50 protein-coding genes (1 of these 50 running past the window's edge) are annotated in these 57,671 nt (G+C 72.5%); 27 read left to right on the forward strand and 23 right to left on the reverse strand.

Annotated elements, in window-relative coordinates:
* The first annotated feature begins 384 nt into the window (after positions 1-384).
* Positions 385-612 (forward strand): hypothetical protein, encoded by a 228-nt coding sequence (locus ACZ5TL_RS32930; protein WP_468594445.1) that lies wholly within the window; start codon positions 385-387, stop codon positions 610-612.
* A 206-nt stretch (positions 613-818) separates the two neighbouring features.
* Positions 819-989, forward strand: a complete 171-nt coding sequence (locus ACZ5TL_RS32935) for a hypothetical protein (protein WP_468594447.1) — start codon at positions 819-821, stop codon at positions 987-989.
* Positions 990-1,200: 211 nt separating this feature from the next.
* On the opposite strand, the gene ACZ5TL_RS32940 is transcribed toward ACZ5TL_RS32935, so the two are convergent.
* The 11 genes from ACZ5TL_RS32940 to ACZ5TL_RS32990 all read right to left on the reverse strand — a co-directional run bounded on the left by ACZ5TL_RS32940 (position 1,201) and on the right by ACZ5TL_RS32990 (position 9,199).
* Positions 1,201-1,431 (reverse strand): hypervirulence associated TUDOR domain-containing protein, encoded by a 231-nt coding sequence (locus ACZ5TL_RS32940; RefSeq protein WP_468594449.1) that lies wholly within the window; start codon positions 1,429-1,431, stop codon positions 1,201-1,203.
* 55 nt (positions 1,432-1,486) lie between these two features.
* Positions 1,487-2,605 (reverse strand): acyltransferase family protein, encoded by a 1,119-nt coding sequence (locus ACZ5TL_RS32945; RefSeq protein ID WP_468594450.1) that lies wholly within the window; start codon positions 2,603-2,605, stop codon positions 1,487-1,489.
* Between the two features lie 256 nt (positions 2,606-2,861).
* Positions 2,862-3,923 (reverse strand): peptidoglycan recognition protein family protein, encoded by a 1,062-nt coding sequence (locus ACZ5TL_RS32950; RefSeq protein ID WP_468594452.1) that lies wholly within the window; start codon positions 3,921-3,923, stop codon positions 2,862-2,864.
* Between the two features lie 359 nt (positions 3,924-4,282).
* Positions 4,283-4,957 (reverse strand): class I SAM-dependent methyltransferase, encoded by a 675-nt coding sequence (locus ACZ5TL_RS32955; RefSeq protein ID WP_468594454.1) that lies wholly within the window; start codon positions 4,955-4,957, stop codon positions 4,283-4,285.
* 131 nt (positions 4,958-5,088) lie between these two features.
* Positions 5,089-5,769 carry a hypothetical protein gene (locus tag ACZ5TL_RS32960; protein WP_468594456.1) on the reverse strand — a complete coding sequence of 227 codons (681 nt, stop codon included), beginning with the start codon at positions 5,767-5,769 and terminating at the stop codon, positions 5,089-5,091.
* A complete protein-coding gene (locus ACZ5TL_RS32965) occupies positions 5,766-6,137 on the reverse strand; it encodes an STAS domain-containing protein (protein WP_468594457.1) in 372 nt (123 codons plus the stop codon). The genes ACZ5TL_RS32960 and ACZ5TL_RS32965 overlap by 4 nt, the downstream gene beginning before the upstream one ends.
* Before the next feature lie 432 nt (positions 6,138-6,569).
* On the reverse strand, positions 6,570-6,896 hold the full coding sequence (locus ACZ5TL_RS32970) for a hypothetical protein (RefSeq protein WP_468594458.1): 327 nt from the start codon (positions 6,894-6,896) through the stop codon (positions 6,570-6,572).
* A gap of 5 nt (positions 6,897-6,901) precedes the next feature.
* Positions 6,902-7,498, reverse strand: coding sequence for a DUF5994 family protein (locus ACZ5TL_RS32975; protein ID WP_468594460.1), 597 nt, complete (start codon positions 7,496-7,498; stop codon positions 6,902-6,904).
* A gap of 261 nt (positions 7,499-7,759) precedes the next feature.
* Positions 7,760-8,272 (reverse strand): DUF5994 family protein, encoded by a 513-nt coding sequence (locus ACZ5TL_RS32980; protein ID WP_468594462.1) that lies wholly within the window; start codon positions 8,270-8,272, stop codon positions 7,760-7,762.
* A gap of 217 nt (positions 8,273-8,489) precedes the next feature.
* A complete protein-coding gene (locus ACZ5TL_RS32985; RefSeq protein WP_468594464.1) occupies positions 8,490-8,888 on the reverse strand; it encodes a DUF5994 family protein in 399 nt (132 codons plus the stop codon).
* Entirely contained in the window at positions 8,885-9,199 is a 315-nt protein-coding gene (locus ACZ5TL_RS32990; RefSeq protein ID WP_468594466.1) for a hypothetical protein, read from the reverse strand. The genes ACZ5TL_RS32985 and ACZ5TL_RS32990 overlap by 4 nt, the downstream gene beginning before the upstream one ends.
* A 727-nt stretch (positions 9,200-9,926) precedes the next feature.
* Between ACZ5TL_RS32990 and ACZ5TL_RS32995 the strand changes: the two genes are divergently transcribed.
* The gene (locus ACZ5TL_RS32995) at positions 9,927-11,621 is read left to right on the forward strand and encodes a PP2C family protein-serine/threonine phosphatase (RefSeq protein ID WP_468594468.1); all 1,695 of its coding nucleotides are present in this window, start codon (positions 9,927-9,929) and stop codon (positions 11,619-11,621) included.
* Positions 11,622-11,757: 136 nt separating this feature from the next.
* Here ACZ5TL_RS32995 and ACZ5TL_RS33000 read toward each other — a convergent pair whose 3' ends face one another.
* A complete protein-coding gene (locus ACZ5TL_RS33000; RefSeq protein WP_008735947.1) occupies positions 11,758-11,961 on the reverse strand; it encodes a cold-shock protein in 204 nt (67 codons plus the stop codon).
* 312 nt (positions 11,962-12,273) lie between these two features.
* On the opposite strand from ACZ5TL_RS33000, the gene ACZ5TL_RS33005 reads away from it, so the two are divergent.
* On the forward strand, positions 12,274-12,630 hold the full coding sequence (locus ACZ5TL_RS33005) for a hypothetical protein (protein WP_468594469.1): 357 nt from the start codon (positions 12,274-12,276) through the stop codon (positions 12,628-12,630).
* A 148-nt stretch (positions 12,631-12,778) separates the two neighbouring features.
* Here the strand turns inward: ACZ5TL_RS33005 and ACZ5TL_RS33010 are convergent, their stop codons facing one another.
* From ACZ5TL_RS33010 to ACZ5TL_RS33025, 4 genes are read right to left on the reverse strand one after another with little or no spacing between them, the layout of a single operon-like run.
* A complete protein-coding gene (locus ACZ5TL_RS33010) occupies positions 12,779-14,173 on the reverse strand; it encodes a TIGR02679 family protein (protein WP_468594471.1) in 1,395 nt (464 codons plus the stop codon).
* Positions 14,164-18,393: a TIGR02680 family protein gene (locus tag ACZ5TL_RS33015; protein ID WP_468594472.1), complete on the reverse strand. Its 4,230-nt coding sequence runs from the start codon at positions 18,391-18,393 to the stop codon at positions 14,164-14,166. Before ACZ5TL_RS33015 ends, ACZ5TL_RS33010 begins: the two co-directional genes overlap by 10 nt.
* On the reverse strand, positions 18,390-19,640 hold the full coding sequence (locus ACZ5TL_RS33020; RefSeq protein ID WP_468594473.1) for a TIGR02678 family protein: 1,251 nt from the start codon (positions 19,638-19,640) through the stop codon (positions 18,390-18,392). The genes ACZ5TL_RS33015 and ACZ5TL_RS33020 overlap by 4 nt, the downstream gene beginning before the upstream one ends.
* Positions 19,637-21,388 carry a TIGR02677 family protein gene (locus ACZ5TL_RS33025; protein ID WP_468594474.1) on the reverse strand — a complete coding sequence of 584 codons (1,752 nt, stop codon included), beginning with the start codon at positions 21,386-21,388 and terminating at the stop codon, positions 19,637-19,639. Before ACZ5TL_RS33025 ends, ACZ5TL_RS33020 begins: the two co-directional genes overlap by 4 nt.
* 225 nt (positions 21,389-21,613) lie before the next feature.
* Here ACZ5TL_RS33025 and ACZ5TL_RS33030 point away from each other — a divergent pair, with 225 nt between their 5' ends.
* Positions 21,614-21,790 (forward strand): DUF397 domain-containing protein, encoded by a 177-nt coding sequence (locus ACZ5TL_RS33030; protein ID WP_468594541.1) that lies wholly within the window; start codon positions 21,614-21,616, stop codon positions 21,788-21,790.
* A gap of 133 nt (positions 21,791-21,923) precedes the next feature.
* On the opposite strand, the gene urtE is transcribed toward ACZ5TL_RS33030, so the two are convergent.
* From urtE to urtA, 5 genes are all read right to left on the reverse strand, one after another.
* Positions 21,924-22,616 carry an urea ABC transporter ATP-binding subunit UrtE gene (gene urtE / locus ACZ5TL_RS33035; protein WP_338895618.1) on the reverse strand — a complete coding sequence of 231 codons (693 nt, stop codon included), beginning with the start codon at positions 22,614-22,616 and terminating at the stop codon, positions 21,924-21,926.
* A gap of 5 nt (positions 22,617-22,621) precedes the next feature.
* On the reverse strand, positions 22,622-23,395 hold the full coding sequence (gene urtD / locus ACZ5TL_RS33040) for an urea ABC transporter ATP-binding protein UrtD (protein ID WP_468594475.1): 774 nt from the start codon (positions 23,393-23,395) through the stop codon (positions 22,622-22,624).
* Entirely contained in the window at positions 23,392-24,531 is a 1,140-nt protein-coding gene (gene urtC, locus ACZ5TL_RS33045; RefSeq protein ID WP_468594477.1) for an urea ABC transporter permease subunit UrtC, read from the reverse strand. The genes urtD and urtC overlap by 4 nt, the downstream gene beginning before the upstream one ends.
* The gene (gene urtB / locus ACZ5TL_RS33050) at positions 24,528-25,412 is read right to left on the reverse strand and encodes an urea ABC transporter permease subunit UrtB (protein WP_468594479.1); all 885 of its coding nucleotides are present in this window, start codon (positions 25,410-25,412) and stop codon (positions 24,528-24,530) included. The genes urtC and urtB overlap by 4 nt, the downstream gene beginning before the upstream one ends.
* A gap of 97 nt (positions 25,413-25,509) precedes the next feature.
* A complete protein-coding gene (urtA, locus tag ACZ5TL_RS33055; protein ID WP_468594480.1) occupies positions 25,510-26,763 on the reverse strand; it encodes an urea ABC transporter substrate-binding protein in 1,254 nt (417 codons plus the stop codon).
* A gap of 419 nt (positions 26,764-27,182) precedes the next feature.
* Here urtA and ACZ5TL_RS33060 point away from each other — a divergent pair, with 419 nt between their 5' ends.
* Positions 27,183-27,659 (forward strand): MarR family winged helix-turn-helix transcriptional regulator, encoded by a 477-nt coding sequence (locus tag ACZ5TL_RS33060; protein ID WP_468594482.1) that lies wholly within the window; start codon positions 27,183-27,185, stop codon positions 27,657-27,659.
* Here the strand turns inward: ACZ5TL_RS33060 and ACZ5TL_RS33065 are convergent.
* A complete protein-coding gene (locus tag ACZ5TL_RS33065) occupies positions 27,616-28,734 on the reverse strand; it encodes a substrate-binding domain-containing protein (RefSeq protein WP_468594483.1) in 1,119 nt (372 codons plus the stop codon). The genes ACZ5TL_RS33060 and ACZ5TL_RS33065 overlap by 44 nt on opposite strands.
* A gap of 723 nt (positions 28,735-29,457) precedes the next feature.
* Here ACZ5TL_RS33065 and ACZ5TL_RS33070 point away from each other — a divergent pair.
* The 21 genes from ACZ5TL_RS33070 (at position 29,458) to ACZ5TL_RS33170 (ending at position 57,368) form a co-directional block, all read left to right on the forward strand.
* Positions 29,458-30,936 (forward strand): sugar transferase, encoded by a 1,479-nt coding sequence (locus ACZ5TL_RS33070; protein ID WP_468594485.1) that lies wholly within the window; start codon positions 29,458-29,460, stop codon positions 30,934-30,936.
* A 90-nt stretch (positions 30,937-31,026) separates the two neighbouring features.
* Positions 31,027-32,352, forward strand: a complete 1,326-nt coding sequence (locus ACZ5TL_RS33075; RefSeq protein WP_468594486.1) for a nucleotide sugar dehydrogenase — start codon at positions 31,027-31,029, stop codon at positions 32,350-32,352.
* On the forward strand, positions 32,342-33,622 hold the full coding sequence (locus ACZ5TL_RS33080; RefSeq protein WP_468594488.1) for a glycosyltransferase family 4 protein: 1,281 nt from the start codon (positions 32,342-32,344) through the stop codon (positions 33,620-33,622). Before ACZ5TL_RS33075 ends, ACZ5TL_RS33080 begins: the two co-directional genes overlap by 11 nt.
* The gene (locus ACZ5TL_RS33085) at positions 33,619-35,028 is read left to right on the forward strand and encodes a Wzz/FepE/Etk N-terminal domain-containing protein (protein WP_468594490.1); all 1,410 of its coding nucleotides are present in this window, start codon (positions 33,619-33,621) and stop codon (positions 35,026-35,028) included. The genes ACZ5TL_RS33080 and ACZ5TL_RS33085 overlap by 4 nt, the downstream gene beginning before the upstream one ends.
* On the forward strand, positions 35,025-36,578 hold the full coding sequence (locus tag ACZ5TL_RS33090) for a Wzz/FepE/Etk N-terminal domain-containing protein (RefSeq protein WP_468594492.1): 1,554 nt from the start codon (positions 35,025-35,027) through the stop codon (positions 36,576-36,578). Before ACZ5TL_RS33085 ends, ACZ5TL_RS33090 begins: the two co-directional genes overlap by 4 nt.
* A gap of 2 nt (positions 36,579-36,580) precedes the next feature.
* Complete coding sequence (gene asnB / locus ACZ5TL_RS33095) at positions 36,581-38,515, forward strand: asparagine synthase (glutamine-hydrolyzing) (RefSeq protein ID WP_468594494.1); 1,935 nt, start codon at positions 36,581-36,583, stop codon at positions 38,513-38,515.
* Between the two features lie 18 nt (positions 38,516-38,533).
* Complete coding sequence (locus ACZ5TL_RS33100) at positions 38,534-40,741, forward strand: bi-domain-containing oxidoreductase (protein ID WP_468594495.1); 2,208 nt, start codon at positions 38,534-38,536, stop codon at positions 40,739-40,741.
* A complete protein-coding gene (locus tag ACZ5TL_RS33105; protein ID WP_468594496.1) occupies positions 40,738-42,714 on the forward strand; it encodes a heparinase II/III family protein in 1,977 nt (658 codons plus the stop codon). The genes ACZ5TL_RS33100 and ACZ5TL_RS33105 overlap by 4 nt, the downstream gene beginning before the upstream one ends.
* An 8-nt stretch (positions 42,715-42,722) precedes the next feature.
* On the forward strand, positions 42,723-44,246 hold the full coding sequence (locus ACZ5TL_RS33110) for a right-handed parallel beta-helix repeat-containing protein (protein ID WP_468594497.1): 1,524 nt from the start codon (positions 42,723-42,725) through the stop codon (positions 44,244-44,246).
* A 1-nt stretch (position 44,247) separates the two neighbouring features.
* Positions 44,248-45,552, forward strand: coding sequence for an O-antigen ligase domain-containing protein (locus ACZ5TL_RS33115; protein ID WP_468594498.1), 1,305 nt, complete (start codon positions 44,248-44,250; stop codon positions 45,550-45,552).
* A 2-nt stretch (positions 45,553-45,554) separates the two neighbouring features.
* Positions 45,555-46,832 carry a glycosyltransferase gene (locus ACZ5TL_RS33120; RefSeq protein WP_468594499.1) on the forward strand — a complete coding sequence of 426 codons (1,278 nt, stop codon included), beginning with the start codon at positions 45,555-45,557 and terminating at the stop codon, positions 46,830-46,832.
* On the forward strand, positions 46,829-48,103 hold the full coding sequence (locus ACZ5TL_RS33125; RefSeq protein ID WP_468594500.1) for a methyltransferase domain-containing protein: 1,275 nt from the start codon (positions 46,829-46,831) through the stop codon (positions 48,101-48,103). Before ACZ5TL_RS33120 ends, ACZ5TL_RS33125 begins: the two co-directional genes overlap by 4 nt.
* On the forward strand, positions 48,100-48,909 hold the full coding sequence (locus ACZ5TL_RS33130; protein WP_468594501.1) for a glycosyltransferase family protein: 810 nt from the start codon (positions 48,100-48,102) through the stop codon (positions 48,907-48,909). The genes ACZ5TL_RS33125 and ACZ5TL_RS33130 overlap by 4 nt, the downstream gene beginning before the upstream one ends.
* Positions 48,906-49,553: a PIG-L deacetylase family protein gene (locus tag ACZ5TL_RS33135; protein WP_468594502.1), complete on the forward strand. Its 648-nt coding sequence runs from the start codon at positions 48,906-48,908 to the stop codon at positions 49,551-49,553. Before ACZ5TL_RS33130 ends, ACZ5TL_RS33135 begins: the two co-directional genes overlap by 4 nt.
* A 3-nt stretch (positions 49,554-49,556) precedes the next feature.
* Positions 49,557-50,591, forward strand: coding sequence for an NAD-dependent epimerase/dehydratase family protein (locus tag ACZ5TL_RS33140; RefSeq protein ID WP_468594503.1), 1,035 nt, complete (start codon positions 49,557-49,559; stop codon positions 50,589-50,591).
* Between the two features lie 44 nt (positions 50,592-50,635).
* Complete coding sequence (locus ACZ5TL_RS33145; RefSeq protein WP_468594542.1) at positions 50,636-51,910, forward strand: DUF4910 domain-containing protein; 1,275 nt, start codon at positions 50,636-50,638, stop codon at positions 51,908-51,910.
* Positions 51,911-51,915: 5 nt separating this feature from the next.
* Positions 51,916-53,205, forward strand: coding sequence for a hypothetical protein (locus ACZ5TL_RS33150; RefSeq protein ID WP_468594504.1), 1,290 nt, complete (start codon positions 51,916-51,918; stop codon positions 53,203-53,205).
* The gene (locus ACZ5TL_RS33155; RefSeq protein WP_468594505.1) at positions 53,202-54,149 is read left to right on the forward strand and encodes a glycosyltransferase family 2 protein; all 948 of its coding nucleotides are present in this window, start codon (positions 53,202-53,204) and stop codon (positions 54,147-54,149) included. The genes ACZ5TL_RS33150 and ACZ5TL_RS33155 overlap by 4 nt, the downstream gene beginning before the upstream one ends.
* A complete protein-coding gene (locus tag ACZ5TL_RS33160) occupies positions 54,146-55,432 on the forward strand; it encodes a polysaccharide pyruvyl transferase family protein (RefSeq protein ID WP_468594506.1) in 1,287 nt (428 codons plus the stop codon). Before ACZ5TL_RS33155 ends, ACZ5TL_RS33160 begins: the two co-directional genes overlap by 4 nt.
* Positions 55,429-55,980 (forward strand): dTDP-4-dehydrorhamnose 3,5-epimerase, encoded by a 552-nt coding sequence (rfbC, locus tag ACZ5TL_RS33165; protein WP_468594507.1) that lies wholly within the window; start codon positions 55,429-55,431, stop codon positions 55,978-55,980. Before ACZ5TL_RS33160 ends, rfbC begins: the two co-directional genes overlap by 4 nt.
* Before the next feature lie 83 nt (positions 55,981-56,063).
* Positions 56,064-57,368, forward strand: a complete 1,305-nt coding sequence (locus tag ACZ5TL_RS33170) for a glutamate-1-semialdehyde 2,1-aminomutase (RefSeq protein WP_468594543.1) — start codon at positions 56,064-56,066, stop codon at positions 57,366-57,368.
* 38 nt (positions 57,369-57,406) lie between these two features.
* Here ACZ5TL_RS33170 and ACZ5TL_RS33175 read toward each other — a convergent pair whose 3' ends face one another.
* Positions 57,407-57,671: the final stretch of a phosphatase PAP2 family protein gene (locus ACZ5TL_RS33175; RefSeq protein ID WP_468594508.1), read on the reverse strand. 443 nt of this gene lie beyond the right edge of the window; the window shows 265 of its 708 coding nt (coding positions 444-708); its start codon lies off the right edge, out of view; the stop codon is at positions 57,407-57,409.

A 57,671-nucleotide genomic window follows, 5' to 3' on the forward strand; every position in this document is an offset into this window, starting at 1 on the left:
CCCGCCCCTCCCACCCCTCTACCCCTCTTGTGCTGGGGGGCGGAGGGCCTCCTTCCCCCCCCCCGCATCCGTACCCGGGCATGGGAACTTGGCGCCGAAGTGCCCGCTTCGGGTATGCGCGCGCAACACTCCCGCGCGCGGCCGGCCGACGGGCTGTGTGAAGGAGTGGGCGTATCCGGTGGCCCCGTGGTCACAGTGGTGAAGGCGATGACCGGACGGTGCCTCGCGCGGCCGGCGGTCGGCTGGCCGTCGCCTCCCGGGGAGTGCTTTGATCCTGCGCACGGCGGAAACGCCGGGACGGACGGAATTCCGGTTCCCCGGAATCCGGCGACCGTCCCGCGCCCACCGCCATGGCGAGACATTCACGCGAAGGGAAACACCCCTATGAACCTCACCCCTCGGGTCGACATCGCCGAGCTGTCCGACGCCGACCTGGAGCAGGTCTCCGGCGGCAACGCGGGCGTCGGCGGCTCGGCGAGCCTCGTGGGCGGCCTCTCGGCCGACCTGGTCGGGCCCCTGACCGGCGAGGCCTGCGCCGCCCTGCAGGCGACCCTCTCGCCGGAGGGCGCCTCGGCGGGCGGGCACGCGAGCGTGCACACGACCGCGCTCTGACGATGTCCGCGTGAAGGGCCCCGGGAAGCGTATCCCGGGGCCTTTTCGCATACGCGAAGAACAGCTCCCGGTCGCAAAGATGGGGAATTCGCGAAGCACGTGACGGAATTCTGAACACGACGGGGGTGGGTAACACCGCGAGGGGGCATGACGCAGACTTACTCGGACCCCCCAGATTCCGGCTGTGAAGCGTGAGGAACACCCCTGTGAAACCCGATTCGACCCGGACCGAAGAACTGCCGATCTACGAGAGCCTCATACGCGAGCGTGGTGATGTCGTCGAGGAGGCCCGTGTGGTGGCCGAAGAGACCCAGCAGCAGATGAGCCTGGCGCTGAGCGGGCACGGCGGGGACCGGCCGGAGCCCCGCGAACGCTGACCCCGGGAGCCGTGCTCCCGCGAACACTGACGCCGGGAGCCGTCGGACCTGCCGCCGTACCGTGTGCGGGGGACCGCGTGGTGACCGTCACTCGCTGAGCGGGTCGTGGCCCGTCGGAGGCCAGCCACTTCTCCAGTTCGGCCGGTGTCATGTTCACCAGCTCACGGAAGGCGCTCCAGGTCTCCTCGCGCTCCGCGTCGTCCACGCCGCCTCACTTCTTCTTCTTGAGCGCGGACGGCTTGTGCACCGCGGTCCTGCCGGACTTGTCGCTGCGCACCTCGTACTGCGGGTCGTCCGGTGAGGCGTCGACCGTGCGGCCCGATGCCCGGGTCCGCTCGGTGATCTCCCGTTCCACCTCGCCCTCGGTGCGGCTGCCGTGACTGCTCCAGGTGACCTTGTCGCCCTTCTCGGGCTTCCCGCCGTCGCTGCGCCGCTTCGCCATGCCGGTGCTCCCTCGCGGAGACGTGGGCTGTTCCTCCAGCGTGCGGGCCCGGCCCTCAGCGCGCAGCCCGGCGGGCCTCGCCCGGGACCGGCGCCTCGTCCGCCGGGCGGAAGGCCCACGCCATCCGGGGCTCCGTCACACAGCGGAAGACTCGCCGTACGGCCGGTGTGCACAGCGCGGTGACGACCACGACCGCGACCAGGGAGGCGGCGAGCACGCCGGCGGGCCCGTGGACCCAGGCCGGCTCGTACCAGCCCCAGTACTTCGCGGCCTGCGCGACGAAACCGTGCAGCAGATAGCCGCACAGCGTCCCCGCGCCCAGCACCGTGAACCACGTGCGGCGCCCGGGCACCCAGGCGAGGAAGCAGGCCACCAGGACCACCGAGCAGCCGAAGGTGGCCAGGGTCATCAGGGGCCCGTACCAGACGGGCGCGGCCAGTTCCCGGGCGCTGTCGGCGTGGAAGAACCAGGCGTAGTTCATCCGGGGAACCGCCCAGTACGCCACGCCCAGGGCACCGAGGGCCACCGGTACGGCGAGGAGCCGCGCCTCGCGCCGTCTCACCAGCCGGAAGTGCTCCGGCCGCAGCAGCAGGCCGAGCACGAAGTACGGCAGGAACTGCAGGGTGCGCTGCAGGTCGAGGTCGGGGCCGAGGGACGGCGAGAGCGTCGCCAGCATCGCGAGGACGAGGGCGACGGGCAGCGGCCATCGCACGCGACGCCAGAGAGGTGTCGTCAGTCGCCAGACGAACAGTGCCGCGAGGAACCAGGTCAGATACAGGGGGTCCAGCAGGCTGACCGGGCGGTCGGGATCCTGGCTGCTCCAGCGGGTGAAGTACGTGTACGCCGTCTCGAACACCACGTAGGGAACGACGACCCCGGTGACCAGGCGTTTGAGCCGGTCCGGGCTGCCGTCGAAGGTGCGGGAGAAGTAGCCCGAGATGATGATGAACGCCGGCATGTGGAAGGCGTAGACGAGCAGGTAGAGAGCGGTGACGGCCCTGCTGTCCGGCCGCAGCGGCTCCCAGGCGTGGCCCACGGCCACCAGCACGATCGCCAGGTACTTGGCGTTGTCGAAGAACGCGTCCCGCTGCCGGGCCGGCGTGCCCTGCTCCCCGCGCTGAGGCGCCCGGGCGGTCACGGCCACCGGGCGGGCCGTCGTCACCGCGTCACTCACGGTCCCTCCCCAAGCGGCTCGGGGCGGCGGTACCTCTTCCGGCACGGGTTAAGGACCCCTAAGGGCGGGGCGGCTGCGCAGAACATCGACCGCACCCTAATCACATGGCACCGCCCTTGTTCAACTCGCGGCATGTGCAGCTCGCGCCGGCTCATGTCCGGGTGTACGGACCGAGGCGGGTGATCGTCTCCCGGTGGGCGATGGTGAAGGGATGCCGCGGCTCGGTCGGGACCCGCCGGGCCGGGCCCTGTCCGACTCACGGCTCCTTCCACACCAGCACGGTCAGCACGACACTCCCGACGGTGACCGGGACGGCGGCCTGGTTCAGCAGCCGCACCCGCATCCTGCGCCTTGACGGGATCCGCTTCGTCACGGGCAGGACGGCGAAGGTGCCCCCGCCCGTCCCCACGATCTCGTGGATCGGATGGTCCATGCGGTGCTGGTCGCCCTCGTACTCCGACATGCGCGCCTGGACGACCGCACCCGCCGGGAGACCGTCGATCTGGACGCTGACGGTCCCGCTGAAACGGGCCGGGCCACGGGCGAAGACGCTGCCGCCGGTGGCGTGGTCGCCGGTCTCGTCGGTCCACTCCGTGGTGAACTCCACCGAGTCCCAAACGCCGGGCGCGAGTTGGTACGGCCGGGTGGCACCGAGGTTGACGTACTGGGGCATGGGGTCCTCTCCTTCCCACAGGCCCGCCGGGAGGGCCAGGGCGTCGGCGACGTCACGGCGGAAGTCGGCCATGTCGAACCCGCGCGGGTCGACCTTCCAGTCGCTCCATTCCAGGTGACCGATCGCGCTCTTGGGGCCCCAGCCGTGCGCGCGGCAGATCGCGGCGGTGGCCTTGACCATCGCGAGGTACTGGGCGGGCGGCCACGGGTCCCTGCCGTCGCCCTTGTTCTCGCACTCCCAGCCGTAGAACCGGGCGTTGCCGTCGACCGCGCCGCCGGAGCCGTCGTGCTCGTGGGTCGAGGGCGGGTACCTGCCGTACGACTCGCCGATGACGGCGTTGAGCACGTCGCCGTCGCCGCCACCGGCGTGGTTGGCCCGGCCGTTGCCGGTGAGGTGGACGACACCGTCCTTGGTGATGCAGCCGGTGGCGAGCGGGCCGGGCAGGGCGCTGTGGCCGCGGAAGATCAGCCCGACGACGTCCGTACCAGGGCCGGTGACGGTGTGGTGGATCACCACGCCGTGCACGGGTCCCCAAGGGCCCTTGTGGTTGCGGTTGTTGGTGCGCCATCCGCCGACCTCGCGAACGGCGCAGCCCTCGGCCCGCAACGCGGCGACGAGCCGGGCGGCGGTGAGTGGGGTGGCCATGAGTCAGCCCTCCGTTCCGGCCCGTGGGGTGCCGGTCTGAAGACGGTCCGATCGCATCGGAGACCTCTGGGGAGCGTGACGGTTCCGGAGCGTGCGCCCGCCAGGCCATTTTCATTCTTCCCGCCGCTCACCCCCTCCCTCACCTCGCGAACGCCACGTCCGCAAATCGGCCGGAATGCGACACTGTGCGGTCCTCCGGCAGCGGGCCTCCCCGCACTGACCGGGGGAGCTCGCCGCGCACTGGCGGGAGAGTTCGCGGCACTGGAGGAAGGGGTTCGCCGCGCTGGAGGGAGGAGCTCGCTGCACTGGAGGGAGGAGCTCGCCGCCGATATGGGCGAGGTGTGAGCCGGGACGCCGGGTCAGGCCTGGGGTCCGGGTGCCGCGGTCCGGTCCCTGGCCCGCAGGACGTCGTAGCCGACGAAGTCGAACATGCGGGTGCCGGGGCGCGGCGACCGGGGTGTGCCGGTGAAGCGATGCACTCCGACCCCGTGGCCGGCGGCCGGTTCGGACAGCCACAGCGGTGCGAAGCCCTGCTCCTCGAACCACCGGCAGATCAGCGGCACCCTGTCGGGCGCGGTGCGGTGCCGGGTCCAGATGACGGTGCCGCCGGACGCGCACAGTCCGGCGCAGGCGCCGATGGTGCGCTCGATGTCGGGGTCGGTGAGGTTGCCGAACACCCCGCAGACCAGGACGAGATCGACCGGTGCCAGGTCCAGGTACCGGTCGGTGAGCGAGGCGTCGCCCGTCACCACCTCGACCTGGTCCAGGCCGGCCCGGCGCGCCGTCTCCGAGGCCGTGCGGGCGTTGCGGGGGTCCAGTTCGACGAGTCTTGCCCGCACGTCACCCCGGCGCGGATGCCCGGCGAGGACCTGGAGGAGGTCCCTGCCGTCTCCGGCACACAGGCTGATCACCGTGAGCGGTCCGGCGGGGGCGTCGTCGAGGGCGAGACGGATCCGCTCCCGCACGGTCCGCAGCCGCCGCGCCATCCAGGAGTCGGCGGTGTCGTAGTTGTCGTGCCAGGCGTGCCAGTCCATCGCCGCACCCTACGGGCAGTCGGCCACCGCGGACGACGGGGTTTTCACTCGGAGTTCGCGGGTCGTGAAGCGGGACTGATGCGGGTCCTGACCCCGGGTGCGAGACGCGCAGGACCCGGACCGGCCGGTGGTCAGCCCGGCCGTTGGGTGCGGTTCTCGTGGGCGAGGCCGTCCGTGCGGGCTGTCACCCGTGAGGCGAGGGGAAGGACCAGGGCCCGCAGCAGCGCGGCGGGCGGCGGTTGGAGGGCCGTGGAATCCGGCCGCCGGCGGATCGCCCCGATGTCCTGCCAGCCCCACGACAGGTAGGCGTCGTAGGCCCGAAGGTCGGCCTGGTCGACCAGGGTCGCTCCGAGCGAGGCGTGGTGGTCGGCCAGCAGGCGCTCCTGGAGCCTGCGGGCGAGCCCCTGGTCGTCCGTATGGGGGTGCACCAGGATCTCGGTGATCGCGAAGACGTGTCCGGAGGCGGTGAGTTGTTCGACGCTCCGTGGAAGGGCTCCTTCGAAGCCCCTCCACCATGTGCCCTCGCGCGGTACGGGGAATCCGTAGGCGCACCCGGCGAACGCCGTGTCCTCCCCGATCAGCAGGGCGAACCCGGCTCGCCGGACGGCACCGGTGAGCCGTCGCAGGAACGCCTCCCGGGCCCGGTACTGCCGGCCTTCCTGCGCCCGGGAGGACTCCACGTACAGATCGGCCAGGTCCTCCTGCAGGGTCTCGGCCTGCCAGCGGTTCAGGCGGCGCAGGCGTACGGCGTGGGCGGGCGTCGGTGTGCTTCCAGCACCCTGGGGCGGCTCCCGGCGGAGCGGGGCCGTCACGGCGCACCGCCCGAGGCAGCGGGAACCCCGTGCGAGGGCGGCCGGACGGCGTGGGGCTCGTGGAGCAGGAACGAGGAGCCGGTCATCTCGATGACGCGGGCCAGGGCCGGGGGCGGGTAGTGCAGTCGGAGGGCCGCTCCGGCGTCGGTGGCGAGCAGGGATGCCGTGAGGAAGGCGTTGAGCCCGGTGGCGTCGCAGAAGGTGACCGCCGTGAGATCGACATCGGTGGTGCGGATGCCGTCGTCCAGGCACACGGCCAGCGTCACCCGCACGAGCGGTGCGGTGGCCAGATCGATCTCGCCCGCGAGTGTGATCAGTGCGCGGGTGGTGTGGTCGTGCCGGTGGACGTACAGCGCGGGAAGGGCCATGGCTCCTCGGTTCCGAATGCCCGTCGGAGGTGCCGCGGGGCGGACCGGGTCCGGCCCTGCGGCACCGACGGTCGAAGGGTGCGGGGTGACGGGTGAACGGCCGCTCCACCTGCCTGCGCCGGCGAGCGCCGTGGCCGTCCGGGATGCGTCGCACCTCGGACGGAAGGTCCGCGCCCGGCGGGCATCGTGTCCTGCGGTGATGGTGGCTGTGTGCCGCCCCGTGCCCCCGGGCTGCCCTGGCCCGGGGGTACGGAACGTGGGAGGCCCCGGCCTCTCACCTGTGGTGCTGCGGCCGGGGGCCCGGGCGCACTGCGGGCCGTGCTGTCGGTTCGGTCGGTTCGGTCCCCGTCGGTTTGGCTTCCGTGGGTTCGGCCCCCATCGGTTTGCCTCCGTGGGTTCGGCCTGCTCGGGGTCAGGCCGGCCTGTTCGGTGTCAGCTCGGCCTGTTCGGTGGCGCGTCGGGCGAGCCTGCAGGAGCGGTGGGCTCATCCGGCCCGCCCGCGGGGGCGGCGCGGGTGGACCTGTCCGCGTCCGCCGGGCTCGCGACGGTCGCGGCGGACTCCTTGGCCGGTGCCGCTCGCTTCGCCCGGCCGCGGGCCTTGCGCGGAGTCGGCCGAACCTCTCCCACGAGGGGCATCCCTGAGCGGCCGTAGTGGAAGGGGGCCATGCGGTCGCCGTGCTGTGAGTTCAGCAGGCGGATGAGGAGCACGCCGAGCGCGATCATCCCGAGGATCACCGCGACGGACACGAAGATCTCCACGGTCCTCACCTTCCCATCGGCTGTTGCGGCACCGCGGCGTTCATGGCCGGGGTCCGTGGACGTCCGGCCGGGTCGCGGGTTTCGTGTCCCCCTTCGGAAACCCAGACCGCTTCCACGGCCCGGTCGGCCTCGCCCAGCGTGCGCAGGCGGGCCGCCTCCTCCATCAACCGACTCCCGGTCGACGTGCCGTGCGGGTCACTCGCGGCGGCCATCAGCCAGGCGGCCGACTCGGGAGCCGTCCGCGGCGGGACCACCAGCAGGTTCCAGCGGCCCACGCCGTACGAGAGCAACAGCAGCTCGTGCGGGTCCTGTTCGGCCAGGAACCAGCCCACGTGCACCACGTGCCCGGCGACGGGCACCTTGCGCGGGATGACCGGCCATTGGGCGGGACTCACCGTGACCCGGGTGATCCGGCCCCACAGCGGGTCCAGTACGGCGGCCAGGGCGGGGAGTTCGGCCCCGAGATCGCGGGAGCGGGGCCACCAGGCGCCGTCCAGCAGAGGCGGTGCGGGCCCGGTGGGAGCGAGCGACAGACGCGGAGGGGACGAGGAGAGACGGTCATCGGCTTCGGCTGTCGGCGGGTGGGAGATGGTCGCTGTCATGACGCGAACCCTGCCCCGGGCCGGTCACGACCGGCCCGGCATATTCGTTCGCCGAAAACGACACGAGCCTGGAAGCCTGTGCGCGAAATATCCTCGGTGATTCCAGCGTACTCCTCCCACCGGCCCAGCGGACCGTACGGCCAAGAGAGGAACGGTCCCTCCCGCCCCTGCCCGGAACTGCCGTCCCCCCGAGCACCAACTCCCTCGCGACCATCGCCCGCTGGTTCCCCCGGCGATATCGACACCGCGGACGTCCCGCGGCTATGCGCCCGAGGCGTCCGGTACGTCCGGGGCACTCGGGTTCACTCGCTCGGTGCCGGTGTCGATGAGGATCTGCCCGGCCTGCGTCGCGCTGCCGGCGCGGACGGCCTCGGCCATGGCGGCGCGCGCGGCCTCGGGCGTCGCGTGCGGCGGGACCACGAGGAGGGAGAAGAGGTCCTGCCCGCTGCGGGTGATGAGGACGGTGTCGTCGCCGACCAGGGAGGAGTCGATGTGGACGATCCGGCCGTCGATGGTCATCCGCGTCGGCAGTTCTTCCCAGGCGCCCGCGTCCAGGCCGACGCGGGCGATCGGCCCGAGGTACTCGGTCAGTGCGGCGACCAGGCTGGGAAGTTCGGCGGCTACGTCCCGGGAGCGCGGCCACCACGCCCCGTCGAGCACGCCCTGCCGGTCGTGTGTGGTCTCCAGCCGTACGACAGCCGTCCCGGGCCGTACGCCCTGGTGGAGGGCGTACGGCAGGGGGCTGGTCACACGCGGGGAGTCGGAGTCGGACATCGCGCTCGCCTGCCTGCCGGGGTGAGGAAACCTGGTGGCCTCCCCGTTTCACGGTACTCTCCGGCCGGCGAGGGCCCGGCAGCCCCGCCGTCACCCACGGGAGCCATGGGGTACACGAGAAGGCCGTCGCGGCGGCACGCCTGGCCCGCCGGTTCGCGGCGCGGCGCGCGGCACGGGCACACACCGGCCGCCGCCGTGAGGCACCCGGCGGGTACCGTCACACGTGATCGCCCGCGGCGGCCGCCATGAGCGGTTCCGCGGCCTCCTCGGCCGTGTCCGGCGGCACGACCTGCAGGTCCCAGCGTCCCTGGCCGGGGGCGAGCAGGACGACGGTGTGCGGGGCGGACGCCGCGAGGGCCCTGTGCAGCCGTACCACCTGGTTGAAGACGAGCATCCGGCCGGGCGCCACGGACCAGGTCGCCCCGTTGACGGTGACGCTGGTGATCTGTCCCCACGCCCGCGGCAATCCGGCGAGCAGCGAGGGGAGTTCCGCGAGCAGGTCGTACGAGCGGGGCCACCACGCCCCGTCGATGGGCCGGGGCATGCCGCTGCGGGGCGCGAGACGCATCCGGAGGACGGGGTGGGAGGAGAGCGGGGACTGAAGTGCGGTGGTCATGAGGGCCTCCTGCCGGCTGTCATGAGGGTCGGGTTGCGGTCGGTGCCGGACGCGACGGGCCGCGACCCGCTCCGCGGCCGGCCGGCGCAGGTCGTGCGCCCGGCCGGGAGGGCGAGCCGCCGGGCGAGGGCGATCACCGCGAGTGGCGGCACGAGGCTCACCCCCGTCACCGCCGCGTACCGCCGGTCACCGCTCGCGCGTGCGGGCGCAGGGCCGTCGGGCGGGGAGGGGTGCGTCCCGTCGTAGTACTGGCGCGGTGGGGCGGGGCCCGACGGTGGGACCGTCGTGGACGTGCCCGGGAGGGGCGGCATGCGTGACTCCTCGGCCTGGAGGCGGATGGCGCGGCCGGGGTCACGGGCTGAACCAGTACGGACAGGTGACGTGCTGAGGAGGGAACGTGTGCGCTGGCGGACGCGCCGGAGACGAGGCGACGGTCCGGGCCGGTGGATTCCGGCACACGCGGGTGCGCGTGCCCTCCACCGTACTCCGGACTGGTGACAACCGACTTCGTTCGGCACGGACTTCACGTTCCCGCGGACCGGCCCCGGACGGGTGCCTGGCCCTGTTCTCCCGCGCCCGGGGAGGCGGGGGCCGTCGCCGAACCACCCGTGAGCACTCCCGGCCGGAGGGGTGTTCCGGCCATACGATGGCGAGTGGATCGACGGGACGGGTGCGAAAGGCCCCGCCGATCGGTACGGACGACGTCCTGCCGGCCGGGAGGCAGGACGGGAGGAGGCGATCTCCCGGCACTACGGCATGACGTGCCGGCCGGGGACAGGGGGCCGGACGCCGGCTCGCACGCCGGTGGCCGCCTTCTCGTGGTCGACGGGAGCTTCTTCTCGGGTGCGGCTGTCCCGGCGTACGTCAGGCGGTGTCCGTCCGTTGACGGTGACGGGTGTGCGACCGGGGGCAGCCACCCGCGAGGCCTCGGCGTCGTTCACAGGGCGGCGTGGTGGCGGTCCGGTGCCGGGTGCGGTGCCGGGTCCGGTGAGTGAAGGGTGGGTCGTGGCCGGGGAGCGAGCAGGATGGTGGCCGTGGGTGGTCGCGCAGCTGAGCACAGGCGTGATGGTGGTGGATCCGGCCGGACGGATCCGCGCCGTCAACCCGGCCGCAGAGCGGCTGCTGGGCCGGGCCTCCGGCGCGATGCTCGGGAAGGACGCGCACGAGCTGCTGCACCGGGACGCGGCCGGCGGCGTGCTGCTCCGGGAGCGGTGCCCGCTGCTCCAGGCGCTGGCCGACAGGGCGGTCACGTACATGGAGGGCGACCGCTACCTGCGCGGTGACGGTCGCCTGGTCACGATCTCCTGGTCCGCTTCTCCCCTGACGCACGAGGGCTCGTTCGAGGGCATGGCGGTCCTGTTCACGGACGTCACGGGCGACCACGGCGCGCGTCGGGAACGGGCGGCCTACACGAGTGCTCTGGAGGACCTCACCGAGCGGCTGACACTGGTCGCGGAGATCACCGACGTCCTGGGCCAGACCCTGGAGACCGACGAGGCTCTCGCCCGGCTGGGCCGCCTGCTGGTGCCCCGCCTGGCCGACTGGGCGGCGGTGGATCTCCGGACCGGTTCCGGGCAGGTCCACCGGGTGGCGGTGACCGGTCCGGCAGGGCGGGACGCCACGCTGGAGGGCAGGCGCGAGCGCCTTCCCGAGCCCGGGGAGGGGGACCACTCACCTCTCGTCCATGTGCTGAACAGCGGTGATCCCGTACTGCTCGATCCCGTACGGCCGGATTCCGTACGGCCGGATCCCCTACGGCTGGAGGAGGCGGAGACGGCCGCACCGTCCGGCTCTCCCCTGGCCGCCGTGCACGACGACTTCCTGCGGACGGTGGGAGCGACGTCCGCCATCACGGTGCCGCTGGGCTCGAGGCGGCAGGTCACCGGGGCCCTGACGCTGGCACGCACCGCGTCGGCTCACCCCTTCGACAGCGCCGACCTGGAGGTGGTGAGTGACATCGGCCGCCGGGTCGGCCTGGTCATCGACAACGCCCGGCGGTTCGGCCGCCAGCGCGCCGTGGCCGAGGCGATGCAGCGCAACCTGCTCGCCCCGCTGCCCCAGCCCGGGCGCCTGCGGCTGGCCGCCCGTTACCAGCCGGCCCCGGCCGGATCCCAGGTCGGCGGCGACTGGTACGACGCGTTCGAGTCGAAGGACGGCACGCTCTCGCTGGTCATCGGCGATGTCGTGGGCCACGACCTGACCGCGGCGGCCGGGATGGCCCAACTGCACGGCATCCTGCGCTCGATGGCCTGGGACCACACCGGGCCGCCGGGCACCGTCGTCGACCGCCTCGACGACGCCATGCCCGCCATCACCACCGTCCCCCTGGCCACCCTCGTCCTCGCCCGCGTCGAGGGCCACCCGGACACGGGCCCGTGGACCCTGCGGTGGACCAGCGCCGGGCACCCTCCGCCCCTCCTGCTGACCCCCGGCGGACACGCGCAGTACCTCGAAGCCGGGCAGGGACTCCTCCTGGGCGCCCGCCTGGGCACCGGCGTCAGCAGGCCGAACGCCACACAGCCCCTGCCGCCCGGCTCCACGCTCCTGCTCTACACCGACGGCCTGATCGAGATCCCCGGAAGCGACCTCGACACCGGTCTCGGCCGCCTGCGCCGCCACGCCCTCGCACTCGCCGACGAGTCACTGGACACCCTGTGCGACGAGCTACTCGCCCGCATGCCGCGCAGCACCGACGACGTGGCGCTTCTCGTGCTGCGTCTGCCCGGGTCGTGACGGAGGCCGGGGCAGCGGATGGGTGGCGGGGCCTTCGGGCCGCTGCTCGCCCGACCGACCGCGCAGGAGGCCGCACATCAGGACAGGGCCGCGCAGCCATCGCCGCGCGGCCCTGAACGGGTGCACCCCGGAAAGGTCAGGCCGGGTTGATGTTCTCCGCCTGCGGGCCCTTCTGGCCCTGGGTGACGTCGAACGTCACGACCTGCCCCTCCTGGAGCTCACGGAAGCCCGAGGAGTTGATCGCGGAGTAGTGCGCGAAGACGTCCGGGCCGCCCCCGTCCTGGGCGATGAAGCCGAAACCCTTCTCCGCGTTGAACCACTTCACAGTTCCCGTAGCCATAGTCATGCCTTCCAGTCGATGAACGCCTCCCACACCATGTGGGAGGCGGAGGTGATCGCCCTGGTTCGAGCGGCACAGCACAGCAAAACGCCCACGCCAAAAGCGTGGGCAAAGGGAACTCCGAACCACGACAGCTGACGCAGACGCTACACGCCTACACACCGCGTCACCACAGGAACGATCACACCGAACCCGCGAAGATGGTTCCCACGGCGTCGGCGGGGCCCAGGTCCAGGGCTCGGAGCGACCCGCGGGCCGCCCGGAAGCGCCACCGCTCAAGCGGCCCGTCGGCCGGTGAATACAATCTGCCTCATGTCGAAGCCTGACGAACTGCTGGTTGAAGTCGCCGCCCTGGTGGAATCCGGGCAGAGCAATCAGATGTCCCTGACCGTGGTCACCGGCGGTACGGTCATCACCGGCCGACTGGCTCCCGAAGCAGTGTGGAGGCGGCGGGTGTCGGACGTGCTCACGGACTCGGACCGCCTGGGCGCGTTCTCCGCCGTCTTCGACACCTCGACGAAGAGCGGACCGCCCACGCATCTCCACTTCCATGTCGCCCGGATTCTGCAGGGCACCGTGGGCATCCCGGAGACGGGCGGAATGTACCGCGTGGCGATCGAGGACGTCAGCGCCTGGACGGTGGGCGACTTCAGCTACTCCGACCGCTGAGCGGGCCTGGGGGCGGGTAGCCGTCGCCTCGACCACCGTCCGGTGAACGCCGATCGGCGCTCGCCGGACGGGCCTGGCCTGGAGGTCCGTGGTCCGGATCCGGTCAGGGCCTCGGTTGCCCGCCCCCGCCGCGCGGTTCGGGCGCACCTCAACGGGTCCCGGGTCCCAGGTCCGCCAGCAGGTCGTCCAGCACCGCTTCCTCCTCGATCCGGATGCCGCACTCGGTGAGCGCGACGGCCAGGTCCGGATCCCATGGAGTCGCGGCGGGCGGGCCCGTCAGGTCCGGGGCTTCGGCCACCCTGGTCACCGCTGCCCGGTAGTGGGCGGCCGTGTAGCGCCATGGCTGCCAGGGAACACTGCGCCTCAGCGCGGTGGCGATGCGTACCCCGCCCCAGTCGAAGTCGCCGTGGTGGAGAAGGCCGGCCCCCTGCGCGGACAGGTCGCGCAGCAGGGTGAGGGCGGCTGCCGACGGCTGCCCCTGGAGACACACCAGCGGAGGACACTTCCGGCCGAAGGTGTCGGCGGCGGCGGACAGCACGGCCGGGTTCTCGCAGACGTGGACGACTCCCGTGGCCGGGACGGCGGCGGCCTGTGTGCGACGGGTGAGAGAGCGGAGCGTCAGGACCACGGGCTCCCCCGCGTCCGCCATCCCATCGAGGGAGGGAGTGCCGCGCAGGTTGAGGGTGAGGACGGTCGATGACAGGTCGTCCTTGAGCAGACCCGCCGAAGCCCACGCCTCCCGCCGCCACTGGGCACCGGAGCCGTCCGGAAAGCCGGTGAGGGAACGGATTCCGGACAGGACCAGAGCGGCGAGCGGTGTCCCCTCGTCCAGGGCATGGGCGCCCGAGAGGTGCTGGGCGCCGAACGTCGCTCGCGATGTCGGTGGCGACACGGGCAGCGCCCGCAGCGCGCGCACGGCGGCCTCCACCAAGGGACCGGCCGCTTCCGGTGTGCGGGCGAGGCGCCGTACGAGGCCGTCCCCGCGGATCCGCTCGGCCCAGTCGGCCAGCTCCGCGTCGAGAGTGGCGAGCGGGGCGTACGCCTTCTCCCAGGCTCGTTCCTCCCTGTTCCGTGTCTCCGCGTGGAGTGTGACGGGGCCGGTGAGGGCCACCACGGCGGCGGCCAGTCCGTCGCGGCTGACGCCGGAGCGGCGCAGGATCGCGTCCACCGTGTCGAGGCGAACGCTCAGGGAGCCGCCGGCTCGTGGCGCCCGTCCGAGCAGGCGGTCGACGGCGCGGCGTTGGGACGCGTCGGGGTCGGACAGGGTGACGGAGCCGGTGAGAGGCCGGCCGCGTGCCATCCGCTGCCGGACCCGGTCCACGAGCCACGCGAGGCCGGGATCACCGAGCAGACGGCCGAGACGCTCGGCGTCGAGGTCGGCCTGCTCTTCGGCCGGTGGCCACGCGGTCCGGGCCTCGTCCGCTCGGGCGTCAACGTCGGTCTCGTCTCCGGCAGGTGGCCGCGTGGTGAGCGCCGCGTCCCCTGCGGCGTCGACGTAGGTCTCCTCGGGGACGGACGGGGTCGCCGCGGGATTCACGTCCACAAGGACTCCTGGTCACCGGGGCCGTCGATGAAGATGATCCGTCCCGGATCGCCGACGGGGCTCACCTGCCCGTCGGACGCCTCGCCAGGGCCGTCGGCAGGGGCAGGCCCCTTCGTTGCGCCGGCCCGCGCACCGGGCTCCGTGCCGCGGTGCCGGTCGCTGCCGTCCCACTCCCACCGCGTCACCAGTACGGCGTCGATGTCGTCGACGCGCGACAGCTGGGCGATGGCGATGCCCGGGACCTGGGGGTAGCAGGCCCATTCGCGTTCGCTGGTCATGACGACGTCGAGGTCGAAGGCGCGCAGCAGACCGAGGCACTTGGCGCGTGAGTCGTCGTCGACGCCGGCGAACGCCTCGTCCAGGGTGACCAGGCGCGGGGCGTGGGCGCCGCCCGCGCTCGCGTAGTGGGAGGACGCGGCGGCGAACAGGGGCACGGACGCCGCCAGGACCCGTTCACCGCCCGAGGCGGGTCCGGTGGCCGGCACCCACTTGCCGTGCTGGTGGCGTTCGACGCCGAACTCGTGCCAGGCCCGGTAGTCGAGGGCGGCGGTGAGGTCCTCCAGCCAGCTGCCCGTGCTGTCGTCGGCCTGCCGACGGGCGATCTGCTCCTGGAGGAACGCGCCGACCGCGGCCCGGTCCTCGGGCGACCACGCGTCGGCGGACTGGCGCAGCCGTTCACGGGCCTGGGCCAGTCCCTGCGGGGCCCGGCGGGAGGCCTTCCACACCAGCCGCAGCTTCATCCCCGTGGAGGTCGGGCGCTCCTCCAGTTCCCTGTTCATGGCGCTCACCTGCCGTTCGGCGGCCCCGATCAGCTCCTGGAGCGTTCCGGCGACTTCGGTGATGAGGTGGGTCTGAAGGATCTCCCGCTCGTGTGCGGACAGGATGCGGGTCAGTTCGGTGACCTCGACGGCGAGTGCCTCGGCGAGTTCGGGTACGGCCCGTTCCCGGCCCTGGTAGACGATGTCGACCCGCATGCCGTCCTCACTGGGACGGGCGGTGGCGGAGTGGCCGTGCCGCGACAGCGCGTCCTGGAGTCTGCCGAACTCCTCGCTCAGCCGTTTCTGCACGCGCTCCCAGGCCGCGTCCGAGTCGTCGACCGAGGAGAGTTGGGACTCGACGGCGCGGGCGAGGGCGACGGCGGGGGTCGCCGCCCAGGTCCCCGCGTCGTCGTCCGGTACGGCGAGGTCGGGCAGGGCGACGGTGAGCAGCCCCGTCGAGGCGAACCGCTGGAGAGCCGCGACGGCTTCCTCACGCGCGGCGGTCGCCTCGGTGACGTCCTCGGCGAGCCGCTCGATGCGCCCCTCGGCGCGGCTGGCACGCCGGTCGGCGTCGCCGAAGTCCTCCTGGGCCTGCCGCTTCTCGCTCTCGCAGGCGCGGGCGGCCTCGGCCGTCTCCTCCAGCCGTCGCTGGAGTTCGGCGACGGCCGCTCCGACGGTGGAGCGCAGTGTCGTGAGGTGTTCGTCCGCCGCCGCGGCGACCCGGACGGCCTCCGTCGCGCGCTCCGCGAGTTCGGACACGAGGAGTTCGGCCCGTTGGGTCTCGGCCTGCTCGCCGGTCACCGCGCGTTCGGCGTCCGCGCGTTCGCGCAGCGCGGGCCAGAGCGCCGCGAGCAGGGCGGTGTGGTCGGCGAGCGCCTGGCGCACCGTGGCCAGTGCCTTCCGGTCGGCGGGAAGGTTCAGGTCGGCCGCGGTCTCGGCGAGTTCGGCCGCCGCGCGATCGGCCCGCTCGGCCGCCAGGGCCAGTTCAGTGGCCCGCTCGTCCTGCCGGGCACGGGCCCGGTGGGCCGCGTCGGAGGCGGCGGTGACGCGCGCGTGGGCATCACGCAGGTCGTCGTCGCCCGGTAGCGCGGCGAGTTCGGCGTCGAGCACGGCGCGGCGCAAGGCCACGCTGCGGGACTTCTCGGCCAGCCGTTCCCGCTCCGCCGTCAAGGCGTCGATCTCGGTGCGCAGTTCGCCGATCCGGGTGCGGCGCGCCTGTCCCCGGGCGCCTTCTCCCACGTACTGGGCGCTGTCCTTGGCCCAGCTTCCGGTGAGCGCGCCGACCCTGAAGCGCCCGTCCGCGCAGACCCAGGTGTCATGGCCGCCGGCCTCGATGGGTGCCCCGGAGGTTCCCCCGGGCCGGTCTCCGTTCCTCCCGGACAGCCCGATCGAGGCGAGCAGGCGTGCGACCGTCCGCTCCCCCACAGCGGCGGCCCCCACGTCCGTGGGGTCGACCGACGGGCACAGCGCGTGGTCGAGGCCGGTTCCGCCGGCCGGCCCGGTCGGTTCGAGCAGCACGTCATGGCCGTCCGGCGCGACCGCGGAGCCGTCCGGCCGCACCCAGGCGTCGAGGAGTCCCGACGCCTCCAGCGCGGCTTCCAGTCCCGCGCGGTCGGCCTCGGTGACGTCCGGGCGGAAGTCGACGAGCCGCCACAGCGGGGCACCGAGGCCCCGGTCCCGGACCTCGGGCGTGCGCGTGTAGGGAGCCGACGGGCCGCGCTCCCCACCCGTTTCGAGGGCGGTCAGCTCCTCGGCCGCCAGCCGCTGCCGTTCCGCCCTCGCCGCCTCGTCGTGGGCCAGCCGGGCCGCCCGGTCGGCCAGGCCGGAGGCGGCGGTGCGGTGTGCCTCGGCCGCCGCCGTGCGGGCCGGCAGCGGGCCGTCCAGCCCGCTCACCCACTCCTGCACCGCGTCCAGGACCCCCGGCAGCCCGGCCGGCCGCAGCTCCACGCACCCGGAGAGGTGCTCCCGGACGGCCGTGACGAGCGCCCGGCCCGCCCCGACGGCGTTCTCCTCCGCCACGGCCAGCCGCTCCCCGCTGTGCACGGCCTCCTCGTCGGCCTCGTCGGCGCGCAGCCGGGCGGCCCTGCGCTGCTCCTCGGCCTGATCGGCGCGCGTGGCGAGTTCCGCCACGTGCTCGACGGCGCGCCGCCTGCCTGCGGTCGCCTCCTCCGCCTCCCGGCGCAGGACCGCGTCGGGGGCTCCGTCCGTCCTGGGGAGGTCGAGCCGGGCCGCCGCGGCGCTCTCCGTCACCCGCTCCCGGATGTCGTCCAGGGCCTCCTCGGCCGCCGTGAGCCGGTTGCCCGCGGTGGCGAGCCGGCCCAGGGCCCGGGTGTGCGCTTCGGCCGCCGTCCGCCGGTCGGCCTCGGCCCGGGCCCGTTCCGCGGCCGTGCGGGAGGCGTCGTCCGCCGCCCGGTCGAGCGCCCGTGCGTCGCGCATCTCGGGCCCGGACCGCAGTGCGGCGTCCTGGGCGGCCAGCCGTGCGGCCCGCTCGTCGAGCGCGGCGCCCCTCGCCCGGGCCTCCTCGCGGTCCGTTACGGCCTGGTCCCGGTCCGCCTGGGCTTTGAGGAGTTCCCGCTGGAGGTTCTCGTAGCGGGCGTGTTCGCGGCGGGGCAGGCGGGCGCGGCGCCGGGAGGCGAGGCGGGCGTAGCGCCGGTAGTGGTCGAGGAACGCCGAGGAGGCCTGCTCGGCCTCGCGGGCCGCCCGCAGTTCCTCCTTCTCCTCGTCCAGCGACCTGAACGCCTCCGCCGCATCGGCGACGACCGCCTGGTCCATCGGCGGCAGCGCCTCGGTCAGCGCCCGGGACAGCGCGGCTTCGTTGGGGCGCTTGGACAGCTGCGGCTGGCGCAGCTGGATCAGGAGGTCGACGAGGGCGCCGTAGCGCTGCTCGCCGAGCCCGAAGAGGGCTTCGTCGACCGCTCTGCGGTACGTCTTCGCCGTGTCGTAGACCATGCCGTGACCGCCGATGGCCTCCGCGAGGCGGTCCCGGGACAGGGCCGTGCCGGTCGCGTCCAGCAGGTCGAGGCCGGCGCCGATCCGCTGGTCCGTCACGGCGAACCAGTGGCGGGCGATGCCGCGTCCGGCGACCGCCTTCAGCCCGCACAGCAGCGTACGGAAATGCTGCTCACCCGTGGTGTCGTCGAGCCGTCCGAACTCGATCCAGGTGTAGCCGAGCCGTTCCGGGTGCGGGTGCTCGCCGCCCAGGAGCAGGTTCCACTCCATCCGCTTGCCCGGGTCGCCGTCGGGTTCGACGCGGCGCGCGGAGAGGTCGCCGTCCAGGAGGAACGGCAGGGTGAGGGCGAGCACCTTCGACTTGCCGGTGCCGTTGTTGCCGCGCAGCAGCAGGCGGCCGTCGCGGAACCAGAACTCCTCGACGTCGTAGTGGAACAGGTCGACGAGCCCGATGCGCAGAGGCCGCCACCGGCCGGGCGCGGGGCTGGGGAGGGCGGTCACGGCGCGGTTCACTTGTCGTCCTTCACGGTCGTGTCCTGGGGCGCGGCGGTACGGCGGCCCGGTGCTGGTTCCCTGACGACGGGCTCGCCGACCGCGTACCGGGCGAGAGCCGGTCGGGGCACGACGCCCCGTGCGGTGCGCTCGGCGAGTCCCAGTGCCACCAGTTTCGTCAGCGCCTGCTCCACGAGTTCGGGCTCCGCCCCCGGCTCCCTCGCCGACTTGGCCCAGAAGCCGCCGTGTTCCCGGGCCAGTTCGCGTACGCGTGCCGCCAGCTCCTCCGGCTGGACGGGCCCGGTGGCCCGCGCCAGGTGCCCGGCCAGCAGCAGGGTGATGTGCCCGTGCGTGCCCTGTTCGGGCATGCGTACGTCCGTCAGGTCGTCCAGCGGATCGACCATGGCGATGCCCTCGGCGCGGACCTCCGCGACCAGCCCGGTCAGTTCGTTGATCCGCGCGGTGATGAAGCCGCGCTGCCGGGTGAGGTAGGCCAGTTCGTCGTCGGTGAGGTCGTCGTAGTAGAGCACCGGGTCGTCGAGGAGGCGGCGGGTCAGCGTCCAGCGGATGGCGCGGAACCGGAGCTCGTCGCTGTCGAGGGCGGTCTGCGCCGTCATCTCCGTCAGGCGTCCCTCGAAGTCCTCGGCCTCGACCATGGAGGGGCCGCGCAGGGACGCCGGCATTCCGGCCAGCACGCGCCGCCGTACGTCGTACAGCACGTCCCCCGACCCGCTGACGTACGCCTCCTCGTCTCCGGCCACCCGCCGCAGCACACCGAGCCGCAGCAGCAGGCGGACGACGGCCGCGAGGTCGAGGCGCTCGTCGCGCCGCTCCAGGGTGAACGTGATCCCGGCGGCGACGAGTTCGGGGTCGGCGGCGGCCAGGACGACCTGTTCGGCGAGGCGTCCGAGGGCCACCTGGGACTCGCCCCGCTCCAGCGCGGCCAGCGTCAGGCAGAGCAGGACGTAGCGGCGGCGGGTGAAGGGCAGGGCGGTCCGGGCGGCCTCGCGGGCCGGGTGGGTGGGGTCGGTGAGGGTGCCCGGCGTCTTGCGCAGCCGTGCGGCGTCGGCGTCCGTGCGCAGCGACCAGCCGGCGTTGCGCTCGAACCACTCCCGCAGCTCGGCGGCGTGCCGGCGCACCAGCCGGAACTCGTCGGAGTACGGCCCGTCGGCGGTGAGCAGCGGCTCCTTCAGCAGCGCTCGCGCGGCCCGCTGGAGGTCGGCCTGGCGCTGGCCGTCGAGGACCTCGGCGAGGGGGCCGCCGCTCATCGGTCCTCCCGGAGGGGCGGGGCGATCTGGGACTGCGGGAGGGGGCTGCCGCCCTGCCGCGGGACGGACACTGGTGCGGGCGTGGTCATGAGCACGGACGTGGGGACGGGCATGGGCACGGGCATGGGTGCACCTCCAGGCGCGGACATGACGCTCGACGGACCCGGCTCGACCGGGCCGGGAGCGCGCCTGCCGGGAGGGCCTGCCCCGCCACCCCCGCCGTCCTGCCCCGCCGTGAGGTCGACGATGTCGATCAGATGGTCGGGGCCGCTGAACACCCCGTCGGGAGTGTGCACTTCGGCGGTCGAACCGTCGTCGAGCGCGGTCAGCCGGATCTCCATCGAGCCGTCCGAACTGGTGGCCACGGTGCTCGTCATGCCCGGCCGCCAGGTGGCGAGCGCGTCGCCGAGCAGGCGCAGGAACAACTGGAAGGCGGACGGATCGAGTTCGCCCAGCCGGGACAGCCGCACCGGCCCGCCCGTCACGAGACGCTCCCGCGCCTGCCGGGCCTCCCCCGCCTGCCGGGCGGCGATCTCGGCGAGCCTGCGCTTCGCCTCGCCCCGGTCGGCCACCTTGCGCGGCTTGCCCCGCCGCTCGTAACTGCCCGTACGGCGCAGCTGGGGGCTGATCAGCAGCGGTCGTGCCGCACCCCACGGGGTCGAGGCCGGCTCCGGTGAGGCCGCCCGCTCGGCGAGGGTGTCGGCGTCGACGGTGAGGTGCCGGGAGGAGTGCAGCCCGAACGCCACCCGCCACAGCCGGTGCCGCGCCGCGTCGTCCGGCGCCTGGGCGAACCAGCGCGCCAGCGTACGGAAGTCGGCCGACCGGTCGGACCGTCCGGCCCGCCGCTCGTTCAACTGCCTCACCACGGCGAGCAGTTGCGGTATGGACCCCAGCGCCCGCCCGCGCAGCAGCCTGGCCTGCGACTCCCGCCCCTCCCCCGACACGAACCACTGGGCGAGCCCGGACCACCGCCCGGCCCACTTCTCGTACGCCGCGGCCTCCGCGTGCTCGGCGTCCTCGGGAGCGGCGTCCGCGGCCTCGCGGGCGGCGGCGAGCCGCAGCAGCGGCCCGACCCGGTCCCGCTCCTCCAGCTCCCCGATCAGCAGGGCGATCCGCCCGCCGAGGGTGATGAGGTCCTGGATGAACCGCTCCAGGTACTGGATCAGCCGGTCCTTGTACGCGAGGAACGCCTCGACCTCGATGTCGTGCAGGTCGATGGTCCGCTGGAGCGACCCCATGAAGGCACGGGCGTTGTCCGCGAGATCGGTGAACCGCGCCGTCAGCACGGACAGGGCGATGTACGCCTTGGCCGGGTCGGGCTCGTCCTCCGACGCGATCACCAGCAGGGACCGCAGCTGCGTGACGATGTCGTGCAGCGCGACGGCCTGGAGTTCACCGCGCCGCCCCAGCACCTCGTCGTACGTCCCCAGCGCCGCCTCGGCCGCCTCACCGGCCCGGGTGAGCTGGTAGATGAACCGCCTGCGGTAGAAGTCCTCGACCGCCGTCACCCGCGCGTGGTCGGGATCGGCCCGCAGATTGCCCCACTGCACGAGCTTGTCCAGGGCCTGGGTCACCGCTTCTACGTCGGCGGGCCGGCTCCCCGCGTCCAGGGCGGCGTGCACGTCCTCCGGCCGCAGATGCACCGCGAACCGCTCCTTGGCGGTGAGGAAGGCGCGCATCACCTGGCGGTAGAGGGGGGCGTTGGGGGCGGCGAGGTGGGCGAACGGGCTGTAGTCGGTGGTGGTCATCCCGTCACATTCTTCCACCACGGCCACGACCTCACATGGGAGTCGTGAACACGTACTCCGCCCACACCGTCTTGCCCGGCCCCCCGTTCCGGAGGTGCCGGCCCCAGCGGTTGGTGAGCGCCGCGACGAGAACCAGCCCCCGCCCGCCGGTGTCCTCGGCGCCGGGGAGTGCGCAGCGCCTCCGGGTCCGGCGGCGTGCGTTCGGTACAGGTGTCGGTGACCTCGATCCTGGCCGTGCGGGAGGGAGCGATCACGTGCAGCTACAGCGGAACCGAGGGCGGCGACTGCGTCGAGGTCGCCGCCGACACGGGAGTCGTACACATCCGGGACTCCAAGGCCGTGGCCGGGCCCGTCATCCGTGTGTCACGTGAGGCGTGGACGGGGTTCGTCGGAGAGGCCTGACCGGTCGTACGTCATGCGAGAGCCCTGCCGTCCGACGAAGGGCGGCAGGGCTTCGTACGCCGCTACCTGGGCGGGTACGGGCTCGGCTTCCCGTACCCGCTGATCCGCAAATCGGGGGCGCCAGCCCCTTCCGTCACACGCTGAGCGCCGCCCGAACGGTCTGCTCGAACTCCGCTCCTCCCTCGCCGGAGGAGGTGACCCGGCCCGCCTCCAGCACGTAATAGCCCTGGGCGGCCCGCATGGCGAAGCCGACGTGCTGTTCGACGAGGAGGACGGACAGGCCGCCTCGCCGGGTCAGGGCGAGGATCGTCTCCTCGATCTCGGAGACGACGGAGGGCTGGATGCCCTCGGTCGGTTCGTCGAGGAGGAGTAGCCGGGGGCGGGTGATCAGGGCGCGGGCGATGGCGAGTTGCTGGCGCTGGCCGCCGGAGAGAAGTCCGGCGCGGCGGCCGGACAGCTCGCGCAGGACCGGGAAGAGGTCCAGGGACTCGGCGATGGCCTCGTTGCCGTCGGGGCGGCCGTCGGCGACTAGTTGGAGGTTCTCGGCGGTGGTCAGGTGCGGGAAGGACTGCTGGCCCTGCGGGACGTAGGCCATACCTCGGGCGACCCGCTGGTGCGGAGCGAGGCGGGTGATGTCCTCGCCGTCCAGCAGGATCGTCCCGCCCGTCGGCTTGATCAGCCCCATGGCCGCCCGCAGGAGGGTGCTCTTGCCGGCGCCGTTGTGGCCGAGGACGGCCGCGACGCCGTCCTTCGGTACCGCGACGGTCACTTCGTGCAGCACGGTGGTGCGGTCGTAGCCCGCCCGGACGGTGTTGATCTCCAGCATGGGCGTCACGCCTCCTCGGCGACAGGAACGGCAGCGGGCTCGGGTTCGGATGCGCGGCCGAGGTAGACCTCCTGGACCTTGGCGTCGGCCTGGACCTCGGCGACGGAGCCCTCGCTGAGCACCTTGCCGGCGTGCAGGACACTGACGCTGCGTGCGAAGGAACGCATGAAGTCCATGTCGTGCTCGATGACGACGACCGTGTGGTCCTCGCTGACCCGTTGCAGCAGTTCGCCGGTGGCCTCGCGTTCGTCGTGGCTCATGCCGGCGACGGGCTCGTCGAGCAGCAGCAGCTTCACGTCCTGGACGAGCAGCATGCCGATCTCCAGCCACTGTTTCTGGCCGTGGGCGAGCACGCCCGCCGGGCGGTCACGGAGGTCGGTGAGGCCGGTGGTCTCCAGTGCCTTCGTCACTGCCTCGGGGATGTCCTTGCGGCGCCGCAGCATCGTCAGCGGGCCGCGCCTGGCTCCGGCGGCGATGTCGAGGTTCTGCAGGACGGTCAGTTCTTCGAAGACCGTGGCCGTCTGGAAGGTACGGCCGATCCCGAGGCGGGCGATGCGGTGCACGGGCTTGCCCAGGAGTTCCTCGCCGCCGAAGCGCACGGACCCGGTGGCCTTCACCAGTCCGGTGACCGCGTCGACCAGGGTGGTCTTGCCCGCGCCGTTGGGGCCGATGAGGAAGCGCAGGTCGCCGGGGCGGATGTCCAGGTTCACGCCGTCGACTGCCTTGAAGCCGTCGAACGTGACCCGCAGGTCGCGGACGGCCAGTCCCTCGCCGCTCATGCTGTCTCTCCAGTCGTACGGGTAGGGGTACGGCGCTTGCGCAGGACGGTCACCAGCGAGGCCAGACCGCCGGGCAGGAAGCCGACCGCCACCACGAACAGCAAACCCTGGAGGTACGTCCACGCGGCGGGATAGGCGTCCGAGAGTGTGCTCTGCGTCCAGGCCACCGCGATCGTGCCCAGCACCGCACCCACCAGCGACGCCCGGCCGCCGACCGCCGCGCCGATGACGAAGCCGATGGACGGCACGATGCCGATCAGCGCCGGGGAGATGATCCCCACCGCGGGCACGAAGAGAGCACCGGCCAGGCCCGCCATGCCGGCCGCGACGACGTACGCCACCAGCTTGACGTTGGCCGGGTTGTAGCCGAGGAAGCGGACCCGCTCCTCGGAGTCCCTTACGGCGATGAGGAGTTCGCCGTAGCGGCTGACGAACAGCTGGCGGGCGGCGGTCATCAGCAGCAGAAGCACGGCGGCGATGATGAAGTACACCATCCGCTGGTTTACGGGGTCGTTGAGGTCGTAGCCGAAGAAGCCCTGGATGTCGGTCAGGCCGTTGGTCCCGCCCGTGGTGGCCTGCTGGCCGACGAGCCAGATGGCCAGGGCGGCGGCGAGCGCCTGGCTGAGGATCGCGAAGTACGCGCCCTTCACCCGGCGGCGGAAGACGAAGAAGCCGAGCAGCGCAGCCACCGCCATCGGCAGCAGCACGGTCATCGCGAGGGCGAACGCCGGGTGGGCGAACGGACTCCACCACCAGGGCAGCGCGTCACCCGTGCCGTACAGCTGCATGAAGTCCGGCAACTTCTGGCCGGTGTCTGCGGCGTCGGCGAGCTTGAGGTGCATGGCCATGGCGTAGCCGCCGAGACCGAAGAAGACGCCCTGGCCGAGGACCATCAGTCCGCCGCGGCCCCAGGCGAGGCTCACGCCGACGGCCACGATCGCGTAGCACAGGTACTTGGCCAGGAGGTTGAGCCGGAAGTCGGACAGGACGAGCGGGGCAACGCCGAGGAGCAGGAGGGCGCCGAGGACGAAGGCGCCGGGCACGCGGACGCGCTCCAGGAGGGGCACCGACGGCTGCGCCACGGACGTCGTCTCGGCCGGGGAGGTCGTCTCGGTCGGGGAGGTCGTTGTCGTCATGCCAGGCTCCGGGTGCGCAGTGTGTACAGGCCCTGGGGTCGCCACTGAAGGAAGGCGACGATCGCCACGAGCACGATGACCTTGGCCACGCTCACGGTCGTGGAGTACTCCAGCACGGACTGCAGGACGCCGAGCGCGAAGGCCGTGATGACGCTGCCCTTGAGCTGGGCGATGCCGCCGACGACCACGACCAGGAAGGCGTCGACGATGTAGTTGGTGCCCATGGTCGGGCCGATCGGGCCGACCATGGTGAGCGCGACGCCGGCCACACCCGCCAGGCCCGAGCCGATGAAGAACGTCGTACGGTCCACCCGCTCGGTGGCGATGCCGGAAACCTCGGCGAGGTCGCGGTTCTGGACGACGGCCCGGACACGGCGCCCGAGCGGGGTGCGCCGCAGGATCAGCGTGAGGGCGAGGACGCACAGCAGAGCGAGGACGAGGATGAACAGACGGTTGTTGGCGAGGGTGATGCCCGCGACCGAGATGTTGCCGGTCAGCAGGTCCGGGGCGTGGGTCTGGACGTTGGGGGCGCCGAAGATGTCACGGGCGAGCTGCTGGAGCATCAGGGAGACGCCCCAGGTGACCAGCAGGGTGTCCAGCGGCCGGGTGTACAGGCGGCGGATGAGCAGCCACTCCAGGAGCGCTCCCATGGCGCCGGCGACGAGGAAGGCCAGTGGCAGGGCGACGAGCAGGGAGACGCCGGCGCTGCTGATGGACTTCTGCAGCACGTACGTGGTGTAGGCGCCGGCCATGATGAACTCGCCGTGCGCCATGTTGATCACGCCCATCTGACCGAAGGTCAGGGTCAGGCCGAGCGCGATGAGCAGCAGGACGGCACCGATACTGACGCCGGTGAAGGACTGGTTGAGGATGACCGTCATGAAGCGGCTCCGGGTCGGGGACGAAAGGTGCGGGCTTTCCATGGCGTGACCCGGCCTCACGACGAGGCCGGGTCCACCGCGAGGGGCCGAGCGGGGCTCAGGAGAGGCCGGAGGCCCAGGAGTAGCCCTTCAGGTACGGGTCCGGCTTGATCGGCTTGCCCGAGTTCCAGACCTCCTCGATGAGGCCGTCCGAGCCGACCTTGCCGACGCGGGCCGTCTTGTAGACGTGCTGAGTGGCGCCGTCGACGGTGACCTTGCCCTCGGGGGCGTCGAAGGTGATGCCGTCGGAGGCCGCCTTCACCTTCGCCACGTCGAAGGAGCCCGCCTTCTCGACCATCTCCTTCCACAGGTAGACGGAGATGTAGGCGGCCTCCATCGGGTCGCTGGTCGGCTTGTCCTTGCCGTACGCGGCCTGGTACGCCTTCACGAACTTCTCGTTCGCCGCGCCCGGAGTGGTCTGGTAGTAGTTCCAGGCCGTCAACTGGCCCTCCAGGTACTGGGTGCCGATGCTCTTGACCTCCTCCTCGGCGATGGAGACCGACAGCACCGGCAGGCTCTTCGCGGTCAGCCCCGCGGACTTGTACTCCTTGAAGAAGGCCACGTTGCTGTCGCCGTTGAGGGTGTTGAACACGGCGTCCGCGCCGGCGTCCTTGACCTTGTTGACGATGGTGCTGAACTCCGTGGAGCCCAGCGGCGCGTAGTCCTCGCCGACCACCTCCATGCCGTTGGCCTTCGCGTACGCCCGGATCTCCTTGTTGGCGGTACGCGGGAAGACGTAGTCGCTGCCGACCAGGTAGAGCTTCGTCAGACCCTGCTTCTTGAGGTAGTCCAGCGCGGGAACGATCTGCTGGTTGGTGGTCGCACCGATGTAGAAGATGTACGGCGACTGCTCCAGGCCCTCGTACTGCACCGGGTAGAACAGCAGCGATTTGTTCCGCTCGAAGACCGGCTTGACGGCCTTGCGGCTGGCCGAGGTCCAGCAGCCGAACGTGGCCACGACCTTGTCGTCCGTGATCAAGGTCTGCGCCTTCTCGGCGAAGGTCGGCCAGTCGGAGGCGCCGTCCTGGCTGATCGGCTTCAGCTTCTTGCCCAGTACACCGCCGGCGGCGTTGATCTCCTTGACCGCGAGCAACAGCGCGTTGTGGACCGTCACCTCGCTGATGGCCATCGTGCCCGAAAGCGAATTCAGCAGACCCACCTTGACGGTGTCGCCTGAGGTGTCCGCCTTGGCGCCGGTGCCGGACGACGTGTCACTGCCGGTCTTGGCGCCGCACGCGCTGAGAGCGGCGGATGCGCCGAGGGCGGATACGCCCGTGAGGAGACCGCGTCTGCTGATGCTGAGCCCGGACATTCAATACCTCCTTGCCCCGAAGGGCTGTGCGAAGTGAGCGGAAGTCTCTGGGGAAGGAACGGAGGGAGTGGATGAGACGCGCTTCAGAGTGGCGGCGGCGTTGGCGCGCGGGTCCCCCAGCCGTTCCGGGGTGACCTCCGGGCTGGTCGCTGAAGTGCGTCCACAGCCTGCGGCGGAACTGTTTCAACCGTGTTTCCGTGCAATTGAAGAACAGTTTCCAGAGGAAGTATCTCGGTAGGTCAAAAAGGAGAGGAGCCGTAACTGGCGACGCACGGTTGGCGGCATCTCAGTGACGGCACTTATTGCTTCCACCGGGAAGGACCAGATTCCGGGAATCCTCTGTCAAGAGTGAGGTGATCGACGGTAGGCTCAAGTCGTCCCCGCCGCGGGGACATTGCGGATGAGAGCTGAGGAGTGCGATGGCGAGGCGGCCCCAGGACCTGCTCCACCTGCTGACACGAGCCGAGCGCCTCTCGGTGCGCCGAGTCCAGTCCGTGCTCGACGAATTCGACTGCTCCATCGAGGCGTGGCGGGTACTCGACCTGCTCTCCGACGGCGGGGGACACATCATGACGGCCCTCGCCGACCACGCCTTCCTGCCAGCCCCGACCCTGACCAAGCTGATGGACCAACTCGTCGACCAGAACCTGGTCTTCCGCCGCGTCGACCCCGCCGACCGGCGCCGGGTCCTGGCCCAGCTCACACCACGGGGCATGCAGCACTGGCAGCGGCTGTCCCGCGCGGTCGGGGCCGACTGGGGCGAGATGGAGTCCCTGCTCACAAAGGACGAAGAGGAGCAGCTGAAGCCCCTGCTCGATCAGCTGGCCGGGGCACTGGAGGGCAACGGCGGAGTCACAACAGCTCGTGCGGAGCGCGCAGTTGGGCGAGCACGTTGAAGTCGAGACCGTCCGCCTGCGCCAGGTAGATGCGCTGGCGTACATGCCGTCCGTCCAGGCTCAGCAAGCCGCGTGGACCTTCGTAGGCGACGTTCTCGGCGGCCGCTCCGATGGCGGACACGTCCAGGGTGCGGGCCCGTTCGATGAGCGCCGCGAGCAGCAGCACGCCCTCGTAGCAGGACTCGCCGAGGCTCCCGGGCGCCGGTGCGTCCATCCCGAAGCGGCCGGCATACCGACCGTGGAAGTCCATCGTGTTCTGGTCGGCCAGTGACGCGAAGAACCCGGCCGTGCTGTAGAGATCGGTGGTTGCCTCGAGGCCGCTTGCCAGCAGCATGCTCTCGTCCATGAGCGTGCTCAGCCGCAGGCAGCGCTGATCGAGGCCGGCAGTGGCGAAGGCCCGGTTGAAGCGAACCGCGTCGCTGCCCACAAGGAGCATGAGCACGCCGTCCGCGTCCGCCCGCTCAATGCGCCGCAGCACGTCGGTGAAATCGTCGATACCCAGCGGGAGGTACGCCTCACCGGAGACCCGGCCCCGGCCCTCGCGCGCGTAGCGGCGCGCGGCCCGGGCGGTGCGCCGGGGCCAGACATAGTTGTTGCCGACGACGAACCAGCGGCGCACACCCCGCGCCTCAGCGAGCAGCCGCATCGCAGGCAGCAGCTGCCAGGCGGGGGTCTCGCTGGTCATGAAGACGCCCTCGGTGCGTTCGCCGCCCTCGTACAGGGCCGTGTAGACGTACGGCACCCGGTGCGCGACGCGCGGCGCCACCGCCTGCCGCACCGAGGAGATGTGCCAGCCGGTGACGCCCTGCACGGCACCCGTCGCCACCAGTGCCTCGACCTCGTCCGCGACCCGCTGGGGCTCCGCGCCGCCGTCGACCTCAAGCAGCCGCAGCTCCTTGCCGAGGACACCGCCCGCCTTGTTGATCTCCTCGGTAGCCAGCCGCGCGCATGCCTCACAGGCGGGTCCGAAGATTCCGGCAGGACCCTGCATCGGGTACACAAACGCGACATTCAGGGTCGACTCGTCGGCCGTGAACCACTCGGAGGCGTGGAGGCGGAGCGGCGGCCGGTGCATGGGCCCATGATTGCCGCACCGTCCTCAGGGCCCAAGCAGTGGCCCGGATCGAGACCGATTCGTAGACATGGGGAACGACTCGCCGATGAGCTCAGCCGTCCACCCGTGAGGCAGGTCGCCTCCCCGCCGCCGCTGTCGACAGGCCTTCCAGCCAGGCACTACGAGTCGATGAGCGTCACACATTTTGATCAGGCCTGCCCGAGACCGCCCGCCGCAACTCACCGGTCACCACCGCGCACGAGCCGCCCCCAGGCCCCGGCCGAACCGCTGGAGAGCGCACGATGGCGTGAAGGTGACCATAGGCGGCCACCGAACGGTGGATCAACCTTCAAGCCTTGACCACAAATTGCACACGACCCCTCTCCATCCTCGCTTCCATGGTCTAGATTGACCGTGCTTCAGCTGTTCGGGCACAAGGCGACCCATAACGATCTATAGATCCGGCGCTACGCAAAGCCAGCGGTCACGTCCCCGGCACCACACATGGGGATGATCAGTTCTGGGGCCCGGGAGGGCCTTGGGTGCGGGGAGCATCCGAGGTTTCGACGGGTCTCCGCGCACCTCGAGAAGTCCGGCAGGACAGGCGAGTCCACTACCGCCAGGCGGGTTGTTCACGTGGCTCTCCCCCAGCCGGATGTCATGCACGGGGCGGGGGGTGGGGTCCTCCCGCGGTGAGCAACAGGGTGGGGCGAGCACGTCGGCACTGGGGACCTGGGGGGTTCTGTGCGGCAGGGGGAATTAGTCAGCCCGTTTCCGTCGGAGCGCGGGCGTCTGGCGAACGGGGCGATCAGCCGGCCCGCGATCGACTGGGAGCAGCGGTACCGCCGTACCGTGATCACCAGCGATACCGTGACCACCGCCTTCGTGGTGGCGGCGATCGGGAACTTCTTCGGGGCCCGGGACGCGGCCGACTGGCATGAGAAGTGGGGCATTCTCGCCTTCGGCACCGAGCTGCTGGTGCTGGGGGCGCTCGCGGTGACCCGGTCGTGGGCTCCGGCCGTGCTCGGCCAGGGCGCCGAGGAGTTCCGCCGGCTCGGACGCTCACTGTTCGCGGCGACCGTCGTCCTGGCGCTCGGCGGGATCGCCCTCACCTCGCGCAACATCAAGCTCTGGATCTTCGTCGCGATCCCCGCGATCGCACTCGTCACCATGACCGCGCGGTATCTGCTGCGCCTCTGGCTGCACAAACAGCGCAAGGAAGGCCGGTGCCTGAGACCGGTGCTCGCCGCCGGGAGCCCGGCCACCGTGCGCGACCTGATCAACCGCACCCGTAAGTTCCCGCACCTCGGATGGCGGGTGGACGCGGTGTGCACGGCGGACGGTCTCGGGGCCCACGGTGACCGGCTGGACGGAGTGCCGGTCGTGGGCCGGCTGGCGGACGTCGCGGGCCACATCCGCCGCGACGGCTACCGTGTCGTCGCCGTCACCCCGGATCCGCACTGGTCACCGGACCGGTTGCAGCGGCTGGCGTGGAACCTCGAAGGCAGCGACACCGAGATGGTCGTGGCCCCCGTGCTGATGGAGGTGGCCGGCCCGCGGCTGCACATCGACGCGGTGCTCGGGATCCCGCTGCTGCGGGTCAGCATGCCGGCCTTCACCGGGGGCCGCCGGGCGGTCAAAGGGGTCGTCGACCGGATGGGCGCGGCGGTCCTGCTGGTGCTGTTCGCGCCGCTGATGATGTGCGTCGGGCTGCTCGTGCTGGTGGACAGCCGGGGTGGGGTGTTCTACCGCCAGCGCAGGGTCGGCAAGGACGGCCGCGAGTTCACCATGCTCAAGTTCCGCACCATGGTCGCCGGGGCCGACCGGGCACGCGCCGAGCTGGCCGACCGCAACGAGGGCTCCGGCCCGCTGTTCAAGCTCCGCCGGGATCCGCGGGTGACCCGGGTGGGAGCAGCGTTGCGCCGGTACTCGGTCGACGAGCTGCCGCAGCTCTTCAACGTGCTCACCGGATCGATGTCGCTCGTCGGTCCGCGGCCTCCGTTGCCGGAGGAGTGCGCCGCGTACGGCCCGGACATCCGGCGGCGGCTGCTGGTCAAGCCCGGACTCACCGGCCTGTGGCAGATCAGCGGGCGCAGCGACCTGTCGTGGGAGGAGGCGGTCCGGCTGGACCTGCGGTACGTGGAGGACTGGTCGCTCGCCCTGGACACGGTGATCTTGTGGAAGACGCTGCGTGCGGTGCTCCACGGGCAGGGCGCCTACTGATGCGCGGGGAGCCACGACTCGACGGTTCCGCCGGCGCGCGGACGGCAGGCCGCGAGGGCCTGCCTGGGGGGAGGAACGGGTGAACGGGTCATGAGAGTCAGCGTTTTCGGGCTCGGCTACGTGGGCTGTGTGTCGGCCGCGTGCCTGGCCAGCATAGGACACGAGGTCATCGGGGTGGACGTGAACCAGGTGAAGGTCGACCTGGTCAACGACGGCAGGGCCCCGGTGGTCGAGGAGCGGATCGGTGAGCTCATCGCCAAGGTCGTGCGGACCGGGGCGTTACGCGCCACCACCGACGTCCGCGAGGCGATCAGGGGCAGTGAGGTGTCGCTGGTCTGCGTGGGGACGCCGTCGGAGGCCAACGGCAGTCTGTGCACCACGTACTTGGAGCGGGTCACGGAGCAGATCGGCGCCGCGCTGGCCGAGGGGGCCGAGCAGGGGGGCCGGCACACCGTCGTGTTCCGCAGCACCATGCTCCCGGGCACCTGCCTGAACCTGCTGGTGCCGATCCTGGAGAAGTACGTCGGCGGCACGGCCGGGGCGGACGTCGGGGTCGCGGTCAACCCGGAGTTCCTGCGCGAGGGCACGAGCGTGCGGGACTTCTTCGACCCGCCCAAGACCGTCATCGGGGAGCTCGACCCGGCGAGCGGGGACGCGGTGACGGCGCTGTACGAGGGGTTGCCCGGCGAGGTGTTCCGGGTGCCGGTCCCTACGGCCGAGGCGATCAAGTACGCGGACAACGCGTTCCACGGCCTGAAGATCGGCTTCGCGAACGAGCTGGGCGCGGTGTGCCGGGCGCTCGGGGTGGACTCGCACCAGGTGATGGACGTGTTCCTGGCCGACCGCAAGCTGAACATCAGCCCCGCCTACCTGCGGCCCGGCTTCGCCTTCGGCGGCTCCTGCCTGCCCAAGGACTTACGCAGCCTGGTCCACGCGGCGCGGCGGGCCGACGTCTCGGTGCCCATCCTCGCCCACGTGCTGCCCTCCAACTCCGATCATCTGCAGCGCGCGGTGGAGCTGGTGGAGCGCACCGGCAAGCGCCGGGCGGGCCTGTTCGGGCTGTCCTTCAAACCCGGCACCGACGACCTGCGCGAGAGCCCCCTCGTCGAGCTGGCGGAGAGGCTCTTCGGCAAGGGGTACGACCTGAAGATCTACGACGCGAACGTGAGCCTGTCCCGGCTGCTCGGCGCGAACCGCGAGTACATCGAGACCCGGCTGCCGCACCTCGCGCAGCTGCTCGCGGATTCCGTCGAGGAGGTGCTCGAGCACGCCGAGGTGTGCCTGGTCGGGACCAGTGATCCGGCCGTGCTGGCGGCGCTGCCCCATGGTGACGGCCCGCTGATCGTCGACCTCGTCCGCCTTCCCGACGCCGAGGCGCGTCAGACCGAACCGGGGTACGTGGGCCTTGCTTGGTGACACATCGTTCGAGGACGGAGCCGGTGGCGAGCGGCCGGGCCGGCGCGCGCTGATCCTGGTGGAGAACCTGTCGGTGCCGTTCGACCGGCGGGTGTGGCAGGAGTGCACGACGCTGCGCGACGCGGGCTGGGAGGTGCACGTCATCTGCCCCCGGGGGAGCAAGCGGGACACGGAGCCGGAGGCGGTGATCGACGGGGTGCGGATCCACCGCTACCCGTTGCGCGCGGCCACCGGCGGACCGGCCGGCTATCTGCGGGAGTACGGAGCGGCGTTGTGGCACACGGCCCGGCTGGCCCGGAAGGTCGGCCCGGTCGACGTGGTCCACGCCTGCAACCCGCCCGACCTGCTGTTCCTGCCGGCCCTGTGGCTGAAGCGGCGCGGCGCGCGGTTCGTCTTCGACCAGCACGACCTGGTGCCCGAGCTGTACCTCTCCCGGTTCGGGCGCGGCGAGGACCTGCTCTACCGCGCCGTGTGCGCGCTGGAACGGCGGACCTACCGGGCCGCGGACATCGTGCTCGCCACGAACGAGAGCTACCGGGACGTCGCGGTGCGCCGCGGCGGCCGGCGGCCGGAGGACGTGTTCGTGGTGCGCAGCGCGCCCCAGACCGACCGGTTCCAACCGGTGCCGCCCGAGCCGGAGTTGAAGCGCGGCAAGCCCCATCTGCTGTGCTACCTGGGCGTCATGGGCCCGCAGGACGGCGTCGACTACGCCTTGCGGGCCCTGGCGAAGCTGCGTGACGAGCTCGGGCGGACCGACTGGCACGCGGTGTTCGTCGGCTCCGGCGACGCCTTCGACGCGATGGTGGAGCTGTCCCGGCGGCTCGGACTCCGTGAGCAGGTGCGGTTCACCGGGCGCGTTCCGGACGCCGACCTGGTGCGCTACCTGTCCACCGCGGACGTGTGCCTCTCCCCCGACCCGCGCAATCCGCTCAACGACGTGTCGACCATGAACAAGGTCCTGGAGTACATGGCGATGGGCCGGCCGATCGTCTCGTTCGACCTGAAGGAGGCACGCGTCTCCGCCGGTGACGCCGCCCTCTACGCGCCCGCCGACGACGAGGCCGAGTTCGCCCGGCTCATCGCGCTGCTGCTGGACGATCCGGAGCGGCGGGCCCGGATGGGCGGGATCGGCCGGGAGCGGATCAGCGGGGCACTCTCCTGGCGGAACTCGCAAGCGTCGCTGCTCGCCGCCTACGCCGCTGCCTGCCGTGACCGGCCTCCGGTGCCGGCGGCCGGCCCGGGCCGGGCGGGGAAGAGGCCGCGCCGTTGAGCGACGACACGATACGCCTGGTCACGATCGGGCGGATGATCCGTCGGCGCCGACGGCTTCTCATCCTCCTCGCTCTGGTGGGCGCGCTCGTCGGCTACGGCGCCTCCGTGCTGTTCCCGCCGCGTTACACGACGTCGGCGTCGGTGCTGCTGCCGGGGGCGTGGGAGGAGCGCGAGCTGCTGACCCAGACGGAGGTCGCGACCAGTTCGGTGGTGATCGACCGCGTGGCCGCCACGCTCGGCTGGAGCGGCGTCAGCAGCGGCGAGCTGCGGGACCGGGTGAGCGCCAAGACCGCCGACGGGAACATCATCAAGATCTCGGGCACGGCCGACACCCCGGAGCGCGCACAGCGGCTCTCCGACCAGGTGGCCCAGCAGTTCGTCGCGTTCGCCGCGCGGATCGCGGGCGACAGCACCGACCCCGAGGCGGCGGCCCGGCCCGAGGAGCTGCGGCAGTTGGTGACGCGGACCAGCCGTCGCATCACCGAGCTGGCCGACGCGGCCGATCCGGGGCGGACCGTGGAGAGTGTGCAGACCCGCACCGAGCTCGCGAAGCTGCGCACCACCCTGCGGGAGGCCATCACCAGGCTGGACCAGGCCGACCCGGCTGCCGGCAAGGCCACCATGGTCGTCATGGGGCCGGCGGCCCGGCCGGCCGGTGAGGCGCCGCCGACGCGGACGCAGCTCGTCGTCGCCGGGGCGCTGCTGTTCTTCCTGCTCGCGGTCGTCGGCCATCTCGCCGCCGCGCGGATGAGCCGCCGGCCGCGCACCGAACCGGAGATCGCCGCGGCGCTGGGCTCGGCGCTGCTGGGGACCGTCGACGTACCCGGTGAACAACCCGCGCACCGGCCGGAGGGCCGTGGCCCGCGGGCCCGGATCCGCCGCCTGCTGGGCGTCGACGTCCGGTGGGACGTACCGGCCCCGCGGGCGTCCGGCGACGAGGCCGACCGGCGGATCCGCTACCGGCGGGTGTGCGCCCGCCTCCGGGATCAGCTGCCGGCCCCCCGGCGGCTGCTGGTGGTGGTGGTGGTGGTGGTCCCGGACGGCGACGAGATCGCACACCGGGCCGCGGGGCAGCTCGTCGCCGAGGCCGGGAGCGATCCTTCCCCGGGCTCTTCGAGCAGGGGATACCCCGTGCTCCGGGTGGTGGGGGTTTCGGTGTCCCGGCCACTGGTGCCGGACCGCGACGACGAGTCGGGGGCCCTGGTCGTGCTCAGCCCGGGCCGCTGGACCACGGAGGAGCTCGCCGGCCTCGCCGAGGCGTGTGCGGACGCGGGGCACGAGGTCGTCGGCATCGTCCTCGCCGGCCCGGTCCGGGCCCGTCCGGCGCGGTCCGCCGGCCGTCCTCGGGATGCCGCCACCCCGGCGCTCGCGGTGGGCGCCGACGCGACGGGAGGCCCGGGGTGACGACGCGTACGACGCCGGAGCCGTCGGCCGCCGCCCCGTTGCTGGACCTGCAGTCGCTGGTGGTGGCGGTGCGCAGGCGGCGCCGCCTGTGGTGCTCCATGGCGCTGCTGGGGCTGCTCGTCGGCGCGGCGGTGGCCGTCCTGCTCCCGCCGCCGCCGACGGCGGTGACCAAGGTGCTGGTCGCGCATCAGGAGGACCAGCCGAACGACCCCGGAACGCTGATCCGCACCGACGCCGCGCTGCTGCACACGACGCGGATCGCCGGTCAAGCCCTGAAGTCCCTCGAGTCCCCGGAGAAACCTGAGGACTTCATGGAGGACTACGAGGGCCTCGGACTGACCAACAACCTGCTGCAGATCACTGTGACGGGTGACAGCGACGCGGAAGCGGTGGACCGCGCCGAGGCCCTGGCCGACGCGTTCGTCGCGGACCATGTGAGGCGGATACGGGAAGCCGCGAACGCCGAGGCAAAGACCCTGCTCGGCCAGCGGGACCGCATGCGGGACGAACTCGCCCAGGTCAACAAGGCGATCGGGGACGGATCGCCGGAGAGCCGGCCGGAGGCGTCGGCGGACATGGAGTCGCTCTTCGCCCGCCGGGCCGAACTCACCTCGCGGATCACCGACTTCGGCCAGCGTGCCGCGGAGGCGCGCATCGGCACGCCCCGGCTCGTCGCCGGTACACAGATCGTGGACGCCCCGCGCGCGGTGCGGCACTCCCTGCCCGGGGCGGCTGCCACCAACGCCGCGATCGGGCTCGTGCTCGGGCTCGCCCTCGGCCTCGCGGTGGCCGCGGTCGGCTCGGTGGTGGCGGACCGCCCCGTGCTGCGCCGGGACATCGCAGCTAACCTCGGCGCCTCGGTCATCGCGGAGCTGCCCCGCCGGCCGGGCAGGCGGTGGCAGCGCCGACGGACCCGGGCGGCACGGACAAGGCTCACCGCGTCCCTGGCCCGCACCGTGCGCGGCTCCGCGGAACCGGTGTCGCTGCTGGAACTGGGCTGTGCGCGCGGCACCAGCGTGCTCGCCCTGGACCTCGGCCGGGCACTGGTGGCGGAGGGGCCCGTGGTCGTCATCGACGGCCTGCCCGGCCCGCAGCTCGCCAAGCACCGCCCGAAGCCGGGAGACCCGACCGTGGTCGGCGGTGAGCGTGCCGCGGCCGTGTCGCGTCAGGAGCCCCGGCTCGGCGTCGGCTCGGTGGCGCCCGGTACGGCCTGGACCGACCTCCAGTACCTCGGCACCCGGACCGTGCTCGTCGTGCGGGCCGGGCACGGCAGCGCCGCATGGCTGCACACCGTGGCGCGGCAGCTCGCGGACCAGCGCATCGAGGTGATCGGAGTGGTGCTGGTCGACCCCGATCCGCGGGACCGGACCGACGGCACGCTGTGGGACGGGCCGCACACCGCGCCGCGCGGCCGGAGCGAGCGGCCCGCCCGGCAGAACGGTGGGGGTATCTCCCACGCCGTTCAGGCAGTGGGGGAAGGCCCGCGGCGGACGGAGCGGCTGCCGATGTGGGCGGCACGGGTCCCGGACAGCGACCAGGAGGCGCGGTAGACATGTGTGGCATCGCAGGCACGTACCGGTGGCCGGACGGGAAGGCCGTGACCGACCGGCTCACCGACACCCTCGCCCACCGCGGGCCCGACGGGGCGGGCCGGTACGGCCACCCCGCCGGTGACGGCGAAGTGCACCTCGGGCACCGACGGCTGGCCGTCATCGACCTGTCCGGGACGGGCGCCCAGCCGATGGTCTCGGGCGGCCTGGTCCTGACGTACAACGGCGAGCTGTACAACGCGCCCGAGCTGCGAGCCGAACTGGCCGCCGCCGGGGTGCGCTTCCGCGGTACCTCCGACACCGAGGTGCTGCTGGAGTCCTGGCGGCGCTGGGGCACGGACTGCCTGCCCCGGCTGCGCGGCATGTTCGCGTTCGGGATCTTCGACGAGCGGACCGGTGAGCTGGTACTCGCCCGCGACCAGCTCGGCATCAAGCCGCTGTTCCTGCTCCGGCGCGGCGAGGGTCTGGTGTTCGCCTCCGAGCTCAAGGCGCTCGCCGCCGCAACCGGCGGGTCGCTCGAGGTGGACCACGCGGCGCTGGTGGCCTCGCTGCTGTACTACTGGGTGCCGGACTCACGGTGCGCGTTCCGCGAGGCGGAGAAGCTGCCGCCGGGGAGCTGGCTGAGGTGCCGGCCCGACGGCCGGGTGGAGCGCGGCCGGTACTGGAACCTGAGGGACGTCGCCGCCGAGGGCCGGGAGCGGGCCCGGGCCGGCGAGCAGCCGGACATGGCCGCCGTCGTCGAGGAGTCGACCCGGCGCCACCTGCTGTCCGACGTGCCCGTGGCGACCTTCCTCTCCGGCGGGCTCGACTCCAGCTACCTGACCGCGCTGGCGGCCCGCGACCGGCCCGGGATCTCCGCGTACACGATCGGGTTCCGCGCCGAGGACGCCAGGTTCGAGGCGATGCCGGACGACCTGCGCTACGCCCGGCAGGTCGCCGGGCGGTTCGGCGTCGACCTGCACGAGATCGAGATCGCCCCGAACGTGCTCGACCTGCTGCCGCGGATGACGTACCACCTGGACGAGCCGATCGGCGATCCCGCCGCGATCAACACGTTCCTGATCTGCTCGGCCGCCCGGGAGGCCGGGGTCAAGGTGATGCTCTCGGGGATGGGGGCCGACGAGCTGTTCGCCGGGTACCGCAAGCACCTGGCCAACCTGCTCGCACTGCGCTACCAGCGCGTCCCGCGGCCCCTGCGGCGCGGGGTGGCCGCGGCCGTGGACCGGCTGCCGGTCGCCTCGGCCCGCCGCGGGTACCGGTCGGTGCGGTTCGCGAAGCGGTTCCTCTCCTTCGCCGATCTGCCGGAGGAGACCGCGTTCCGGCGCAGCTACACCATGTACGACCGGGACGAATTGCTCGCCCTGGTCGATCCGGATCTGGCCGGGACGGTCGAGGACGTGCTGACCGAGCACGCGGACGTCTACCAGGACAACGACCTCGACGACTTCGTCAACCGCATGTGCCTGGGCGACGCCCGGATGTTCCTGCCGGGCCTGAACCTCGCGTACACGGACCGGTCGAGCATGGCCGCTTCGACCGAGGTGCGGGTGCCGTACGTGGACGTCGAGGTGGTCAGGGCGGCGTTCGCGGTGCCCGGCGATCGCAAGATCGCCGGGCGGCAGGGCAAGGCCGTCCTCAAGGAGGCGGCCTGCTCGGTCCTGCCCCGGGAGATCGTGTACCGGCCCAAGGGCCTGTTCAGCGCCCCGCTGCGCGCCTGGATGAGCCGGGACCTGGCACCGCTGGTGCGCGAGGTGGTGCACGACGGTGTGCTCGTCAGTTCCGGGCTCCTGCGCCGCGACGCGCTGGCGCGCATGGTCGCCGAGGACGCCGCCGGGCGGCGGGACTTCTCCAAGCACCTGTGGCATGTGCTGACCCTCGAGTACTGGTATCGCGGCGCGACCTCCGGGGCCGGTCAGAGCACTCGGTCAACGGCTTAGGAATGCAGAGGAGTTCGGGTGAAGCAGGTTGTGCAGAACTACAAGAGCGGCGAGTTGGCGGTGCTCGACGTGCCGGTGCCGGGGTGCAAGCCGGGCGGTGTGCTGGTCCGCACCGCCTACTCGCTGATCTCCACCGGGACCGAGCTCATGAAGGTGTCCGAGGCCGGCATGTCGATGCTGGGCAAGGCCCGCTCCCGGCCGGACCAGGTGGCCAAGGTCGTGCAGAGCGTGGCCACCAACGGGGTGCCCGCCACCTACCGCAAGGTGATGGGCAAGCTGGACTCCTACACGCCGCTGGGCTACTCGCTGTGCGGGGTGGTCGAGCAGGTCGGCGCCGGGATCGACGAGGTGAAGGTCGGTGACCTCGTGGCCTGCGCCGGCAACGAGCACGCGTTGCACGCCGAGTTGAACTGGGTGCCGAAGAACCTCTACGTCCGGGTGCCGGACGGCCTCGCGTCGCGGCACGCGGCCTTCGGCACCGTCGGGTCCATCGCGTTGCAGGGCGTCCGCCGCGGCGAGTCACAGCTCGGCGACGTGGCGCTGGTCATCGGCCTCGGGCTGATCGGGCAGCTGGTGGTGCAGCTGCTGGCCGCCTCGGGCGTCCGCGTCGTCGGGGCCGACCCGGACCCGGTGCGCTGCGAACTCGCCGAGCGCCTGGGTGCGGCGGCCTGCGGCGATCCCGCCTCCACGGCCGTGGAGACCGCCGTCGCCGAACTCACCGGCGGTCACGGCGTGGACCAGGTGTATCTGGCCGCCGGCGGCGGCAGCAACCAGCCCGTCGAGCTGGCCGCCCGGCTGAGCCGGGACCGCGGCCGGGTCGTCGACATCGGCAAGTGCCGCCTGGACCTGCCGTGGAACGCGTACTACGAGAAGGAGCTCGACGTCCGGTTCTCCCGCAGCTACGGCCCCGGACGCTACGACCCGGAGTACGAGCTCGAGGGGCGGGACTACCCGATCGGCTACGTACGCTGGACCGAGCGCCGCAACCTGGGGTGCTTCCTCGACCTCGTCGCCCGCGGCCGCGTCGACGTGGAGCCCCTGGTGTCCCACACGGCCGACTTCGAGGACGCCGTCGAGACGTACCAGCGCCTGAAGGACGGCGAGCTGAAGGCCGTGGCCGTGCTGTTCCGGTACCCCGAGCAGAAAGTGGAAGCGGGGGAAGCAGGGGAAGCGGAGGAAGCGGAGGCCCCGGCGGTGGCCGTGCCCGCGGTGCGGCGCAACGGCGGAGCACCCACCCCGGCCCGGTCCGCCAAGTCGCCGGTGCGGCTGGCGTTCGTCGGTGCGGGAAACTACGCGACGTCGATGCTGCTGCCGCACCTGGCACAGCGCGACGGCGTCGAGTTGTCCACGGTCGTCACCACGACGGCGCTGTCCGCGGCCAACGCGCGGCGGAAGTTCGGCTTCGCCGAGGCGACCACGGATCTCGACGCCGTGCTCGGCGACACGTCCATCGACGCGGTGTTCGTCGTCACCCGCCACAGCTCGCACGCCGAACTGACCCGGAAGGCGCTGCTGGCCGGGAAGGCCGTGTTCGTGGAAAAGCCCCTGGCTCTCACCGAGGACGAGCTGACCGGCGTGCTCGCGGCGGTGGAGGAGTCCGGCAACGACCGGCTGCAGGTGGGCTTCAACCGCCGCTTCGCGCCGCTGCTGCAGGAGGCCAGGAAGCGGTTCGGCGCCCGGACCGGTCCGGCGAGCGTCCGCTACCTGGTCAACGCGGGCCGGCTGGAGCACGGCAGCTGGTACCTCCAGCAAGGCACCCAGGGCTCGCGGTTCGCCGGCGAGGGCGGGCACTTCATCGACACGGCGAGCTGGCTGCTCGAGGCCGACCCGGTCTCGGTGTACGCGCTCGCCACGTCCGGCAACGAGGACCTGCAGGTCGTGCTGCGCTACCCGGACGGGTCCACCGCCACCATCAGCTACGTCACCACCGGCCCGGCCGGCTTCCCCAAGGAGACGCTGGACCTGGTCGCGGACGGCCGCGCGCTGCGGCTCGACGACTTCGTCCGGGCCTCGGTCTACGGCCGCAAGCGGTGGGTCAGTTCGCGGTTGCCCAAGGCCCGGGACAAGGGCCAGAACGCCGAACTGGCCGCGTTCGTCAAGGCCGTGCGGACCGGCGGGCCGATGCCGGTGCCGCTGGAGTCGCTGGTCACCACCACGGCGGCCACGCTCGCCGTGCGGGCCGCCCTGGCCGGTGGCGCGCCGGTGACGTTGGCGAGGGCGCGATGACGGTGAGCTCGGGGAGTCCGGGCTGGTACCTGCGGCGGCTGTCCCGGATGGGACCGCGGGAGGTCGGCGGCCGGGTGGGCGACGCGGTGCGCAGGCGGCTGTGGCGGTCGGCGCGGCCCCAGTGCCCGAGCGTGACCGGCGCCCGGTTCACCGCGGTACTGCCCGCCGGGACGATCGCCGCGGTGCCACCGGATGCCGCGAAACGTCTCATCGCCGAGGCGGACCGGCTGATGGCCGGGCACGCCGAGTACTTCGGGGTGGTCCGCGACGACCTGGCCGACCCGGACTGGTGGTACGACCCGAAGACCGGGCGCCGGGCTCCGTGGGGCTACGCCTTCGACGTGCCGTACCGGAACGAGGACGCGGTCGGGGACATCAAGCAGATCTGGGAGCTGTCCCGGCACCAGTACCTCACCGTGCTCGCCGCCGCCTACGCGGTCACCGGGAACGAGCGGTACGCCGAGCGCGTGGCGGAGCACCTGCGGTCCTGGTGGGCGGCGAACGCGCCGCTGCGCGGAGTGCACTGGACCAGCGGCATCGAGCTGGGGATCCGGCTGCTGTCCTGGGTGTGGATCCGCCGGCTGCTCGACGGCTGGCCGGGCGCGGCCACGCTGTTCGAGGGCAACCCGGTGGCCCTGAACCAGATCTGGCACCACCAGCGCTGGCTGGCCGCCTTCCCCAGCCGGGGGTCCTCGGCGAACAACCACGTCATCGCCGAGGCCGCCGGGCAGTTGGCCGCGGCCTGCGCGTTCGGGTGGTTCCCCTCCTCGGCGCGCCTGCGGGCCGACGCGCTGCGGTCGCTGGAGCGGCATCTGCGAAGCAACACCTTCGACTCCGGCCTCAACCGCGAGCTGGCCGGCGAGTATCACGGACTGGTGCTGGAGCTCGGCCTGGCCGCGGTGGCCGAGGCGGACGCCGCGGGCGTGCCGGTCCCCGCGTCGATCCGGCTGGTGCTGCTGCGGATGACCGACGCGCTCGCGGCCGTCGTGGACAGCCGGTTACGGCCGCCCCGCCAGGGCGACGCGGACGACGGGCACGGCCTGGTCGTGGACGGCGCGGGCACCGACCGCTGGGCCTCCCTGCTGGCCACCGGGGACGCCGTGTTCGGCCGGCTCGCCTGGTGGCCGACCGTGTCCGGCACCGATGTGCGCACCCCGCTGCTGGCCGCGCTCATCCGGCCGTACGCGAAAGACGGAACCGCACCGGCCGTGACCCGCCCGGCCGCCCGGCCGGCCCATTTCGCCGATGCGGGCATGACCATCCTGCGGGGTCCCGGGGAGATCTGGTGCCGCTGCGACGGTGGTCCGCACGGCTTCCTGTCCATCGCCGCGCACGCTCACGCGGACGCGCTGTCCGTGGAGGTCCGGCACGACGGAGTCGACGTGCTCGCCGACCCGGGGACGTACTGCTACCACGGGCAGCCCGCGTGGCGGCAGTACTTCCGGTCGACCCTCGGGCACAACACCCTGCAAGTGGACGGCGCCGACCAGTCCGTCTCCGGCGGGCCGTTCCTGTGGACGCGGCACGCCCGCAGCCGCGTCCTGGTCGCGGACACGTCCGGGGAGCAGGTGGCCCGCTGGTGTGCCGAGCACGACGGTTACCAACCCTCCGTGCACCGCCGCCGGGTGGAGCTGACGGCCGCGAGCCGGGAGCTGCGGGTGGTCGACGAGGTCCGCGGCCGGCACAGCCCGCGCCGGGCCGTGCGCCTGGCGTTCCACCTCGGCCCGGCGATCGCCGCGGACCTGGTGGGGAACCGGGCCTTGCTCACCTGGATTCGGGACGGCGAGGACCGCTCCGCGGTGCTCGACCTGCCCGGGCAGCTGTCCTGGCAGGCGCATCGCGGCGAGAGCGACCCGCCGCTGGGCTGGTACTCCGCGGGATTCGGGCGCAAGGAACGCGCCACCACGCTGGTCGGCACCGGTTTCGCCGACGGCGCGGAGGAGTTCACCACCGTGCTCAGGTTCCGCGGCTAGGGGGGCGCGTGGGGAACAGGAGGCGGCACTGGGCGTCGGCGGCGGCACCGCTGGCGCTGGCCCTGCTGGCGGCGACCGGCTGTGACAGCACGCCGGACGCCGGGGCGAAGCCGACCGCCGCGCCGTCGTCCACGCCCGTGGCCCGGGTGTGCGCCCAGCCCGCGGCCGGACCGGCCAGGGCGCCGACGGGCGCGGTGACGGTCGACCCCGCGGTCGCCGGTGACCTGGCCGCGAAGACGAAGAGCAGCCCCCCGCACACCACGTTCTGGCTTCGCCCGGGCAAGCACAGGCTCCGGCCGGACCGTTACGCCCAGGTCATCCCCAAGGAGGGGAACCGCTACCTCGGTGCGCCGGGGGCGGTGCTCGACGGGCGGAGGACCAACCAGTACGCGTTCGGCGGCATCGCCCGCGACGTCACCATCCGCCACCTGACCGTGCAGGGTTTCGTCGCGCCGCACAACGAGGGCGTGGTCAACCACGACTCGGCCGACGGGTGGGTGATCGAGCACGCGACGATCCAGCACAACTCCGGCGCCGGGCTGATGGCCGGTGCCCGCCAGCGGGTCCGCGCCAGTTGCCTGCGCGGCAACGGCCAGTACGGCCTGAACGCGTACAAGGCGGGCGGCCGTCTCAGCGGCCTCGTGGTCGAGGGCAACGAGATCACGGGCAACAACACCGGCGACTGGGAGCGGCGGCGGCCGGGCTGCGGCTGCACCGGAGGCGTCAAGTTCTGGGCCGTCGACGGCGCCGACGTACGCGGCAACTGGGTGCACGGCAACCGCGGGGCCGGGCTGTGGGCGGACACCAACAACAACGACTTCCGCATCGAGGACAACGTGCTCGAGGCCAACGACGGTGCCGCGCTGATCTACGAGACCAGCTACAACGCGGTCATCCGGGCGAACACGATCCGGCGGAACAACTGGGTCGAGGGCCGCAGGCGCGCCGACCGCGGCGACACCTTCCCGTTCGCGACCGTCTACCTGTCCGAGTCCGGCGGCGAACCACGGATCCGGGCCCGCACGGACAGGATCGAGATCTACCGGAACGTGCTGGAGAACAACTGGTCCGGGATCACCCTGTGGGAGAACGCCGACCGGTTCTGCAACAGCCCGGCCAACACCTCGTCCGGTGACTGCACGCTGCTGGTGAAGGACACCGACCGCTGCGCACAGCCGGCGATCGCCACCGCACCTCTGTACGCCGACTGCCGGTGGAAGACCCAGCGGGTGGACATCCACGGCAACCGCTTCGTGCTGGACAAGTCCGTCGTCGACTGCACGGTGAAGTGCGACCGGATGGCGGTGCTGGCCAACTACGGCACCTATCCGGACTGGTCGCCGTACCAGGGCGAGCGGGTGGCCGAGGCGATCACCCACCGGCAGCACAACCGCTGGCACGACAACGTCTACCTCGGGCCCTGGACGTTCGTCGCCCACGACCCGAGCCGGACACTCGACGCCGGGCAGTGGCAGGGCCCGCCGTACCGGCAGGACGCGGGCAGCACCTTCCGCGCACGGGACGGTGGTTGAGATGGGCGCGGACCACACACCGAAGGTCGTCGGGACGGTCTGGGGGCTGCTGGTCCTCAACACGCTCGGCTCCGCCGGGGCGAAGACCATCGTCCCGCTGCCCCGCTCCCTCATCCAGATGGTCACCATGGGCGCGCTGGTCGCCGCGTTCGCGCTGGCGCTCGCGGTGAACCTCCGGCTGCGCATCCGAGCCGGCGCCCTCCTGTTCCTGCTCACCCTGCTGCTGGTGCCGAGCGTGCTCTCCAGCGCCAATCTGGAGTCCGGGTTCGGCGCGCTGTTCCGCTGCGCCCGGCTGGCTCTCTTCGTCGGCACGCTGTGGCTGCTCAGCCGCTGGTGGGACGGCGGCGTGACGTTCGTCCGGCACCACATCCGGATGTACTTCGCGGTGCTCGGGTCGGTGGCCGTCGGCCTGGTCATCTCACCGGGCGCGGCCATGCCCGAGCTCTACGGCGGGCGGCTGGTCGGCGCGTTGTGGCCGCTCACCCCGCCGCAGATCGGACAGTACGCCGCGGTGATCACCGGGCTCACCGTGCTGCTCGTACTGGGCCGCCGGACCGACAGGACCAGCGCGGCGGTGATCATCGTGCCGTCACTCGTCCTGCTCGCGCTGACCCATACCCGGACGGCCACGCTCGGCCTGCTCATCGGGCTGGCGTTGGCGATCGGCTCGCTCGTCCCGACCAGCGCCGCCGCCCGCCGGTTCTTCGCCTGGGCGGTGCTGTGCGCGGCTGTCGCCGCGGTGGCGTTCAGCTCCGCGCTTCGGGCGTGGTTCCTGCGCGGGCAGAGCCAGGAGAACTTCTCCAACCTCACCGGCCGGGCCAAGGTCTGGGACGCCCTGCTGGCAGCGCCCCGGACGACCTCGGAGCAACTGTTCGGCGCGGGTCTGGGCGACAAGTCGTTCGACGGGCTGCCGATCGACAACAGCTGGCTGGCCGTCTACCACGAGCAGGGTCTGATCGGCATCGCCCTGGTGGCGACGGTCTTCATCGTGCTGGGCGGTGTCGCGTTGTTGCGGCCACCGTCGCTGCAGAGGGCCTGCGCGATCTTCCTGATCGGCTACTGCGCGATCGCGTCGTACACCGAGGCCGGGCTCGGCGACGCCTCGCCGTACCTGCTGCATCTGGCCGTGGCCGCCTCGCTGCTGGCGGCACCCGCCGCGGCCACTGCCCTCCCGGTACCCGGCGTCACTCGGCTCTCGACGCCCGAAGGCGGCAGGCTTCCGGCGCCCGAAGGCCCCCGGCCCTCAACGCCCGAAGTCCCTCAACGGCGCATACCGCGATGGGCGCGGAGATCGGAGGTGACCTGAGCATGCACGTCCTCGTGGTGCACAACCGCTACGCCTCGGCGCAGCCGAGCGGGGAGAACAAGGTCGTCGACCAGGAGGTCGCTCTGCTGCGCGGGGCCGGCCACCGGGTCGAGGTGTTCGAGCGGCGCAGCGACGACATCGCCGCCCGGTCCCTGCTGGGCAAGGCCGCAGTGCCGCTGCTGGTGCCGTGGAACCCGGCGGTCCGCGCGGAACTCGCCGCCCGCCTGCGCACCGAGCGGCCCGACGTGGTGCACGTCCACAACGTCTTCCCGCTCCTGTCACCGGCGGTGCTGGCCGCCTGCGCCGACGCCGGCGTGCCCGCCGTCGCCACGCTGCACAACTACACCCAGGTCTGTCCGCCCGGCACGCTGCAGCGGGACGGCCGGCCGTGCACCGAGTGCGTCGGAGTCGCGCCGCTGCCCGCCGTCCGGCACGGCTGCTACCGCGGCTCCCGGCTGGCGACGGTGCCGCTCGCGGTCAGCCTGTCGGTCAACCGGCGGCGGTGGTGGTCCGGCGTGGAGCGGTTCCTCTGCATCTCCGCGGCGCAGCGCGACGTCCTGGTGCGGGCCGGCATGCCGGCCGGGCGGCTGGTGGTGAAGCACAACTTCGTGCCCGACCCGGGCGGTTGCCGAGTAGGCGCCGGCGAGCATCTGCTCTATCTCGGCCGGCTCGCGGTGGCCAAGGGCGTGCGGCTGCTCATGGCCGCGTGGGACGAGATCGCCGCCGACGGCGGCGTGGGCGTGCCGCTCGTGGTCGCCGGCACGGGGCCGTTGGAGCGCGAGGTGGCCGCCTGGGCGGAGGGCCGGGACGACGTGCGGTACGTGGGCCTGTACGACACGGCCCAGTGCCGGCAGGCCGTCGCCCGGTCGGTCGCCGTGGTGGCGCCCTCCACATGGCTGGAGGCGTTCGGCCTGGTCGTCGTGGAGGCGATGGCGGCGGGGGTCCCGGTCGTCGCCGCCGGGCACGGCGCCTTCGTCGAACTCGTGGAGGACGGGGTGACCGGGCTGCTGCACCGGCCGGGCGAGCCCGCCTCGCTCGCGTCCTGCCTGCGCCGGATCACGGCCGATCCGGACCTGGGGCGGGAGATGGGCCGGGCGGCCCGACGCCGTTACGAGCAGGACTTCAGCCCGGCCGTCGGTCTGGAGCGCCTGGTGGATGCGTACCGCACCGCGATCGCGGGTCGGTCGGGCGGCGGGGACGGCCCGCCGCCGGTAGAGGACCACAGCACTGGCTCGTGGCGGGGACACCGCGCGAGCAGGGGGGATGGGGACAGTAGATGACACGATGCCGACTCTGCGGCTCGGAAGCGATGGCGAGCGTCGTCGACCTTGGGGCGACGCCACCGTGTGAGAGCTTTCTCGCCGCGGACCAACTGGACCAGCCGGAGCCGGCGTACCCGCTGCACCTGCGGGTCTGCACCGACTGCTGGCTCGCGCAGATCCCGCCGCTGATCACGCCGGAGGAGACGTTCACGCAGTACGCGTACTTCTCCTCCTACTCGACCTCCTGGGTGGAGCACGCGCGCACCTTCGTCGACGGCGCCGCACAGCGGCTGGGTCTGGGACCCGACGCCTTCGTGGTCGAGGTCGCGAGCAACGACGGGTACCTGCTGAGGCACGTGGTGGACCGCGGGATCCGCTGCCTCGGCATCGAGCCGTCGGTGAACGTCGGCGCCGCGGCGCGGGAGGCGGGTGTGCCAACGCTCACGGCGTTCCTCGACCCGGACACCGGCGCCGGCGTCCGCGCCGAGCACGGCCCGGCGGACCTGGTCGTGGCCAACAACGTGTACGCGCACATCCCCGACGTGGTCGGGTTCACCCGGGGGCTGCGCACCCTGGTCGCCGACGACGGCTGGGTCTCCATCGAGGTGCAGCACCTGCTGACCCTGATCGAGGAGAACCAGTACGACACGATCTACCACGAGCACTTCCAGTACTACACGGTCGCCTCCGCGACCCGGGCGCTGGCGAGCGGCGGACTCGCGCTCGTGGACGTCGAGTTGCTGCCCACGCACGGCGGGTCGATCCGGCTGTGGGCCCGGCCCGTCGAGGCGGCCGGAGAACCGACCAATGGGGTATCCCCTGCTCGAGCGAAGCCGAGAGCTTGGGGAAGGGTGGCCGACGTACTGGACCGGGAGAAGGCCGCCGGGCTGCGGGAGCTGTCCGGGTACACCGAGTTCTCCGCCCGGGTGGCCAAGGTGCGCCGCGACCTGCTGCGGTTCCTCATCGAGGCGGCCGAGCGCGGCGAGACGGTCGTCGGCTACGGCGCCCCGGGCAAGGGCAACACCCTGCTCAACCACTGCGGCATCCGGCCCGACCTGCTCCCCTACACCGTCGACCGCAACCCCTACAAGCACGGCAGGTTCACCCCGGGCACCCGCATCCCGATCCTGCCGCCCGAGCGGATAGCCGCCGACGAACCGGACTACGTCCTCGTCCTGCCCTGGAACCTGCGGGCCGAGCTGGTCGAGCAGCTGTCCTTCGTGCACGCCTGGGGCGGCCGGCTGGTCTTTCCCATTCCGGAACTGAGCATTGTCGAGGTCAAGGCATGAAGGTCGTACTGTTCTGCGGCGGTTACGGGATGCGGATGCGCAACGGCGCCTCCGACGACGTGCCCAAGCCGATGGCGATGGTCGGCCCGCGACCGCTGATCTGGCACGTCATGCGCTACTACGCCCACTTCGGGCACACGGAGTTCATCCTGTGCCTCGGGTACGGGGCGCACCACATCAAGGACTTCTTCCTCACCTACGAGGAGACGACCTCCAACGACTTCGTGCTGCGGGGCGGGCGGACCGAATTGCTGTCCACCGACATCGCCGACTGGACGATCACGTTCGCGCAGACCGGCATCGAGTCTCCGATCGGGGAGCGGCTGCGCCGGGTGCGGCACCACCTGGACGGCGACGAGATGTTCCTCGCCAACTACGCCGACGTGCTCACCGACGCCCCGCTGCCGGACATGATCGACCGGTTCGCCCGGCGCGACGCCGGTGCGTCGATGATGGTGGTGCCGCCACAGTCGTCGTTCCACTGCGTGGACCTGGGCGAGGACGGCCTGGTCGGGGGCATCACCCCGGTGAGCGAACTGCCGCTGTGGGAGAACGGCGGCTACTTCGTGCTCCGCCAGGAGGTCTTCGACCACATCCCGGAGAACGGGGACCTGGTCGCCGACGGGTGCGCCCAACTGGCCAAGCGCGGGCGGCTGGTGGCGCACCAGCACCGCGGTTTCTGGAAGCCGACCGACACCGTGAAGGAGCGGGCCGCGCTCGACGAGGCCTACGCCCGGGGCGACCGCCCGTGGGCCGTGTGGGAGCGGGACGGCGCGGGGGCGAACGCCGGGGTGAGGACCGCGTGATACCGCTCGGTACCGGGCGCCTGGACCGGATCGTCGCGGTGGGCGCGCACTGCGACGACATCGCCATCGGCGCCGGCGGCACGCTGCTGACGCTGTGCCGAGCACGGCCGGGTGTCCGCGTCGACGCGCTGGTGCTCTCCGGCGGTGGCAGCGAGCGGGAGCAGGAGGAGCGGGCCGCGCTCGCCGCCTTCTGCCCAGGCGCCGACCTGCGCCCGACCGTGCACAAACTGCCGGACGGCCGGCTGCCCGCGCACTGGGACGAGGCCAAGGCCGCGGTCGAGGAGCTGCGCGAGCGGACCGAGCCGGATCTGGTGCTGGCCCCGCGCACCGACGACGCGCACCAGGATCACCGCGGCCTTGCGAAGCTGGTGACCACCGCGTTCCGCGACCACCTCGTGCTCGGTTACGAGATCGTCAAGTGGGACGGCGATCTCGGCCGCCCGGCGGCGTACCAGCCGCTGCCGCCGGAGATCGCCGAACGGAAGGTGCGGCTGCTGCAGGAGCACTACCCCTCGCAGCGGCACCGGCCCTGGTACGACCGGGAGGCATTCCTCGGGCTGGCCCGGATCCGCGGCATCGAATGCCACGCGCGCTACGCCGAGGCGTTCGCCGTCACCAAACTCACTCTCAACCTGGGGGGTTGAACCTTGCGCGTACTACTGACCGGACACCAGGGCTATCTGGGCACCGTGATGGCCCCGGTCCTCGCCGCCGCCGGGCACGAGGTCGTCGGCCTTGACGTCGGCCTGTTCGCCGACTGCGTCCTCGGCCCGCCGCCCGCGGACCCGTCAGGGCACCGTGTGGACCTGCGCGACATCACGGCCGAACACGTCGCCGGGGTGGACGCCGTGATCCACCTCGCCGCGCTGTCCAACGACCCGCTGGGAGCGCTGGCACCGGACCTCACCTACGACATCAACCACCACGCGTCCGTACGGCTGGCCCGGCTGGCCCGCGACGCCGGAGTGCGGCGCTTCCTGTACGCGTCGACCTGCTCGGTCTACGGCGCCGCCGGCGGCGGTGACTCGGCGGACCTGGTGAACGAGGAGGCCCCGCTGCGCCCGGTGACGCCGTACGCGGAGTCCAAGGTGCGGGTGGAGGACGACCTGCACCCGCTCGCCGACGGCGACTTCAGCCCGGTGTTCCTGCGCAACGCCACCGCCTTCGGCCACTCACCCCGGCTGCGCGCCGACATCGTGCTGAACAACCTGGTGGGCCACGCACTCCTGTCCGGCGAGGTGCTGGTGCTCTCCGACGGCACTCCCTGGCGCCCGCTGGTGCACGCCGCCGACATCGCACGGGCCTTCGCGGCCGCGCTGGTCGCGCCGCGGGAAGCGGTGCACGACCGGGCGTTCAACATCGGCAGCGAGATCAACAATGTCACGGTCGCCGAGATCGCCGAGCAGGTCGCCGAGGCGGTGCCCGGCTCGCGGGTGGTGATCACCGGGGAGACCGGTGCCGATCCGCGGTCGTACCGGGTGGACTTCTCCCGGTTCCGCGCCGCGGTGCCCGGCTTCGACTGCGAGTGGACGGTGAAGCAGGGCGCGCTCGAACTAACCGACGCCTACCGGAAACACGGGCTGACCCGGGAGGACTTCGAGCGACGCTTCACCCGCCTTGCCGTGCTGCGCGCGGCGTCCGACGCCGGCACCGTCGACGACACCCTGCGGTGGCGCGTATGACCTCGACCGGTGGACAGCCGATGACCACGGCCGGCGGACAGCCGATGACCACGGCCGGCGCCGAGATGTACGCGCTGGTGGAGCGGTTGTACCCGCTGTGCCGGAGCATCACCGGCGACGGTGTGCGCGCCACCTTGGACATCGTCGGCGAGTACGTCCCGCTGCGGGTGCACGAGGTCCCGACCGGGACGCAGGTGCTCGACTGGACGGTGCCGCAGGAGTGGAACATCCGGGACGCGTACATCGCCGACGCCGCCGGCAACCGGGTCGTCGACTTCGCCGCGTCCAGCCTGCACGTGCTCGGCTACAGCGTGCCGGTGTCGGCGACCATGCCGCTGGCCGAGCTTCGCGCGCACCTGCACACCCTGCCCGACCACCCGAGCTGGGTGCCGTACCGCACCAGCTACTACAAGCCGGAATGGGGCTTCTGCCTGGCCCAGGAGACCTTGGACGCGCTGCCGGACGGCGAGTACGAGGTGTGCATCGACTCCACACTCACCGACGGCCACCTCACCTACGCCGAGCACCTGGTCCCCGGCCAGGTCGCCGACGAGGTGATCGTCTCCTGCCATGTCTGCCACCCGTCGCTGGCCAACGACAACCTGGCCGGCATCGCGGTGGCGACGTTCCTGGCCCGGGCGCTGGCGGAGCAGACGCCGTACTACACCTACCGGTTCATCTTCGCGCCCGGCACCATCGGGGCGATCACCTGGCTGGCCCGCAACGCGGAGCGGGTGGACCGGGTCAAGCACGGCCTGGTGCTGGCCTGCGCCGGCGACTCGGGGCAACTGACGTACAAGCAGAGCAGGCGCGGCGACGCGGAGATCGACCTGGTGCTGCGGCACGTCCTGGCCGCCTCCGAACGCCCGCACCAGATCACCGAGTTCACTCCGTACGGCTACGACGAGCGGCAGTTCTGCTCGCCCGGGTTCGACCTCGGCGTGGGCTCGCTCAGCCGGACCCCGTACGCGGGCTACCCCGAGTACCACACCTCGGCGGACAACCTGGACTTCGTCTCCCCGGAGGCGATGGCGGACACGCTCGCCGTCTGCCGCGAGGCGTTCGCCGTGCTGGACCGCAACCGGCGGTACCTCAATCTCAGCCCCCACGGCGAACCCCAGCTCGGCCGACGTGGGTTGTACGACGCGCTCGGCGGCCGCAGCGACACCAAGCAGGCGCAGATGGCCATGCTCTGGGTGCTCAACCTCTCCGACGGCGAGCACAGTCTGCTGGATGTCGCCGAGCGCTCCGGGCTGCCGTTCGACACGGTCGCCGCCGCGGCCGGCGCCCTGCACGGCGCCGGACTCATCAAGGCATGACGCCGATGACCACCGAGAAGGAGAAGGCGACGAAACCAGCCGGATCGGCCCGGCGGGCCGTCGTCGGCCGGCTGTCCTGGGGGCTGGCCGACCAGGCGGCCTCCAGCATGACCAACTTCGCGGTGGGGATCTACGTGGCCCGCTCGCTGGGGACGGCCGCGTTCGGCGTGTTCGGCCTGGCCTGGGTGACGTACGGCGTGGTGCTCAGCGTCTCCCGCGGCCTGGCCACCGACCCGCTGGTGGTCCGCTTCAGCGGCGTGCCGGACGCGTCCTGGCGTGAGGCGGCGGGCCGGGCGTCGGGCACCGCGCTCGGCGTCGGCGCCGCCGTGGGCGCGGCATGTCTGGCGGTCGGGCTGGGTCTCGGCGGCAGCGTGGGGCCCGCGTTCGCCGCCCTCGGCGTCGTACTGCCGGGGCTGCTGCTGCAGGACGCCTGGCGGTACTCGTTCTTCGCCGCCGGCACCGGTCGGAAGGCCTTCGTCAACGACCTCGTGTGGGGCGTCGCGCTCGTCCCGGCCATGGTCGTGGCGGCCCACGTGGGCAGCGTGGCCGCCTTCGTGCTCGCCTGGGGCGCGTCCGCAGCGGTGGCCGCGGCGTACGGCTGCCTCCAGTCCGGCATCCGGCCCCGGCTGACCGATGCGCGCCGGTGGCTGCGCGAGCACCGCGACCTCGGCTACCGGTACCTCGTCGAGAACGTCGGCGTCAGCGGCGCGAGCCAGCTGCGGGCGTACGGGCTCGGCGCGATCGTCGGGGTCGGCGCGGTGGGTGCGGTCCGGGGCGCCGAGCTGCTGCTCGGCCCGTTCCTCGCGGTGCTGATGGGGCTGTCGCTGGTCACCGTCGCGGAGGCGGCACGGGTGCTGCGGCGGGCCCCGCACCGGCTGGGCAGATTCTGCCTCCTGCTCGGCGGCGGGCAGGCCGTCGCCGCGCTGCTCTGGGGCGCGGCGCTGCTGCTGGTGCCGGACCGGGCCGGCGAGTTCGTGCTCGGCGACGTCTGGAGCTCCGCCGCGGAACTGATCGTGCCGGCCACGCTCGGCGTCGCGGGCGCCGGCCTCGGCGTCGGCGCGGCGGCCGGTCTGCGCGCCCTCGCCGCGGCCCGGCGCAGCCTGCGCTGCCAGCTGTTCGCCTCCACCCTGTACGTCATCGGCGGGCTCGGCGGTGCGGCCGTGGCCGGCACGGTCGGCTCGGCGTGGGGCGTCGCCGCCGCGACCGTCAGCGGCTCGGCCGTGTGGTGGCTGCACCTGCGGTCCGCCCTGCGCGAGCGCCATCACCATTCGATCCCCGAAGTGAGGACTGCATGACCGCCCATCCCCGGTTGAGCATCGGCCTGCCCGTGTACAACGGCGAGGAGTACCTGGCCGAGGCGCTCGACGCCCTGCTCGGCCAGACCTACGAGGACTTCGAACTGGTCATCTCCGACAACGCCTCCACCGATGAGACCCAGGACATCTGCCGCAAGTACGCCGAGCAGGACTCGCGCATCCGTTACATCCGGCTGACCCGGAACATCGGCGCCGCGCCGAACCACAACTACGTGTTCACCGAGTGCCGCGGCGAACTGTTCAAGTGGGCCTCGCACGACGACCTGTACGCCCGGGACCTGCTGCGGCGCTGTGTGGAGGCGCTGGACGAGCGGCCGGACGTGGTCCTCGCGCACTCCGGCCAGGCGGTCATCGACGGCGACGGCCAGGTGAAGGTCCCGTACGAGTACGGGCTCGCCACCGACTCGCCGCACGCGCCGGAGCGCTTCCGCAGTCTGCTGTTCGAGCCCGGTGGCGACGACTTCTACGGCGTGATGCGGGCCGACATGCTGCGCAAGGTCAAGCCGCACGACAGCTACCACCACGCGGACCGCACCTTCGTCGCCGAGATCACCCTGCACGGGCCCTTCCACCAGGTGCCGGAGCTGCTGTACTTCCGCCGCGACCACCCCACCCGCGCCGAGCGGGCGAACCCTTCCAAGCGTTCCCGGTGCGTCAATCTGGACCCGCGCCGGGCGGGCCCGCTGCACCCGACACCCCGGCTGCTCGCCGAGTACGTCTGGGGCTTCGTCTCGGCGATCCAGCGGGCGCCGCTGTCCCCGGCCGACCGGCGCGCGTGCTACCGCCACCTGGCCGCGTGGATGACCAGCCGGGCCCGGCCGGGCGCCGGCGAGCGGGTCGAGGACCGCGCCCCGGTCGACCCGGCCAGGCTCACCGTCTCCGTCAACGCCATCGTGGCGGGCCGTGAGGGGAGGCAGCCGTGACCGCTGCCCGCGTCGGGGTGTTCGGCCTGCTCGGCTCCGGCAACCTCGGCAACGACGGGTCGCTCGAAGCCGTGCTCGGGTACCTGCGCGCCGAGCACCCGGAGGCGGTCGTGGACGCGCTGTGCGGCGGACCCGAGGTCGTCACGGCCCGGTACGGGATCCCCGCGACACGGCTGCACTGGTACCGCGGGGAGTACCGGACCGCGTCGCGTGCGGGCGCGATCGCGGCGAAGGGTCTGGGCAAACTCGTCGACGCCTTCCGCACCGCCGCCTGGGTGCGCCGGCACGATGTGGTGATCGTGCCGGGCATGGGCGTCCTGGAGGCCACGCTGCCACTGCGGCCGTGGGGCTTCCCGTACGCGCTGTTCCTGCTCTGCGCGTCCGGCCGGCTGTTCGGCACCCGGGTCGCGCTGGCCGGCGTCGGCGCCGCCCCGATCGCCAACCGGCCGACCCGAACCCTGGTGCGCTGGTCGGCACGTCTTGCCACCTACCGCTCGTACCGTGACGTCCAGTCCCGCGACGCGATGCGGGCGATGGGCGTGGACACCGCGCGCGACGAGGTCTACCCGGACCTCGCCTTCGCCCTGCCGACGCCGCCGACGAGCGCGCCCTCGGGGCCTGTTCCGCCGCGTGCGGGCGGGCCGGGCGCCGGGGCGCGGACGGGGAACCCGAAACAGGCCCTGAGCCCGCCGGGCCCGGTCTGTGTCGGCGTCATGGCCTTCCACGGCGGCGACGACGACCGCGCCCGGGCCGGGGAGATCCACCGGCGCTACCTCGACGGGACGACCCGGTTCGTCCGCGCGCTGGTCGAGGACGGCAGGCCGGTCCGCCTGCTCACCGGCGACGCGTGCGATGCGCCGGTGGTCGCCGCGATCCTCGACGCCGTGGACTCACCGCTGGTCACCGCTGCCGAGGCGGCCTCGCTGGCCGACCTGATGAAGGAGACGGCGGCCGCCGACACCGTGGTGGCGACCCGGTACCACAACCTGGTCTGCGCGCTGAAGGTCGGCACACCGACGCTGGCGCTCAGCTACGCGGCGAAGAGCGACGCGCTCATGGATCGGATGGGGCTTGCCGCATACCGCCACCCGGCTCGCGAGGTCGACGCCGACCGGCTGCTCGAGCAGTTCCGGGCACTGGAGCAGCGTTCGGCGGAGCTGCGGCGGACCCTCACCGAGCGGAACCTGGTCGCCGCCCGCCAACTCGACCACCAGTTCACCGCCTTGACCACTGCCCTGTTCCCGACGACGGACCACGCTCACGCTCGGCAGGAGACTCCATGAAAGCGACCGAAGTCCCGGAGATCGCGGGCGCGTACCTCTTCGAGCCGACGCCGTACGCCGACGAACGCGGCTTCTTCTGCCGCACCTTCGACGCCGACGTGTTCCGCTCGGTGGGCCTCGACCCGGACGCCTTCGTCCAGGACAGCCTGTCGCGCTCGGCCCGGGGCGTGCTGCGCGGCCTGCACCTGCGCTCCGGCGCCGGAGAGGCCAAGCTGGTGCGGTGCTCGTACGGGAGGATCTTCGACGTCGTCGTGGACCTGCGGACGGACTCGCCGACCTACCGCAACCGGGCCTTCTTCGAACTGTCCGACGAGACGCAGAAGACCCTGTACATCCCGGCGGGGTGCGCGCACGGCTTCCAGGCGCTCACCGAAACCGCTGACACCTCGTACCGCATCGACCGCCCGCACGATCCGTCCGAGGACGTGACGATCGCCTTCGACGACCCGGAGCTCGCCATCCCCTGGCCGCTGCCGGTCACATCGATGTCCCAGCGCGACCGGGAGGCGCCGAGCCTCGCCGAGGTTCTGAAGGCAGGAGAGAAGTGAGGGCCGACGTGGACACCGAACACACCGAACACACCGAAGAGACCGAGGAGCGCCAGGAGCGCGAGGAGACGGCGGAGTTCCGCCTGCCCCGGTCGCGGCTGGCGAACGAGCGGCTGCACGCCCTGATCCCCGGCGGCGCGCACACCTACGCCAAGGGCGACGACCAGTACCCCGAGAACCTGGCCCCGGTCATCAGCCACGGCCGCGGTGCCCACGTGTGGGACATCGACGGCAACCGCTACGTCGAGTACGGCTCGGGCCTGCGGTCGGTCAGCCTCGGCCACGCCCACCCACGCGTGATCGAGGCGGTGCGACGGGAACTCGGCCGCGGCAGCAACTTCGTCCGGCCGTCCGTCGTGGAGGTCGAAGCCGCGGAACGCTTCCTGGCCACGGTGCCGACCGCCGAGATGGTGAAGTTCGCGAAGAACGGCTCCGACGCCACCACCGCCGCGGTGCGCCTCGCCCGCGCCGCCACCGGGCGCCCGCGGGTGGCCCTCTGCGCCGACCATCCGTTCTTCTCCGTCGACGACTGGTTCATCGGCACCACGCCGATGTCCGCCGGCATTCCGGCGGCCACCAACGAGCTCACCGTGGCGTTCCCTTACGGAGATCTGGCTGCCACGGAGGAACTGCTCACCCGGTACCGGGACGAAGTCGCCTGCCTGATCCTCGAACCCGCCACCCACACCGAGCCACCGCCCGGCTACCTCGCCGGCCTGCGCGAACTGGCCGACCGGCACGGCTGCGTACTGATCTTCGACGAGATGATCACCGGCCTCCGCTGGTCCGAGGCGGGGGCCCAGGGCCTGTACGGCGTCGTCCCCGACCTCTCCACGTTCGGCAAGGCGCTGGGCAACGGATTCGCCGTCTCCGCGCTGGCCGGGCGCCGCGATCTGATGGAGCGGGGCGGGCTGCGTCACTCCGGCGACCGGGTGTTCCTGCTGTCCACCACGCACGGTGCGGAAACGCACTCCCTGGCAGCTGCGATGGCCGTGCTCACCACGTACGTCGAGGAGGGCGTCACCGCGCGGCTGCACGCCCTCGGCGAGCGGTTGGCCGCCGGTGTCCGCGAGGCCGCGGCCGCCATGGGCGTCGGCGACCACGTCGTCCTCCGGGGCCGGGCCAGCAACCTGGTCTTCGCCACCCTCGACGAGAACGGGCAGCCGTCGCAGCAGTACCGCACCCTGTTCCTGCGCCAACTCCTCGCGGGCGGGGTGCTGGCCCCGTCGTTCGTGGTGAGCAGCGCGCTCGACGACGCCGACATCGCTCACACCGTCGACGTGGTGGCCCAGGCATGTGCGGTGTACCGGAAGGCACTGGACGCCGCCGACCCCACCCCCTGGCTGGCCGGACGACCGGTGAAGCCCGTGTTCCGCCGCTTGGCGTGACGTGCCGTGTGGTGCCCTGCCGTGACGGTGGCGTGACGTCAGCGCCGCTCCCGCCGCCGCCCGGCGTCGGCCGTCCGGTCGACCAGCCGGTCAGCCATCCGGTCGGACATCCGGTCAGCCATCCGGTCGACCAGCCACGCGGTCGCCGGTATCACCGCCAGCGCGGTGCACCAGCCGCCGAGGACGTCGGTCGGGTAGTGCGCACCCAGGGCGACCTGCGCCCAGCCCATGGTGGCGCCGGCGACCAGCGCCGCGGCGAGCACGAGTGCCGTGCCGGCCGTCCTGCCGAGGCCGAGCCGGCCG

The sequence above is a fragment of the Streptomyces sp. NPDC033136 genome (assembly GCF_055578235.1).

Bases quoted from the DNA above. Each gene is read 5' to 3' on its own strand.
- ACZ5TL_RS33025 (WP_468594474.1), bottom strand. From the start codon at position 21,388: ATGACCACCACCGACTACAGCCCGTTCGCCCACCTCGCCGCCCCCAAC.
- urtD (WP_468594475.1), bottom strand. From the start codon at position 23,395: ATGAGCGGCGAGGGACTGGCCGTCCGCGACCTGCGGGTCACGTTCGAC.
- ACZ5TL_RS32975 (WP_468594460.1), bottom strand. From the start codon at position 7,498: ATGACAGCGACCATCTCCCACCCGCCGACAGCCGAAGCCGATGACCGT.
- ACZ5TL_RS33060 (WP_468594482.1), top strand. From the start codon at position 27,183: ATGGCGAGGCGGCCCCAGGACCTGCTCCACCTGCTGACACGAGCCGAG.
- ACZ5TL_RS32985 (WP_468594464.1), bottom strand. From the start codon at position 8,888: ATGACCACCGCACTTCAGTCCCCGCTCTCCTCCCACCCCGTCCTCCGG.
- ACZ5TL_RS33130 (WP_468594501.1), top strand. From the start codon at position 48,100: ATGAAGGTCGTACTGTTCTGCGGCGGTTACGGGATGCGGATGCGCAAC.
- urtC (WP_468594477.1), bottom strand. From the start codon at position 24,531: ATGACGACAACGACCTCCCCGACCGAGACGACCTCCCCGGCCGAGACG.
- ACZ5TL_RS33125 (WP_468594500.1), top strand. From the start codon at position 46,829: ATGACACGATGCCGACTCTGCGGCTCGGAAGCGATGGCGAGCGTCGTC.
- ACZ5TL_RS32950 (WP_468594452.1), bottom strand. From the start codon at position 3,923: ATGGCCACCCCACTCACCGCCGCCCGGCTCGTCGCCGCGTTGCGGGCC.
- ACZ5TL_RS33075 (WP_468594486.1), top strand. From the start codon at position 31,027: ATGAGAGTCAGCGTTTTCGGGCTCGGCTACGTGGGCTGTGTGTCGGCC.
- urtA (WP_468594480.1), bottom strand. From the start codon at position 26,763: ATGTCCGGGCTCAGCATCAGCAGACGCGGTCTCCTCACGGGCGTATCC.
- rfbC (WP_468594507.1), top strand. From the start codon at position 55,429: ATGAAAGCGACCGAAGTCCCGGAGATCGCGGGCGCGTACCTCTTCGAG.
- ACZ5TL_RS33005 (WP_468594469.1), top strand. From the start codon at position 12,274: ATGTCGAAGCCTGACGAACTGCTGGTTGAAGTCGCCGCCCTGGTGGAA.
- ACZ5TL_RS32955 (WP_468594454.1), bottom strand. From the start codon at position 4,957: ATGGACTGGCACGCCTGGCACGACAACTACGACACCGCCGACTCCTGG.
- ACZ5TL_RS33145 (WP_468594542.1), top strand. From the start codon at position 50,636: ATGACCACGGCCGGCGCCGAGATGTACGCGCTGGTGGAGCGGTTGTAC.
- urtE (WP_338895618.1), bottom strand. From the start codon at position 22,616: ATGCTGGAGATCAACACCGTCCGGGCGGGCTACGACCGCACCACCGTG.
- ACZ5TL_RS33120 (WP_468594499.1), top strand. From the start codon at position 45,555: ATGCACGTCCTCGTGGTGCACAACCGCTACGCCTCGGCGCAGCCGAGC.
- ACZ5TL_RS32980 (WP_468594462.1), bottom strand. From the start codon at position 8,272: ATGTCCGACTCCGACTCCCCGCGTGTGACCAGCCCCCTGCCGTACGCC.
- ACZ5TL_RS33065 (WP_468594483.1), bottom strand. From the start codon at position 28,734: ATGCACCGGCCGCCGCTCCGCCTCCACGCCTCCGAGTGGTTCACGGCC.
- ACZ5TL_RS33105 (WP_468594496.1), top strand. From the start codon at position 40,738: ATGACGGTGAGCTCGGGGAGTCCGGGCTGGTACCTGCGGCGGCTGTCC.
- asnB (WP_468594494.1), top strand. From the start codon at position 36,581: ATGTGTGGCATCGCAGGCACGTACCGGTGGCCGGACGGGAAGGCCGTG.
- ACZ5TL_RS33000 (WP_008735947.1), bottom strand. From the start codon at position 11,961: ATGGCTACGGGAACTGTGAAGTGGTTCAACGCGGAGAAGGGTTTCGGC.
- ACZ5TL_RS32990 (WP_468594466.1), bottom strand. From the start codon at position 9,199: ATGCCGCCCCTCCCGGGCACGTCCACGACGGTCCCACCGTCGGGCCCC.
- ACZ5TL_RS32930 (WP_468594445.1), top strand. From the start codon at position 385: ATGAACCTCACCCCTCGGGTCGACATCGCCGAGCTGTCCGACGCCGAC.
- ACZ5TL_RS33115 (WP_468594498.1), top strand. From the start codon at position 44,248: ATGGGCGCGGACCACACACCGAAGGTCGTCGGGACGGTCTGGGGGCTG.
- urtB (WP_468594479.1), bottom strand. From the start codon at position 25,412: ATGACGGTCATCCTCAACCAGTCCTTCACCGGCGTCAGTATCGGTGCC.
- ACZ5TL_RS33155 (WP_468594505.1), top strand. From the start codon at position 53,202: ATGACCGCCCATCCCCGGTTGAGCATCGGCCTGCCCGTGTACAACGGC.
- ACZ5TL_RS32940 (WP_468594449.1), bottom strand. From the start codon at position 1,431: ATGGCGAAGCGGCGCAGCGACGGCGGGAAGCCCGAGAAGGGCGACAAG.
- ACZ5TL_RS33020 (WP_468594473.1), bottom strand. From the start codon at position 19,640: ATGAGCGGCGGCCCCCTCGCCGAGGTCCTCGACGGCCAGCGCCAGGCC.
- ACZ5TL_RS33150 (WP_468594504.1), top strand. From the start codon at position 51,916: ATGACCACCGAGAAGGAGAAGGCGACGAAACCAGCCGGATCGGCCCGG.
- ACZ5TL_RS32965 (WP_468594457.1), bottom strand. From the start codon at position 6,137: ATGGCCCTTCCCGCGCTGTACGTCCACCGGCACGACCACACCACCCGC.